Source organism: Xanthomonas sp. CFBP 8443, from assembly GCF_025666195.1.
Lineage (GTDB): Bacteria > Pseudomonadota > Gammaproteobacteria > Xanthomonadales > Xanthomonadaceae > Xanthomonas_A.
In genome coordinates this window covers 4,918,517-4,976,187 of record NZ_CP102592.1, presented here as the reverse complement: position 1 = coordinate 4,976,187, position 57,671 = coordinate 4,918,517, and the positions used below count along the sequence as shown (strand labels likewise).

The window sequence follows — 57,671 nt, the reverse complement described above, 5'->3', positions numbered from 1 at the left end:
TCCGGCCAAGGTCGAGGCGGTGATCGACGAAGAGCTGCGCCGGCTGCTCGACAAGGGCCCGGACAAGGACGAACTGCTGCGCGCCAAGACCGCGTTCCGCGCCGGCTTCATCCGCGGCATCGAACGCATCGGCGGTTTCGGCGGCAAGGCCGACGCGCTGGCCGAGTGCGCGGTGTTCACCGGCGATCCGGGCTGCTTCCGCACCTCGCTGGACACCATCGAGTCCACCCGCGCGCGCGACCTGAAGGCGGTGGGCCGCAAATGGCTGGGCAAGGGCGACCATACCCTGGTGGTGGAGCCGGGCGAGCGCGTGGCGCTGGCCGAGGAACCGGCCGTGGAGCCGGCGCCGCTGAACCCGCCGCCGGTCGATCCGAAGTACCGCGCGCTGCCCAGCGTCGTCGACCGCAGCGCCGGCCCGCCCAAGACCGCGCAGTTCCCGGAACTGAAGTTCCCGGCGTTGCAGCGCGCCACGTTGAAGAACGGCACCCGCCTGATCCTGGCCGAGCGCCACGACGTGCCGGTGGTGCAGTTCAGCTACGAATTCCCGGGCGGCTTCAGCGCCGACCAGGGGCGCAAGTCGGGCACCGCCAACTTCACCATGGGCATGCTCGACGAGGGCGCCGGCGACTACGACTCGCTGGGCTTCGCCGATGCCGCCGACACGCTGGGCGCATCGCTCAGCGCCGGCGCCTCGCTGGACGGCAGCAGCGCGCAGCTGTCGGCATTGAAGGAGAACCTGGCGCCGTCGCTGGCGCTGTATGCCGACATGCTGCGGCGCCCGCGTTTCGAGCCGAAGGAGATCGAGCGGATCAAGGCGACCCGGATCGCCGCCATCCGCCAGGAAAAGGCGCAGCCCAACGCGGTGGCGATGCGGGTGCTGCCGCCGCTGCTGTACGGCGACGGCCATCCGTATGCGATCCCGTTCAGCGGCAGCGGCACCGAGCCGGCGATCGCCGCGCTGCAGCGCGAGGACCTGGTCGGTTTCCAGCGCGACTGGATCCGTCCCGAACAGGCCACCCTGGTGGTGGTTGGCGACACCACCCTGGCCGAGATCGTGCCGCTGCTGGACGCGCAGTTCGGCGACTGGAAGGGCGAGGGCGCGGCGCCGGCGCTGCCGACGCTGGCCAAGGTGCCGCGCCCGGCCAAGCCGCGCGTGTACCTGATCGACCAGCCGGGCGCGGTGCAGGCCAACCTGTTCGCCGCCGAACTGGTGCCGCCGTCCACCGATCCGGCCTCGATCCGTTTCGACATCGCCAACGGCGTGCTCGGCGGCGACTTCACCTCGCGGTTGAACATGAACCTGCGCGAGAACAAGCATTGGTCCTACGGCGCGCGCAGCAGTGCGTCCAACGCGCTCGGCCAGCGGCCGTGGGCGGCGATGGCGCCGGTGCAGATCGACAAGACCGCGCCGGCGCTGCAGGAGATGCACAAGGAGATCAGCGCCTTCGCCAGCGGCAAGACGCCGCCGTCGACCGAGGAAGTGGCGCGCATCCGCAATATCCAGACCCTGAGCCTGCCCGGCGCCTACGAGACCGCCGGGTCGGTGCTCGGCACCATCGTCGGCATCGTCCGCAATGGGCGCCCTGACGACTACGTGTTCAAGCGCAAGGCCGAGATCGAGACGATGACCCCGGCGCAGGTGCGCGAGGCGGCGGCGACGCTCGATGCCAACGCGCTGACCTGGGTGGTGGTGGGCGACCTGAAGCAGATCGAGCGCCCGGTGCGCGCGCTGAAGCTGGGCGAGGTGACGGTGATCGACGCCGACGGCAAGCCGCAGGCCGCGGCCGCGCCGGCGGCGCCCAAGCGCTGAGGTGGCGGCGCGAGGGCGGATGAACCGGGGGGCGGATGAAGGTGCGTGCGAAGCTTCGCGCGGTCCATATCCGCGAGCCGCTTTGCGCCGTACCCTCACCCCAACCCCTCTCCCGGCGGGAGAGGGGCTAGGGCTGTTCCTTCTCCCATCGGGAGAAGGTGCCCCGTAGGGGCGGATGAGGGTACGGGCGAAGCCTCGTGTTCCCAATCCACGAGACGCTTCTCGCCGACCCTCACCCCAACCCCTCTCCCGCCGGGAGAGGGGCTTTGCATTGCGGCTATTCCTTCCCTCATGGGAGAAGGTAGCCCGCAGCGCCGGACGGGGTACGGGCGAAGCCCCACGCGAGTCGGCTTGCCTGCCTGGCGGCCGCCGGATCCGGCGGCGTCATTGCCAATTCAGCGATCTGCGGCACAATCCCGGTTCCTTCCATCTGCGGTCCCTGTCCATGCGCCTACCGATCGCGTTGTTGCTGCTCGCCAGTCTCGCCGCCTGCACCTGGGTGCCGATGGCGCCGGAAGGCAAGACCGTGCGCGTGCTGCCGCCAGGCCAGGCAGCGGCAGGCTGCGACAAGCGCGGCGAGGTGGTGGTGTCGGTGAAGAGCAACGTCGGCTTCTACCAGCGCAACCCGCTGCGGGTGCGCGAGGAACTGGAGACCCTGGCCCGCAACGAGGCGCCGGGCGTCGGTGCCAACACGGTGCAGGCGATGGGCGAGCCGGTCGAGGGCGACCAGCGCTATGCCGCCTACCAGTGCAGCGTTCGCTGAACCGGTTAAGCCATACGCTCTGTTCCAATTTGTTAAAGATGCGGTAAAACCGGGCAGCCGCTAGAATTGGCGCCCCTTCGCCTTATCCCGGCGTACATCTCGATGCTCTTCAACAATGTCTCCATCGCGGGACTGGCGCACATCGATGCGCCGCACACGCTGACCTCCAAGCAGATCAACGAACGTCTGCAACCCACCTACGACCGCCTCGGCATCCGCACCGACGTGCTCGGCGACATCGCCGGCATCCATGCGCGGCGCATGTGGGACCACGACATGCAGGCGTCCGACGCGGCCACGCTGGCGGCACGCAAGGCGATGGCGGATGCGGGCATCGACGCCGGCCAGGTCGGGCTGCTGGTCAACACCTCGGTCAGCCGCGACTTCCTGGAGCCGTCCACCGCCAGCATCGTCTCCGGCAACCTGGGCGTGGGCGAGGAATGCATGACCTTCGACGTCGCCAATGCCTGCCTGGCCTTCATCAACGGCATGGACATCGCGGCGCGGATGATCGAGCGCGGCGAGATCGACTACGCGCTGGTGGTGGATGGCGAGACCGCCAACCTGGTGTACGAGAAGACCCTGGAGCGGATGACCTCCCCGGACGTGACCGCGCAGGCGTTCCGCGACGAGCTGGCCACGCTGACCCTGGGCTGCGGCGCCGCGGCGATGGTGCTGGCGCGTGCCGAGCTGGTCCCGGACGCACCGAGCTACCGCGGCGGCGTGACCCGCTCGGCCACCGAGTGGAACACCCTGTGCCGGGGCAACCTGGACCGCATGGTCACCGATACCCGCATGCTGCTGATCGAGGGCATCAAGCTGGCGCAGAAGACCTTCATCGCCGCCAGGCAGGCGCTGGGCTGGGCAGTGGACGAGCTGGACCAGTTCGTGATCCACCAGGTCAGCCTGCCGCACACCCAGGCCTTCATCAAGAACTTCGGCATCGACCCGAAGAAGGTGATGACCATCTTCGGCGAGCACGGCAACATCGGCCCGGCCAGCGTGCCGATCGTGCTGAGCAAGCTGCGCGAACTGGGGCGCCTGAAGAAGGGCGACCGGATCGCGCTGATGGGCATTGGTTCGGGCCTGAACTGCTCGATGGCCGAGGTGGTCTGGTAGGCGGTTGCGCAAAGGCGGGCCATTGCGGCGAATCTGTCGATAAATTTTCCTTATCGGGTGCCTCCTGGCATTTCCGGAAAATTATTGCTAGTTTTCTTTCCTAATGGCTGCGTTTGCTGGCTGCAAGGAAAGCCCGATGCCTCCCCGCCGTTCCACCGGCCACTACGTTTCCGGTTCGCTGGCTGGGAGTCGCTATCAGGCGTTCGTCCCAGATCCGCTGCCCCCGTCGCCGCCGTTGGATCTGGCCGCGCCGGAACTGATCACGCGCAAGGAGCGCGCGGATCAGGCCTTGGGACGCCTGGACGGCATCACCTTGATGCTGCCGGATCCGGAACGGTTCCTCTACCAATACGTGCGCAAGGAGGCGCTGCTGTCCTCGCAGATCGAGGGCACGCAGTCGTCGCTGTCGGACCTGCTGCTGTTCGAGCTGGACGAGGCGCCGGGCGTGCCGCTGGACGACGTGGAAGAAGTGTCCAACTACGTCGCCGCGCTGAACCATGGCCTCAAACGCTTGCGCGAGGACCAGTTTCCGCTGTCCTTGCGCTTGATCCGGGAAATGCACACCTTGCTGCTGCGGGGCGGGCGTGGCGCCGGCAAGCGGCCTGGAGAATTCCGCTCGGGGCAGGTATGGATCGGCGGCGCCTCGCCGGCGCTGGCGCATTTCGTGCCGCCACCGCCCGAAGCGTTGGAGGCTGCGTTGGGCGCATTCGAGCGCTTCCTGCATGCACCGGCGAGCGACGTGTCGCCGCTGGTCAAGGCCGCGTTGGCGCATGTGCAGTTCGAGACGATCCATCCTTTCAGCGACGGCAACGGCCGGCTGGGGCGATTGCTGATCGCGTTGATCCTGTGCAACGAAGGGGTGCTGCGCGAACCCTGCCTGTATTTGAGCCTGTTCTTCAAGCGCCATCGCGCGCAGTACTACGAGCGCCTCAATGCCGTGCGAACCGAAGGCGATTGGGAAGGATGGCTGGGGTTCTTCCTCGACGGCGTGGCGGATACGGCGCAGCAGGCGGTCAGTACCGCGCAGCGCCTGCTGGCATTGCTGGCCGCAGACCGCGCGCGCATCGCTGGCCTGGGCACGCGTGCCGGCAACGTCGGACTGGTATTCGAGCAGTTCGCACGCAGGGTGCTGCTCGGTGTACCGCAGGTGCAGCCGCATCTGCCGCTGAGCGCACCGACGATCCGCGCCGCCATCCGTACCCTGCAGGAGCTGGCGATCGTCAACGAACTCACCGGTCAGCAGCGGCATCGCGTCTTCGCCTACCAGGCGTACCTGGACATCCTGAGCGAAGGCGCGCAGCCGCTATGACGGCCTGTGCGCGAACCAGTACGTGTGCGGCATCCCCATGCAACGACCACGGCGCACGAGCGCGCCTACGGTCGCCCCCACTTCCACTTTCGATCGGTCGATGCAGATGAACTACCCCGGCTACCCCTTCACCCCGCAGCGCTTCCAGGTGCGTCCGGGGCTGAGCATGTCCTATCTCGACGAAGGCCCGCGCGACGGCGAGGTGGTGGTGATGCTGCACGGCAATCCGTCGTGGAGCTATCTGTGGCGCACGCTGGTGGCCGGCCTGTCGGACCGCTACCGCTGCATCGTGCCCGACCATATCGGCATGGGCCTGTCGGACAAGCCGGACGATGTGCCGGGCGCGCAGCCGGGCTACGACTACACGTTGCAGTCGCGCGTGGACGATCTCGACGCGCTGCTGCGCCACCTGGGCATCGACGGGCCGGTGACGCTGGCGGTGCACGACTGGGGTGGCATGATCGGCTTCGGCTGGGCACTGTCGCACCATGCCCAGGTCAAGCGGCTGGTGATCACCAACACCGCCGCGTTCCCGTTGCCGGCGGCCAAGCCGATGCCGTGGCAGATCGCGATGGGCCGGCACTGGCGTCCCGGCGAGTGGTTCATCCGCACCTTCAACGCGTTCTCCGCCGGGGCCTCGTGGCTGGGTGTGTCGCGGCGCATGCCTGCCGACGTACGCCGCGCCTACGTGGCGCCGTACGACAGCTGGGCCAATCGCATCTCCACGATCCGCTTCATGCAGGACATCCCGCTGTCGCCCGCCGACAAGGCGTGGTCGCTGCTGGAACGTTCGGCGCAGGCGCTGCCGTCGTTCGCCGACTGCCCGGCCTTCATCGCCTGGGGCCTGCGCGACATCTGTTTCGACCATCACTTCCTCGCCGGTTTCCGCCAGGCGCTGCCGCAGGCCGAGGTCATGGCGTTCGAGGATGCCAACCATTACGTGCTCGAAGACAAGCACGAGGTGCTGGTGCCGGCGATCCGCCGGTTCCTGGACACGCATCCGCTCTAGGCCGCGGCGGCGTGCCGGCGGCTCAGGCGTCGTCCGGTAGCGGATTGCGCTCGGCGTCGCCGACGCCGCTCCAGTCGCTTGCAGTCAGCATGTGCAGCCCATGCGCCAGTCGCGACTTGTCGCACTGCGCGCTGCGTTCGCCGAACTCCAGCGACGCCGGTACCGCGGCGCACACCGACGGCCGCCGGTCGTGGATCGTGCAGCGGCTGTAGCGGCCGATTTCCGCGTCCAGCGCCACGCAGCGCGGCTGTGCTTGCGAGGTGCCGCGCATCACCCGTTCGTGGGTGCGCAGGGGCTCGGTGAGATCGAACGGGACCCTGCCGCCCAGCTCGGGATCGGCTTCGCTCCAGTGGAAACTGACGCGGAAGTAGGCGCAGCAAGCGCCGCAGGTGAGGCAGGGATGTGCCATGGGAGGCCGGGCCTTGCGCGGCAAAGAGCGTGGGGGGCGCGGCATTCTGACCGAACCGACGCGCGCTGCAAGCGCGGTGGCGTTCAGCCGTGCGCTGTCGCCGCGCGAGCGTCGAGCCGACGCGACGCCGATCCGCTCGCAGGATGCGGCGTGTTGGACCAACGCTGGCCTGCCACGGCATGCGCCGGCGCATCGGCGATAATCCAACGATGACCACGACCACCCCCTGCAACATCGCCGCGACGCTGCCGCCGTTGGCGCGCGAGCGCCCCGACCAGATCGCCATCCGCTGCCCGGGCCGCCGGAGCGCCAACGGCCTGGCCGCCTACGACGTGACCCTGAGCTACGCGCAGCTGGATGCGCGCAGCGACGCGATCGCCGCCGGGCTGGGCGGCTACGGCATCGGCCGCGGGACGCGCACGGTGGTGATGGTGCGGCCGTCGCCGGAGTTCTTCCTGCTGATGTTCGCGCTGTTCAAGGCCGGCGCGGTGCCGGTGCTGGTGGATCCGGGCATCGACAAGCGCGCGCTCAAACAATGCCTGGACGAGGCGCAGCCGGAGGCGTTCATCGGCATCCCGCTGGCGCAGCTGGCGCGGCGCTTGCTGGGCTGGGCGCGCTCGGCGCGGCGCATCGTCACCGTGGGCCGGCGCTGGGCCTGGGGCGGCACCACGCTGGCGCAGATCGAACATGCCGGTCGTGGCGCCGGCAGCCAGCTGGCCGACACCGCGGGCGACGACGTGGCCGCGATCCTGTTCACCAGCGGCTCCACCGGCGTGCCCAAGGGCGTGGTCTACCGGCATCGCCATTTCGTCGGCCAGATCGAACTGATGCGCAACGCGTTCGGCATGCAGCCCGGCGGCATCGACCTGCCGACCTTCCCGCCGTTCGCCCTGTTCGACCCGGCGCTGGGGCTGACCTCGGTGATCCCGGACATGGACCCGACGCGGCCGGCCAGCGCCGATCCGCGCAAGCTGCACGATGCGATCGACCGCTTCGGCGTGACCCAGCTGTTCGGTTCGCCGGCGCTGATGCGGGTGCTGGCCGACTACGGCCGGCCGCTGCCGAGCGTGCGCTGCGCGACCTCGGCCGGCGCGCCGGTGCCGCCGGAGATCGTGGCCAGGATCTGCAGCCTGCTGCCGGAGGACGGCAAGCTGTGGACGCCGTACGGCGCCACCGAATGCCTGCCGGTGGCGGCGATCGAGGGCCGCGAGCTGCAGGACACGCGCGCAGCCACCGAAACCGGCGCCGGCACCTGCGTCGGTGCGGTGGTGGCGCCGAACGTGGTGCGCATCATCGCCATCGACGACGCGGCGATCCCCGACTGGTCGGGCGTGCGCGAGCTGCCGGCGGGCACGGTCGGCGAGATCACCGTGGCCGGGCCGACCACCACCGATACCTATTTCAACCGCGACGCGGCCACCCGCATCGCCAAGATCCGCGAGCGCCTGGACGACGGCAGCGAGCGCATCGTGCACCGCATGGGCGACGTCGGCTACTTCGACGCGCAGGGCCGGCTGTGGTTCTGCGGGCGCAAGACCCAGCGCGTGGAGACCGCGCACGGGCCGCTGTACACCGAGCAGGCCGAGCCGATCTTCAACACCTTGCCGTGGCTGCGCCGCAGCGCGCTGGTCGGGATCGGCGCGGCGGGCGCGCAGCGGCCGGTGCTGTGCTACGAACTGCAGCCGGGCGTGGCGCCGCCGGCGCAGCCGCAGGCCGAGTTGCGCGCGCTGGCGCAGGCGCATCCGCACACCGCCGGCATCGCCGATTTCCTGTGCCATCCGGGCTTCCCGGTGGACATCCGCCACAACGCCAAGATCGGCCGCGAGAAACTGGCGCTGTGGGCCAAGGACCGCGTGCGCTGAGGCCGCGGCGATGGGCGAGCGCTATCGGCTGGACGACCTGCGCATCGACGTGGCGCGACAGCGAGTCGAGCGCGACGGCATCGCGCTGGAGCTGGGCGGGCTGAGTTTCCGCCTGCTGCATTACCTGCTGCGGCAGGGCCAGCGCGTGATCGGGTTCGACGAGCTGATCGCGCAGGTGTGGGCGCCGGCGCTGGTCAACGAGGAGACCGTGACCCAGCGCGTGCGCCTGCTGCGGCAGGCGCTGGGCGATGCCTCGCGGCAGCCGCGCTACCTGCGTTCGGTGCGCGGCCAGGGCTACCAGCTGTGCGCGCCGGTACGCCTTGAAGACGACGAGGGCGACAGCGCAGCGGCACAGCCAAGACGGCGTTGGCGCCGCGTGGCGATCGCGGCGGCCGTCGTGCTCGGCATCGGTACGCTGGCGGCGCTGGCCTGGCCGTGGCGGACACCGCCGCAGAAAGCCGAGGCGTCGCCGCTGCTGCAACGCGCCGACTACTACGCCGGCATCGGTCAGCGCGACGACAACGAACGCGCGATCGCGCTGTACCGGCAGCGCCTGCAGCAGGCGCCGGACGAGCCGCGCGCGCTGCTCGGACTCAGCCGCGGCTACAGCGCGCGGGTCTGCCAGTACGGCGGCGACGCGCAGTACGCCGCGCTCGCGCAGCGCCTGGCCGCGCAGGTGATCGCCGCGCAGCCGCAGTTGGCGGCCGCGCATGCCGCGCTCGGTTACGCGCACGATTGCCGCGGCGACTATGCGGCGGCCCTGGCCGCCTACGAGCGCGCGCTGCAGCTGGATCCGGGCGCCGATGCGGTGCGCGGCTCGGCCGCCTATCTGTACGAACGCAAGGGCCGGCTGGCGCAGGCGCTGGCCGCCAACCTGCAGGTGCGCGATCCGGCGCGGGTGCGCTTCCTGCCGATCCAGATCGCCAGCAACCTCAACCTGCTCGGCTACGTCAGCGCCGCCGAAGCGCGCTATCGCGACAGCTTCCAGCTGTATCCGGACAGCGCCTTCTCCAACCTGGCCTGGCCGGGATTCCTGTTCGCGCATGGCCGCAGCGCCGAAGCGCAGGCGGCATTGGACGAGGCGCTGGGGCGCGGCACCGACTACGCCGGCCTGTACCTGTTGCAGGCGGAACTGGCGCTGGCGCAGGGCGATGCGGCGCGTGCGCGCCAGGCCAGCCTGCAGGCGCTGCGGCTGCGTCCGCACGGCAGCCTGGCGCAGACCGTGGCGTGGACGCTGGACGCACAGCCACGGCCCGCGGCGGCGGCGCTACGCGCACGGGCGCAGGACCTGCTGCAGGGCGTCGCGCATGGCGCCGATCCGCTGGATGGGCTGGACGCGGCACTGCTGCTGCAACTGGCCGGCGACTTGCCTGCGGCGCTGGACGCGTTGCGCCGCGCCCAGGCCGCCGGCTACCGCGATGCGGCCTACCTGCGGGTGTCGCCGTTGCTGGCGCCACTGCGCACGCAGGCCGGCTTCGCCGCGTTGCTGGTGCGCAACCAGGCCGACATCGCCGCCGAGCGCGCGCAGGTGCGCCGCGCCGGCCTGCTGCCGCAGGAGACCGGCGCGGCTACGGCAGCGCCTTGAGCACGTAGTCGGCGAGCAGCGCCTGCGACTGCGGATGCATCTTCGGCGTGTTGTAGGCGCTGCGGGTGATCACCACCACCAGGCGTTCCTCGGGCAACACGAACACGTAGTTGCCGCCGTTGCCGGACATCGCCCACACCCCGCGTTCGGTGCCGCGCACCGGGAAGCGGAAGCGCCACAGCAGGTAGCCGTAGTCCGCGTCCTCGCGCGCCTGCGCGTGCACCGTGGTCATCGCCCGCACCCAGTCCGCCGACAGCACCTGGCGGCCGTGCCAGCGGCCCTGGTCGAGCAGCAGCTGGCCGAACTTGGCCAGGTCGCGGCTGCGGTAGCGGGTGCCGCCGCCGCCCATGCCCACGCCCTCGGCGGAGCGCCCCCAGCGGACATTGGTGATGCCGAGCGGCCGCTCCAGTGCCTGCGCGGCGAAGTCCTCCAGGCGCTGGCCGGTGGCCTTTTCCACCAGCGCGCCGAGCAGGAAGCTGCCGGCGGTGCAGTAGGAAAAGGCGCGGCCGTGCGGGCTGTCCTCGGGGCGGCGCATCCACGGCGCATAGCCCTTGATCGGCAGGTCCAGCGCGAACTGGGTCCAGTCGGCGCTGACGTACATGCGTTCCTCGTTGCCGCTGGAGAACGCGTTGTCGTCGTCGCATTCCAGTTGCGAACTCATCGTCAGCAGATCCTCGACGGTGGTCGCGCGCTTGCGCGGATCCGGCTGCTGCCAACGGCGATCACCGAAGTAATCGTAGACCTTGGCCTGTGCGCTGGGCAGGCGGCCGCGGTCGATCGCCGCGCCGACCAGCAGCGCGGTGATGCTCTTGGTCGCCGAACGGGTGTCGTGCAGGGTCTGGCGGTCGGCGTCGCCGAAGTAGCGCTCGTAGACCAGCGCGCCGTCGCGCACGATCAGCACACTGCTGGTGTGCGGCGCCTTGCCGTCGGCGATGGCCTGCTCCAGCGCCGCGAGCGTGGCCATGTTCCAGCCGGTGCTCCTGGCATCGGCGGCCGGCCAGCCGTCGTCCAGCGCCGGCGGCGCGGTGGCGGGTGCGGTCGGGGACGGGGAGGCGGGAGCGGCGTGGGCGAGAGGCACGGCGAGGGCGAGCAGGACACACGGCAGGAACGAAAGGCGCGACATGGTGGAACTCCGGAAGGATGCGGTCCGCGCACTGCGCCAGCGCCGTGCCTGAAGTGCCTGATGTCCTCATGAAGAATTATGAAGTTCCAGCGGATCAATGACTTGGCGTGCGCCGCGGTGACGTCCGCGCAACGTCCGGATCGCCTTCCCGCGCGCCCCCGGCTATCGTGTGCGCCCTGGTGCGATCGGTGCGGCGCGATGAAGATTGTGGTGACGGGCGGTGGTGGATTCCTGGGCCAGGCGTTGTGCCGCGGCCTGGTCGCGCGCGGGCACGAGGTGATCAGCTACAACCGCGGCCACTATCCGGAGCTGCAGGCATTGGGCGTGGCCCAGGTGCGTGGCGACCTGACCGACGCGCAGGCGCTGCACCATGCGGTCGCGGGCGCCGATGCGGTGTTCCACAACGCGGCCAAGGCCGGCGCCTGGGGCAGCTACGACAGCTATTACCAGCCCAACGTGGTCGGCACCGAGAACGTGCTGGCCGCCTGTCGCGCCCACGGCGTGGGACGCCTGGTCTATACCTCCACGCCGAGCGTGACCCACCGCGCCACCCATCCGGTCGAAGGCCTGGGCGCGGACCAGGTGCCGTACGGCGAAAACTTCCAGGCGCCGTACGCGGCGACCAAGACCATCGCCGAACGCGCGGTGCTGGCCGCCAACGATGCGCAGCTGGCGGTGGTGGCGCTGCGACCGCGGCTGATCTGGGGCCCGGGCGACAACCAGATCCTGCCCAAGCTGGTCGCGCGTGCGCAGGCCGGGCGCGTGCGCCTGGTCGGCAGCGGCGACAACCTGGTCGATTCGACCTTCATCGACAACGCCGCGCAGGCGCACTTCGATGCGTTCGAGCACCTGCGCGTCGGCGCGGCCTGCGCCGGCAAGGCGTACTTCATTTCCAACGGCGAGCCACTGCCGATGCGCGAACTGTTGAACAAGCTGCTCGCCGCGGTCGGCGCGCCGCCGGTGACCAAGACCCTGTCGTTCAAGGCGGCCTACCGCATCGGCGCTGCGTGCGAAACGCTTTGGCCGCTGCTGCGCCTGCGCGGCGAGCCGCCGCTGACCCGCTTCCTGGCCGAGCAGCTGTGCACGCCGCACTGGTACAGCATGGAACCGGCGCGGCGCGATTTCGGCTATGTGCCGCAGGTTTCGATCGAGCAGGGCCTGCAGCGGCTGGCGTCATCATGGCGCCGCGACACTTCCGTCACTTCCTGACGACCGGCAGTTGCCGAAGATGGCTCCGCGCCAATTCGGCACGACAACTTTCGGACCTTGCCATGCTGCATTACGCCATCATCTTCTTCGTCATCGCCATCATCGCCGCCGTACTGGGTTTCAGCGGCATCGCCGGTGCGGCGACCAACATCGCCTGGATCCTGTTCGTGGTGTTCCTGATCCTGGCGGTGATCTCGATGTTCCGTCGCGGCAAGGTCTAGTCCTTCCGCTGCACCTGCGAACGGCCCGCGGTCACGGAGCGATGCTCCGCGACCGCGGGCCGTTTTGCATTGCGGGTAAGTGATTGCCGCCTTGGCAAATAGGCCATGCAATCGCGTGCCGCTTTTTGTTTGATTCAGGCATCGACGCATGTGTCGATGCGTGCGGTACGTGCAAATGTGCGCCGCGGCAGCATCGCCGCGGCAGCGCTTCGGCGCCTGTTCCGTGTTCCCCCGCGATGTGTCCACCGCGTGCACAGTGCCGCATCCTGCGCGTGGCGCAATCCGTGCCGGATCGTCGGCATATAGCAGGAACCCCTCGCGCTCGCTGGCATGCCGGCGGCCCTGCTTGTCGATGCCGATCAGGTGGCCTCGACGCGCTGCGGGTCCAGCGCATCGACGATGGTGCGCGCCGACTGCAGCCAGACCTCGTGCGCGGCCGACGTGTCGCCGAAGATGATGCCGACCCGGGTCCGCGCATCGCCGCCGCTCCCGCCATTGCCGGATGAAGGGCCCTAGCCTGGGCCATCGCCCGCGCGGCGAGGGAAGGGCCCGGATCGCGCGGTGGCGCGCGGACGGCGGCGGCAGGGATGGACGCCGTTCGCGCGGCTTGCCACCATAGGCGACTCAGGGGATAGGGGAAGCGCAATGCGACAGTGGACGTTCGTGGCCGGCCTTGTGCTGGCCGGCATGGCATGCGCGCAGGCCGAGCCGGCGCGGCTGGATCTGACCCCCTATCTGAAGCGCGACCAGTTCGAACGGGTCAAGATCTCGCCGACAGGCGCCTACTATGCCGTCACCCAGCCGATGGAGGACCGGACCGGCCTGGTGGTGGTGCGCCGCAGCGACAAGCAGCTGTCCGCCAGGGTCATCGGCGGCGCCGATTCGGTGGTCGACGATTTCTGGTGGGCCAACGACGAGCGGATCGTGGTGTCGATGGCCGAGCGTCTCGGCGCGCGCGACGAACCGGTGGCGATCGGCCAGCTGCACGCCATCGACGCCGACGGCAAGAATCCGCGCCTGCTCGCCAGCCCCTATGGGATGAACGACGCGGTCAACGCGACCACGCTCAAGGCGGGCCTGGATCCGTCGGTGTACATGCTCGACACGCTGCCGCAGGATCCGCGCTACGTGCTGGTGTCGGTGGTGGCGCCCAGCAGCGATCCGACCATCCGCATCGACAAGCTGGATATCTACAACCACCGGCGCGTGCCGGTGGCGACCGCGCCGGTCTCGCGCGCGAGCTTCGTCGCCGACCACAGCGGACGCGTGCGTTTCGCCAATGGCGCCGATAGCGCCAATGCCGGCAAGCTCTTCTACCGCGACGACAGCGGCACGCCGTGGCGGCTGATCAACGACGAAACCAGCAGTTTCCAGCGCACCTATCCGCTGGGGTTCTCCGCCGACGACAAGCTCGCCTATCTGCAGGTGGAGCAGGCCAGCGGCCCGGACGCGGTGGTGTCGTGGGATCCGGCCACCGATCGCTATGCGCCCTTGCTGCGCGACCCGCAGGTCGATCCCTACCGGGTGTTGCGCGACCTCGACGGCAAGACGCCGATCGGCGTGTCGTTCATGACCGATCGGGTGCGCAACCGTTTCTTCGACGACAACGCGCCGACTTCGCGGCTGTATCGCTCGCTGGAAAAGGCGTTCGATGGCGATGCGGTGTTCATCACCTCGGCAACCACCGATCGCCGGCTGCTGCTGCTCTACGTCTGGAGCGACCGCAACAACGGCGACTACTTCCTGTTCGATACCGTGGACAAGTCGGCCAAGCGCGTGTTCAGCCGGCGCGAATGGTTCCAGCCAAGCCAGGTGCCGCCCAGTCGCGCGGTCAGCTTCAAGGCCAGGGACGGGGTGTCGCTGCACGGATACCTCACCGTGCCGCTGCAGGCCCCGGCCGGCAAGCCCTTGCCGATGGTGTTGTTGCCGCACGGCGGGCCGTTCGGCGTGTTCGACGCCTGGGATTTCGACGACGACGCGCAACTGCTCGCCGCGGCCGGCTACGCGGTGCTGCGGGTCAATTACCGCGGTTCGGGCAACTACGGCCGGGCCTTCACCCAGGCCGGGGCGAAGGAATGGGGCGGGCGCATGCAGGACGACCTGACCGATGCCACGCGCTGGGCCGCCGCACAGGGCATCGCCGATGCCTCGCGCATCTGCATCTATGGCGCCAGCTACGGCGCCTACGCGGCGCTGATGGGCGCAGCCAGGGAACCGGACCTGTACCGCTGCGCCGCCGGCTATGTCGGCGTGTACGACCTGGAGACGATGTACCGCGACCAGTCGCGGCGTGCGCGCTGGGCCAGGAACTGGGCCGGCGACTGGGTCGGCGAACGCGGCACCCTGGCCGCGCGCTCGCCGGTCAATCTCGCCGACCGCATTCGCGCACCGGTGTTCTTGGCCGCGGGCGGCAAGGACGAGCGGGCGCCGGTGCAGCACACTGAACGCATGGAAAAGGCGCTGAAGAACGCCGGCGTGCCGGTGGAGTCGCTGTACTTCCCCAACGAGGGCCATGGGTTCTACACCGAGCCGCACCGCCGCGCGTACTATACCCAGCTGCTGGCGTTCCTGAGCAAGCACCTCGGCGGCGCGCAGGCGCAATAGCGCGGCGCGCATCGCCGTCCGCCGCGCGTACGGTCCTGCGACGTGTCTGCCGCTAGAATGCGCGGCATGCCTGGATCTCCCTTCGATGCCCTCAAGCCCCTGGCCGGCCGCGCGCTGGAAGCGGCGCTCAACCGCGCGCTGGCGCTGGACCCGGACACCCGCGAAGCGCTGCGCGGCCTCGACGGCCAGCGCGTGGCGCTGACCCTGGAGGCGCCGGCGCTGGCGCTGCAGATCCGCGTGGACGGCACGCGTCTGCAGGTCGGCCCCGTGGATACGGCGCAGGAACCCGACCTGGCGGTGCGCAGCACCCTCGGCGGGCTGTTCGCGCAGCTGCCGTTCCTGGCCCAGGCGCGGCGCGGCGCCAGCCCCGGCGGACGGGTGCGGGTGTCCGGCGACGCCGAACTGGCGCGGCGCCTGCAGCAGTTGGCGGGGCGTTTCGATCCGGACTGGCAGCGGCCGTTCACCCAGGTGTTCGGCGACGTGCTCGGCGTGCAGTTCGCCAACGCGGCGCGCGCGGCGTTGCAGCAGGCCCAGCGCGGCGCGCAGGACCTGGCGCAGAGCGCGGCCGAGTTCGTCACCGAGGAATCGCGCGACGTGGTCGCGCGCGCGGAGCTGGAGGCGTTCTACGACGACGTCGATGCGGTGCGCGACGACATCGAGCGCCTGGCCGCGCGCGTGGCCAGGCTGTCGCCGGAGCGCGGCGCATGAAGGCGATGTTCCGCGCCAGCCGCATCGGCCGGGTGATCCTGCGCTACCGCCTGGACGACCTGCTCGACGGCACGCCGGCCGAGCGCTGGCTGCGCCTGGCCAAACCGTTCGTGCCGCGCGCCAGCCCGGACATCGCCGCGCAGTCGCGCGGTGCGCGGCTGCGCCTGGCGCTGCAGGACCTGGGCCCGATCTTCGTCAAGTTCGGGCAGATCCTGTCCACCCGCCGCGACCTGATGCCGCCGGACGTGGCCGAGGAACTGACCCTGCTGCAGGACCGGGTGCGCCCGTTCGACGGCGAGGCGGCGCGGCGCATCGTCGAGCAGGCGCTGGGGCAGCCGATCGCGGTGGCCTTCGCCAGCTTCGATACCACGCCGCTGGCCTCGGCCTCGATCGCGCAGGTGCATGCGGCGACGCTGCACGACGGCCGCGAAGTGGTGGTCAAGGTGCTGCGCCCGGACATCGAGCGGCAGATCGGCGCGGATATCGCGCTGCTCAAGTCCGCCGCGGCGCTGGTCGACCGCGCGCATCCGCGCGCCGACAAGATCCGCCCGCGCGAGGTGGTCGCCGAGATCGAGACCACCCTGGCCGCGGAACTGGACCTGCAGCGCGAAGGCGCCAACGCCAGCGTGCTGCGCCGCTTCTGGCTGCATTCGGACGACCTGTACGTGCCGGAGGTGATCTGGAGCCACACCGCCGAGCGCGCGCTGACCCTGGAACGGGTGCGCGGCATCCCGTCGGACGACATCGCCTCGCTCGACGCCGCCGGCATCGACCGCAAGGCGCTGGCGGCCAAGGGCGTGCGCGTGTTCTACACGCAGGTGTTCCGCGACAATTTCTTCCACGCCGATGCGCACGCCGGCAACATCTGGGTCGACAGCGATCCGGCGCGGCGGATCAACCCGCGCTTCATCGCGCTGGACTTCGGCATCATGGGCCAGCTGTCGCAGGAAGATCAGTACTACCTGGCCGAGAACTTCATGGCCATCTTCAACAAGGATTACCGGCGCATGGCCGAGCTGCACGTGGAGGCGGGCTGGATGCCGGCCAACGTGCGCATCGACGAACTGGAAGCGGCGGCGCGTTCGGTGTGCGAACCGTACTTCACCCGGCCGCTGTCGCAGATCTCGCTGGCCGAGGTGCTGATCAAGCTGTTCCGCGTCGCCCAGCGCTACCAGCTGACCCTGCAGCCGCAGCTGATCCTGCTGCAGAAGACCCTGCTCAACATCGAAGGCGTGGGTCGCCAGCTGGATCCGGAACTGGACATCTGGGCGGTGGCGCGGCCGGTGCTTGAGCGCATCCTGATCGAGCGCTACAGCCCGCAGCGCGCGCTGCACGAACTGCGCAAGCGGCTGCCGGAAATCATGACCCACGCGCCGGACATGCCGCGCCTGATCCACGGCTGGCTGCGCCAGCAGGTGGAAGGCCGCCACGAACTGTCGATGCGCTCGCGCGACCTGTTCGAACTCAACGTGATCCTGCTGCGCATGCAGCGCCGCGTGGTCACCGCGATCAGCGGCGTGGGCCTGCTCACCGTCGCGGCGCTGCTGTACGCGCTCGACGCCGGCGGCCCGCAGCTCGGCGGGGCCTCGATCTGGGCGTGGATCGCCGGCGGCCTCGGCGCGGCCAGCCTGCTTTCGGCGTGGCTGCGGCGCTAGCGACGTCGGCCGCGCCAAGGCGACCGGGCTGACAGGCGGCCTGATCGCCTCCCTGCGGCCGCGAGGCTCAGTGCCCTGCCGGCACCCCGGCCGCTTTGGCGAAGAAGTCGTAGATGCCCTGATCGCTCATCTTGCGCGCATTGGCCAGTTCGCCGGCCTTGGTGGTGTAGACCGGTTTGCCGTCGGCGCCGATCACCACCGCGGCCGGGATCCCTTTCTGGATCGGATCGCCGTAGGCCTGGCTCAGCTCCAGGTTGTGGTCGAAGTTGCCGACATCGATCTTGACCACTTCGAAGTGCGCGTTGACCAGGGCCGCGTTCCTGGCCGTGTGCAGCGAGGCGTCGAGCGCGCGGCAGTCGCCGCACCAGTTGGCGCCGAAGATCAGCAGGGTCGGCTTGTGCGCCTTCTTGCCGGCGGCCAGCGCCTGTCGCACCTGCGCCTTGGCGTCGGCGGCGGCGTCGTAGGGCAATTCCAGCGCATGCGCCAGTGGAACGACGGTCAGCAGCGAGACCAGCAGCCAGCGTTTCATGGAGGCACTCCGCAACGTGGGGGAAGGCCATCGTCGAACCGCGGCACGGCGGCGTCAACGGCCCGGCATGGGACGCAGCGTGACGCATGCGTTGTGGTCGGGGCCGCCGGGCACGGATAATCCGGTAGTGAGCACCTCCCCCGATTCCCTGCAGATCCTCTATCTGGACCCCTTCCTGGCCGTGGTCGACAAGCCGGCCAGGCTGATGGTCCACGACAGCAAGCTCGCCCGCGGCGAGGACGATTTCCTTGCCGATCGCCTGCGCGCGCAACTGGGGCGGCCGATCTTTCTGGTGCACCGGCTCGACCGCGCCACCAGCGGTTGCCTGCTGCTGGCGTTCGACCGCGACACCGCCAGCGCGCTGGGCAAGGCGCTGATGGGCGGGGAGGTGGACAAGGACTATCTGGCGATCTGCCGCGGCTGGCCGGCCGAGGAGCGCTTCGACGTCGACCACGACCTCGACGGCGGTCCCGGCAAGCCGCTGAAGAAACCGGCACAGACCCGTTTCCAGCGCCTGGCCTGCGGCGAGCTGCAGGTGCCGTCGGGCGAGTTCGGCACCTCGCGCTACGCGCTGCTGCGCTGCAGCCCGGTGACCGGACGGTTCCGCCAGATCCGCCGCCATCTCAAGCACCTGTCGCACCACCTGATCGGCGACACCAGCCATGGCGACGGCCGCCACAACCGCATCTTCCGCATGCAGGGCGTGCACCGCATGCTGCTGCACGCCGAGCGCCTGGCGTTCCCGCATCCGGACGGGCGCCGGATCGAGGTGAACGCACCGCTGGATGCGGAGTTCGTGCGCGCGTTCGGGTTGTTCGGCTGGTCGGCGGCACCGTGGCAGGGTGGTGCGGAACGAGTGGCGGACGCGTCGGGCGGCGTTGTCGGCTAGCGCGTTCCTACAGTTGCGGAGCCTACCTGTAGGAGCGGCGTCAGCCGCGACATGGTGGATGCGCGGAGTGGCACTACCGACTTAGCTGGTTTCCAGAGCCGTTGAAGCGTCCCATGGGAGCGACTTCAGTCGCGACGGGCTCTACCGGCAATGCCCGTCGCGACTGAAGTCGCTCCCACAGGGTGTCCATGCGGCCTAGGCTGTCACGTGCGGGCGGCGCATCTTTCGCTCCGGATTTGCTGCAAGCGGAACGCGCGCCGCTGCATTCGTCGCGGCTGAAGCCGCTCCTACAGGACCGCGTCGTCTGCGATGCCAGCGTGGCCTGGCGCAGGCGCTGCCTGCGCCACCTTGCGCAGCAGCACGCTCCTACCGCAACCGCAGCGCCGGCCGGCGAGATAGGCCGGCGCCGGTGCGCCGCAGGCTAGGGCTTCGCCGCCGGCGGCGGCGCGCCGACCGTCTGCTCCAGGTCCTTCTGCAGGTCGGCGAACAGCGGGGTGATCTTCTGCTGGATCGCGCCCATCAGGTTCTGCATCAGCTGCGGGGTCTTGTCGAGCATGCTCTGGCCGGCCGGGCTCTCGTAGAACTCGGCCATCGCCAGCACGTCCTGCTTGGAGAACGACTGCTTGTACAGGCTCACGTACAGCGGGCGCATTTCCTGCCACGACAGCGCCTTGCGCACGGTGGCCTGGGTGCGCTCCTGGATCTGCTGCACTTTCTGCTGCTGCGCCGCATCGAGCGGGCGCTGCGCGGTCAGCTGCGCGAACTGCTGGCGCTGCATCGCCTCGATCTGCGGCAGCATGCTGTCGAGCATGTTCTGCGCGCGCGAGGCGGACAGCAGGCGGTTGACGTCGCCGTCGCTGGGCGGCTCGGCCAGCGCGGGCGACGCGGCCAGGGCCAGCAGCGCGGCCAGCAGCAGGCGCTGCGGCCAGGAACGGGAAAGCGACGGGGTCGGGTTCATCGAGCGTCCTGCAGGGCTATGACCGGCGGCCAGGATACGGGAATCGCCGTGGCCTCGGCGTCTGCGCGCTTGCGGCAAACCGGCCTTCCGGCTCTTCGACGGGTCCTGCGGGCGACGCGCGAGGGGACCTGCTCGAGATGGCGCGGCAGCTCGGCGACCTCGTGCGGGAACGGGTCGGCGCTGTCGAAAGCGGCGCAAGGCCCGCGCCAGGGACTGCTTGTGCCCGGCGAATGGCGGCGTGTTCGCCTGCGTGCCATGGGTCGGCGTTGATGCTTGTCGCCGATCTGCTGCATGGGCGCGCCAAGCTGCACAGGACCTGGCTCTGAGACGGCGGCAGGCGGCACGTTCGGGTAGGCGCGCGCCCGCTTGAAGCGAACCAGGCGATGGTTGCCGTCGCCGATGCTGCCTGCGCCCGGCCATTCAGGCCGTGGGCCGCCGGAAATCAAGCCGTCTGGCGGATGCCCTACAATTCGCCGATGGGTAACGGGGCCATCCACATCTCGAGCAGCCTGGCGATTCCGGAAAGCGAAATCGTCGAGCGCTTCGTGCGCGCCAGCGGCGCCGGCGGGCAGAACGTCAACAAGGTCTCCACCGCGGTGGAGCTGCGTTTCGACCTGGCCGGCTCGCCGTCGTTGCCCGAGCCGCTGCGCGCACGCTTGCTGGCGCGGCGCGATCGCCGCATCACCGCCGAGGGCGTGCTGGTGATCGACGCGCAGCGCTTCCGCACCCAGGACCGCAACCGCGACGATGCGCGCCAGCGCTTGGCCGAGTTCATCGCCGCCGGGCTGTCGGTGCCGAAGCGGCGCATCGCCACCAAACCCTCGCACGGCGCCAAGCTGCGGCGCCTGGACGCCAAGCGCGAGCGCAGCCAGATCAAACGCGGCCGCTCGCCCGGCCGCTGGGAGTGACTTTTGACCGAACGCGATTTTCCGTTGCCGCCCGCGACCCCGAACATGCCGATGGTCAAGCCCAGCCGGTTCGGCCGCTGGCTCGGCCGCACCGCGCTGCGCCTGACCGGCTGGCGGGTGGTGGGCGAGTTCCCGGACGTGCCGAAGCTGGTGATGATCGTCGCCCCGCACTCATCCAACTGGGACGGGTTCCTGGGCTTCGCGGTCAAGTTCGCGGTCGGTTTCGAGGTGCGCGTGCTCGGCAAGACCCAGCTGTTCTGGTGGCCGCTGGGGCCGCTGCTGCGCAAGCTCGGCGGCATCCCGCTGGACCGCAAGTCGCCGCGCGGCGTGGTCGAGCAGGCGGTGGCGCTGATCCGCGAGGCGCCGCGCATGTGGTACGTGATCACCCCCGAAGGCACGCGCAAGCGCGTGGAGAAGTGGAAGGTCGGCTTCTGGAAGATCGCCCACGGCGCGGAGATCCCGATCTTCCCGGTGTACTTCGACTATCCCAGCCGCACCGTCGGCCTCGGCCCGCTGTTCCACACCAGCGCCGACATGCACGCCGACATCGCCGCGATCCGCACCTGGTACCGGCCGTGGCGCGGGAAGCATCGCGACACGTTGTGAGGCTGGCCGTCGATGCGGATGCAGTTCCTGTAGGAGCGGCTTCAGCCGCGACAGGGCGTTGCCGGTAACACTCCTGTCGCGGCTGAAGCCGCTCCTACAGGATCGCGCCTGCGGCCGCTGTTCCACACCTGCGACGACATGCAGGATCTCGGTTTCTTACAGTTCGCGAAGTGTTGTGGGAGCGACTTCAGTCGCGACGGGCTCTACCGGTAAGGCCCGTCGCGACTGAAGTCGCTCCCACAAGATCGCTGCGGCCTGCAAACGATCGAAAAAAAACCCTTGCCGCGTCGCCAGCCGCAGCGCCGCTACAGCGCGCTGCCGCCGAACTTGTGCGTGTACTGCAGATACACGCTGCGGCCTACGGTGTCGAACCAGGACACGTCGTAGTACGGATACGAGGTGTAGGTGCGGTCGTGCGGCGGCATCTTGTCGAACAGGTTGGTCACCGCCAGCGACAGTTGCGCGTGGTCGCCGATGCGGTACTGCACCGAGGCGTTGTAGCGGTAGGTGGCGCCGATCCACGGGCTGTCGCCGCTCTCCGGGTCGAACACCTGGTCGTAGGAATCGGAGCTGGGCAGGCGGCCCAGGCGTTCGCCGTGCAGTGTCGCCGACCAGGCCTTGCGTTCCCACGACACGCTGGCGCTGGCCTTGGTCCGCGGGATGTCGTAGCCGCTGTTGACCGCGAACTCGTCCACCATCGCCTCGCCGGCGTACACCTGGATGTCGTGGCGGCGCACCCAGGTGTAGCTGCCGCCGAAACGGAAGGTGCCGATCGCGGTGTCCAGCCGGTAGTGGGTGCTGAAGTCGATGCCGCTGGTGCTCTCGCGGGCGATGTTGATCGGGTTGACGAAGACCCCGTACAGGTCGCCGTCGGCGCTGCGGGTGACCCGCGACAGCGCTTGCTGGCAGGTGGTCGAGGCCGCATCCAGATTGCCCAGCCGGCACTCGGATTCGTCGCGCAGCACCTGGTCCACGCGCAGGTCCTGCACCTGGTCGCGCATGTCGATGTCGAAGTAGTCCACCGACACGTCCAGTTCCGGGCGCGGCGACCAGACGAAGCCGGCGGTCCACGAGGTGCTGGTCTCCGGGTCCAGATTCCGGTTGCCGCTGCGGCCGCGGATGATGCCCTCGTCGTTGTAGCTGCAGTCCTCGATCGCCACCCCGGGCTCTTCGTCGGCGCAGCGGTAGTAGTCCACGCCGGAGGTCTCGTCGTTGCCGGGGCCGGAATAGACGTAGTGCAGGTCCGGCGCGCGGAACGCGGTGCCGTAGGAGCCGCGCAGCAGCAACGTGTCCAGCGGGCGCCATTCCAGCCCGCCGCTGTAGGTGAACTTGCCCAGGGTACGGCCGGAGAAGCGGTACTGGTCGTAGCGTCCGGCCAGGCTCAGCGACACCGTCGACAGCACCGGCAGGCGCAGCTCGCTGGCCAGCGCCCAGCGGTTGCGGCTGCCGTGGCCGTCGGAGTCCTTCCAGCTGTAGTAGTAGTACTGGGTGGCCAGCGGATCCGGGCGCAGGTCGTAACCCTGGTTGCCGAACTCGGCGGTGGCCGACAGCCCCGCATCGCCGCCGGGCAGCGCGAACAGGCTGGGGTTGGTCACGGTGAAGGCGGCGGTGTCGGTGCGCGAGCGCGGCTGGTAGACGCTGCGCTGGGCGATGCCGTCGTACTCGGCGCGGCTCAGCGGCGTGTACAGGCGCTCGGGGTCGGCGTTGAAGATCGGCAGGCCCGAATCGTCGTCCACGCCCAGCTGCGGGCCGAGGAACAGCGCGTTGGCGCGTTCGGCGACGATCTGCGGCCAGCTGATCGTGGCCTGGTACTGCGAATGGCTGAGGCTGGCCTCGTAGTCCCAGTCGCTGCCCAGCTTGCCCTTGAAGCCGGTGGTCAGGCTGAGGGTCTTCTGCCGCGTGCGGATGGTGCCGGTGTTGAGTCCGCCCATTTCCTCGGGGCTGAACTGGCGGCCCCAGGCTTCGATCTGGTCGGTGGCCTGGTTGTAGAAATAGCCCTCTTCGTTGCCATCCGGGGCCATGTAGCCCCACTGGGTCACGTCGCGGAACAGCGACAGCTCGTGGTAGCCCAACTGCAGGTCGGCGAACCACTGCGTGCCGCCGTCGAAGGCATAGTTCAGCGACGCGTAGGCGTTGACGCCGCGGCGCTTGTTGCCGATGGTGCCGTAGCCGATCGAGGCGCTGCTGCCGCAGAACTCGCCGTAGCCCGGGCGCGACGCGTAGCCGGTGCTGCCGCGGTTGAGGCCGGACACCGCCTCGCAGGTCGCCGCGCCCGGATCGAGATAGTTGTCGTCGTAGTCGGTGCGCAGGAAGGTGCGCCGCGGCACCTGCGAACGTTCGGTTGGGCCGTCCAGCGTGCTGTCCTGGCGGCTGCGCTGGTAGGCCCACAGCGGCGTCTGGGTCACCGCTTCGGCGCCGAACACCGCATCGAACGCGCCGCGCGAGAAACCGCTGCTGATGCTGAGGTTGAAGCTGTCGCCGCCGCCGCCGCTGGTGTCGCCGAAGCGGTAGTCCAGGGTGGTGCCGTCGGCTTGCTTCTTGAGGATGAAGTTGACCACGCCGGAGATCGCGTCCGAGCCGTAGATCGCCGAGGCGCTGCCGGTCAGGATCTCGATGCGGTCGATCATGCCCAGCGGGATGTTGGAGATGTCGGTGAAGTTGCTGCGGCCCTTGAACGGCATCGGGAAGTCGGCAATGCGGCGGCCGTTGACCAGCACCAGGGTGTGGTTGGGGCCGAGCCCGCGCAGGTCCACCTGCTGTGCGCCGGGCGAGAAATCCGCGCCGCTGGCCGACTGCGGGCTCTGCGTCTCGCCGCCGTTCTGGGTCATCGCGCGCAACACGTCCGGCACCGAGGTGAAGCCGTTGGCCTTGATCTGCTCGGCGCTGATCACGCTGATCGGCGCCGGCCCTTCCAACTGCGCGCGCGGGATGCGCGAGCCGGTGACCTGCAGCGTCTGCAGGTCGGCGATCGGTTGCTCGGGCGCGGCGGCGGGCAGCACGGCGCGCACCGGTTGCGCGCGCGGCGCCGCCGCCGGGTCCTGGCGCCGCACCAGCCAGGCGCCGGAGGCATCGCGCTGGGCGACGAAACCGCTGCCGTGCAGTATCCGTTGCAGCGCCTGCGCGGTGTCCAGCCGGCCCTGCGCGCCGGCGCTTCGCGCGCCGTCGAGCTGGTCGGCACGGTAGATCAGCTGCGCGCCGGATTGCCGCGCCAGCGCCTCCAGCGCCGCGCGCAGCGGGCCGGCGGGAATGTTCAGCTGGCTGTCGGCGGCCTGGCCGCCGGCAACCGGTTGCGCCTGCGCCGCGCAGGCGGTCGCACAGGCCATGCTCAGCAGCAGCACACGCATCGGATATCGCATCGAGTCTTCTCCCCTGACACAGGCGCAAGGCCACGCCCCCGTTAGTCAGGACGAACGAGCTGCGCAAATCCCCCCTGCCATGCTGCATGGCCGCCGCGGGCGGCGCCTCAGCGGCTGTGCAGCAGCACCTGGTCGCCTTGGCGTTCGGCGCGGATCGGGAAGCCCTGCTCGAGCAGGCGCACGAACGCCTCGGTGTTGGACCAGCGGAAATTGCCGCCGACCCGCAGCGCGCCGGCGCCGGCGTCGGCCACGCGCAGCTTGACCGTGTTGTAGCGGTTGAACTCGGCGACCGCGGCCTGCAGCGGGGTGTCGTCGAAGGTCAGGTAGCCGTTGCGCCAGTCCAGGGCGCGCTCGGCCTCGGCCAGGGGGACCCGGCGCACCAGCACCCCGTGCGGGCCGGCCAGGGCGATGCTGCCGGCCGCCAGCAGGGTCGGCGGCGCCTGCGGATGCGCCGCCGATTCCAGCCGCACCGTGCCTTCGGTGACCACCACGCGCAGCGCGTCGGCATCGCGGCGCACGGCGAAGCGCGTGCCCACCGCGATCACCCGGCGCGCGCCGCTGGCGACCACGAACGGCCGCGCCGGGTCCTTGCTCACCTCGAAGAACGCTTCGCCGCGTTGCAGGTCGATCTGCCGCCGCGCGCGCGACAGCGCTACGTCGATGCGGCTGTCGCTGCTCAGCGTGGCGCGCGAGCCGTCCGCCAGCGCCAGCGGGCGCAGGCTGCCGGTGGCGCTGGCGTAGGCGACCGGCGCCACCGTCGTGGACTGGTTCCAGCCCAGGCCGAGCGCGGCGCCGAACAGCAGCGTCGCGGCCAGCGCCAGCGGCCAGCGCCGGCGCGTGCGCGGTGGCGGGCGCGGCGCGAAGCGCAGCCGGCCCAGGTCGGTCGGTGCGCCGGGCGCGGCCGCTGCCGGCGTGCTGTCGCCCGCTTCGATGTCGTTCGTCGCGGTGTCGCTCACCGCCAGCCCGCGCCAGCTGCCGCGCGGCGGAACGCTGCCGTCGCGCCGGCCCGCGCCCAGCGCCTGCAGCCGCCCGCTCTGCTGCCACGCCGCCTGCAGGCGCACGAACGCCACCCGGTGCGCGGTGGCCGCCGACAGCCAGGCGTCCAACCGCGCCTGCTGCCGCGGCGACCAGTCGCCGCGGTCGCGCCGCGCCAGCCAGGCCGCCGCACGCAGCTCAATCCGCCTGCTGTCCATCCTGCGCCCGTGCCCGCCGCGGCGCCGCCGGCGCACGCGCGCCGTCGTCGCCATGAAAATGATCGGCCAGCAGGCGCATGCCCTTGGCCACGTGCTTTTCCACGGTCTTCTCGCTGATGCCCAGACGCACGGCCACCTCCCTTTGCGACAGTTCCTCGACCCGCCGCAGCCAGATCACGCTGCGGCAGCGGTCGGGCAGGCGGTCGAAGGCGGCCGCCAGCCGTCCCAGTACCTGCCGTCCGCCGCACCAGCGTTCCGGCGACAGCTCGTCTACCAAGACGTGCATCGACTCCAAATCACCCACTGCCTCGATCGAGACTACCCGGCTGCGGCGCAGCCGGTCGGTGATCAGGTGCCGTGCGGTGGCGAACAGGAACGATTTGGGCAGGCTCGGCCGCGCTTTGCCGGCGGCCTCGTAGACGCGCACGTAGATTTCCTGGCGCAGATCGTGCCACTCGTCGCGGTGCGGCCAGCAGCGCCGCAGGTAGCCGCTCAGCGCCTGCTCGTGGACGAGGATCTCGTGGACGAACCAATCGTCGAGGGAAGCGGGCATGCATTCCACATTAGCCGATCGTCCGCCCGCGTGGCAGCGCCCGCGCGTCGCCACGAACCGGTACAACTGCGAGGGGGGAAACCGCGCCGCCGTTCGTCCCCTGTCTGCAACGAACCACCCGTTCGGTTCCCGTCCGCCCCTCGAGGAGATCCGCATGACCCGTTTCGTCGGCCCGTTCCGGCCCTGGATGGTGGCGCTGCTGGGCCTGTGCCTGGCCGCGCCCGCCGCTGCGCGCGACTACCGCCAATACCTGGTCGGCGACCCGGCCCTGCCCACGCCCGGCCCGGTCGCGCCGGGGCTGCTGCTGATGGGCGGCGGCGATCGCAACTACGACGCGCTGCGCTGGTTCCTGGCCAAGGCCGGGCATGGCCATGTGGTGGTGCTGCGCGCCTCGCAGGGCAACGAAGTGGCCGAGGAGTTCTACCGCGACGTCGGCGGCGTGGCGTCGGTGGAGACCTTCGTGTTCAAGGGCCGCGGCGCGTCCAGCGATCCGGCGCTGCTGCGCAGCCTGGCCCGCGCCGACGGCATCTTCATCGCCGGCGGCGACCAGTCGCGCTACGTGCGCTACTGGAAGGGCACGCCGGTGGCCGCGGCGCTGGATGCGCACGTGCGCGCCGGCAAGCCGCTTGGCGGCACCAGCGCCGGGCTGGCGATGCTCGGCGAGTACCTCTACGGCGCGATGGACGGCGGCAGCCTGACCAGCGCGCCGGCGCTGGCCGATCCGCTGGGGCCGGCCACCACCATCGAAACCGACTTCCTGCACCTGGACCTGCTCAAGCGGGTCATCACCGACACCCACTTCAAGGAACGCGACCGGCTCGGCCGGTTGTTCGCGTTCCGCGCCAAGGCGGCGACGCTGGCCCCGGCCGGTCAGCCGCTGATCGGCCTGGGCGTGGACGAGAGCGCGGCGCTGGCGGTGGAGGGCGACGGCAGCGCGCGTGTCTATGCCACCGATCCGCAGGCCGGCGCCACCGTGGTCGCCGGCCCGCTGCAGCCGGCCACGCCGGCGGGGCAGCCGCTGCAGGCCGCGCGCATCGAGACCGTCGGCGTCGGCCCCGGCTCGACCCTGCACCTGCCCGACGGCCGGGTCGATGCGCCGGCGTTCCACCGCTACTACGCGGTGCGCGACGGGCGCATGCGCGAGATTCCCGCCACCACTCTGGTGATCCACGGCGGCGCCGGGGTCGAGCGCGCCAGCAGCAGCGCCGCCGACCTGGCCGAGGCGCGCACGGCGATGGAAACCGCCCTGCGCACCGGGCAGGCGCTGCTGGCGCAGGGCAAGCCGGCGGTGGACGCGGTCGCCGCGGCGATCGCGGTGCTGGAGGATTCGCCGCAGTTCAACGCCGGCAAGGGTGCGGTGTTCACCCACGACGGCCGCAACGAACTGGACGCGGCGATCATGGACGGCGCCAGCGGCAAGGCCGGCGCGGTGGCCGGCGTGCACCGGGTGAAGAATCCGATCCGGCTGGCGCGCGCGGTGATGGAGCAGTCCGAGCACGTGATGCTGGTCGGCGACGGCGCCGAGACGTTCGCGCGCCAGCACGGCGTGACCCTGGTCGCTCCGTCCTACTTCCGCACCGACAAGCGCTGGAAGCAGCTGCAGCAGGCGCTGAAGGAAGAGGCCAACAAGCAGGCGCACGCCGACCTGGAAACCGCCAAGCATTTCGGCACGGTCGGCGCGTTGGCGCTGGACACGCAGGGCCGACTGGCGGCGGGCACCTCCACCGGCGGCATGACCAACAAGCGCTACGGCCGCGTCGGCGACTCGCCGATCATCGGCGCCGGCACCTATGCCGACAGCCGCTGCGCGGTGTCCGGCACCGGCTGGGGCGAGTACTACATTCGCGCGGTGGCGGCCTACGACATCTGCGCGCGGGTCAAGTACGCCGGGCAGAGCCTGACGCAGGCGGCCGAGGCGGTGATCGACCAGCAGATCCCGAAGGCCGGCGGCGACGGCGGCGCGATCGCGCTGGGCGCCGACGGCAGCGTCGCCTTCCCGTTCAACACCGAAGGCATGTACCGCGGCTGGATCGGCGCCGACGGCGTGCCGCACGTGGCGATCTTCAAGGACGAGGCACTGCCGCTGCCGGGGGCGCTGTAAACCCGATGCGGTCCGGGTAGGGTCCGGTCGCGGCTGAAGCCGCTCCTACAACGTTTTTCGCCAGGCTGGCGGGGTGCACTGTAGGAGCGGCTTCAGCCGCGACACAACCTTTCCGCAAAGCGCCCGCTGCGCCGATGCGCCAGGGCGATCGGCGCTGTTTACACGCCGCGCGCGCCGCGCCCCAGATCCAATGGCACATGCCGCCCCCACGCAAACCGCGTAGCGTGCGCGGCTGCCCCGCCATCATGTCCCTGTCAGGAGTTCCACCCCATGTCGCGTACTGTCGTTCTGGCCGCCGCCATCAGCTTGGCGCTGGCGGCCTGTTCCGGTAAGGAGTCCACCCCCGTGCCCGCCGCCCCCGCCGCCTCGCAAAGCCCCGCCCCCGCCGCCGCCAACCCGCTGTTGAGCGCCAGCACGCTGCCGTTCCAGGCGCCGCCGTTCGACAAGATCAAGGACGCCGACTACCTGCCCGCGTTCGAAGAGGGCATGAAGCAGCACCTGGCCGAGATCCGCACGATCGCCGACAACGCCGAGCCGGCCACCTTCGCCAACACCATCGAGGCGATGGAGCGCAGCGGCGAGACCCTGAACCGGGTCAACCGCATCTTCTTCGGCCTGGTCCAGGCCGACACCAACGACGAGCGCCAGAAGATCCAGGAAGCGGTGGCGCCGAAGCTGGCCGAACACCAGGACGAGATCAGCCTGGATCCGAAGCTGTTCGCGCGGATCAAGGCGATCTACGACCAGCGCGACACGCTGAACCTGGAGCCGGAACAGAAGCGCCTGGTCGAGCGCGACTACGAGGAATTCGTGCGCGCCGGCGCGCAGCTGTCCGATGCCGACAAGGCGACGCTGCGCAAGCTCAACGTCGAGGAAACCACGCTGGCCACCCAGTTCCACACCAAGCTGGTCGCGGCCACCGCCGCCGGTGCGGTGGTGGTGGACGACAAGGCCAAGCTCGATGGCCTGTCCGAAGGCGACATCGCCTCGGCCGCGCAGGACGCCACCGCGCGCAAGCTCGACGGCAAGTACCTGCTCGCGCTGCAGAACACCACCCAGCAGCCGGTGCTGGCCTCGCTGAAGGACCGCGAGCTGCGCACCCAGGTGATGGCCGCCTCGCAGTCGCGCGCCGAGAAGGGCGACGCCAACGACACCCGCCAGACCATCCAGCGCCTGGCCCAGCTGCGCGCGCAGAAGGCCAAGCTGCTCGGCTTCGACAGCTACGCCGCCTACAGCCTGGGCGACCAGATGGCCAAGACCCCGACCGCGGCGCTGAAGCTGCTCACCGACACCGTGCCGGCGGCCACCGCCAAGGCGCGCAGCGAGATCGCCGAGATGCAGAAGGTGATCGACGCTCAGAACGGCGGCTTCAAGCTCGCCGCGTCGGATTGGGACTTCTACGCCGAGCAGGTACGCAAGGCCAAGTACGACCTGGACGAATCGCAGATCAAGCCGTACTTCGAGATGGACAACGTGCTCAAGAACGGCGTGTTCTACGCCGCCACCGAGCTGTACGGCATCACCTTCAAGGAACGCACCGACATTCCGACCTACCACCCGGACATGAAGGTGTACGAAGTGTTCGACCAGGATGGCACCTCGATGGCGCTGTTCTACACCGACTACTACAAGCGCGACAGCAAGTCCGGCGGCGCGTGGATGGATGTGTTCGTCGAGCAGGACGGCCTCACCGGCGCCAAGCCGGTGGTGTACAACGTCTGCAACTTCACCAAGCCCGCGCCTGGGCAGCCGGCGCTGCTCAGCTTCGACGACGTCACCACCATGTTCCATGAGTTCGGCCACGCGCTGCACGGTATGTTCTCCAAGGTGAAGTACCCGTCGATCGCCGGCACCAGCACCTCGCGCGACTTCGTCGAGTTCCCGTCGCAGTTCAACGAGCACTGGGCCTCGGATCCGAAGGTGTTCGCGCACTACGCCAAGCACTACCAGACCGGCGCGGCGATGCCGGCCGAACTGGTGGAGAAGATCAAGAAGGCGCGCACCTTCAACCAGGGCTACGCGACCACCGAGTACCTGTCGGCGGCGCTGCTCGACCTGGCCTGGCACACCCAGCCGGCCGACGCGCCGCTGCAGGACGTGGACAAGTTCGAAGCCGACGCGCTGAAGAAGTTCAAGGTGGACGTGGCCGAAGTGCCGCCGCGCTACCGCACCACCTATTTCGACCACATCTGGGGCGGCGGCTACTCGGCCGGCTACTACGCCTACTTCTGGTCGGAAGTGCTCGACGACGACGCGTTCGAATGGTTCAAGGAGAACGGCGGCCTGTCGCGCAAGAACGGCGACGTCTTCCGCGCCAAGATCCTCTCGCGCGGCAACACCGTCGACCTGGCCACCCTGTACCGCGATTTCCGCGGCAAGGACCCCAGCGTCGAACCGCTGCTTGAAAGCCGCGGCCTGAAGGACTGAGGTTCGCCTCGCGCCATGCGCTGATCGAGAACGGGATGGCCAGCGGCCATCCCGTTTTTCGTTGCGGCGCAGGTAGCCTCCGGCGGCTCCTGTAGGAGGGGCTTCAGCCCCGACAACATCCGGCGCCGGCAGGCGCGTTTCGAGCGGCATGGTTTCCGAGCCGACCGCCGACTTCGTGCCGCACCGATAGCCTTGGCCACTTAACGCCGCGCTCTCATGGAGAGCATGCGCTACCTGCTGGGTGCACTGTGGGAGGGGCTTCAGCCCCGACAGCCTCCGAAGTCGAGGACGCATCCGCGCCCGGCTATCGATGGTGCAAGCGCGCCCATGCCTTCCGTCACTGGCACGCCGTGCCGCGTCGCGCGCACTGTCGCAATGGCAATGCCGCGATGTCCTCCCGCCCGAATCCCACAGGTGCCCCATGACTTCGACCGACCCGCAAGCCTCCCGCCTGCACCGTGCCGCGAGCTGGACGCGCAAGGAACTGCTGCCGATCGCGGTGATGCTGCTGTTGCTGACCGCCGCGCGCTCCTCGTTCGCCAACCACTACACGGTGCCCAGCGGCTCGATGCAGCCGACCCTGCAACCCGGCGACCGCGTCGCGGTGGACATGAGCGCCTACGGCCTGCGCGTGCCGTTCACCGAATGGCGCGTGCTCGAGCGCGGCCGGCCGCAGCGCGGCGACGTGGCCATATTCGACTCGCCGCGCGACGGCACGCGCCTGATCAAGCGCGTGGTGGCGGTGGCCGGCGATCGCGTGGACCTGCGCGACGGCCACCTGAGCATCAACGGCCAGCCGCTGCGGACCGGCAGCGCCGGCAACGAGGAACGGTTCGGCGATCGCATCGCGCAGCTGGACCTGGATGTCGGCGGCGGTCCGGACCTGTACGACGTGCGCGTGCCGCCCGGCAAGCTGCTGGCGATCGGCGACCACCGCGGCAACAGCCTGGACGGCCGCTACTTCGGCTTCGTCGATGCCGACCGCGTCTACGGCAAGGCGCTGGCGGTGTACTACCGCCGCGGCGAAGGCCTGGAGTGGACGCGGCTGTAAATGATGATGCGCGCGTGTCGGCCGCGTTGTGCGGCCGGCGCGCGCAGTCTGCGCATGGTGTGCCGGCGCAGATCGCGGACCGGCGCCGGCGTGCGTGATGTTTCCGCTTCAGCGCTTCAGCGCGCCGCCGCAGGAACCTCGGCCAACGCGCGCCACCAGCGCGTGCCGGCGACCGGCGCGTCCAGGTCCACCCGCTCGCCCATGCGCGGCGTTGCCAGCGGCACGCCGGCGGCCGCGGCCAGTGCGACGATGCGCTCGAACGGTTCGTGCCAGGCGTGCAGGGCCAGGTCGAAGGTGCCGTTGTGGATCGGCAGCAGCGTGCGCCCGCCCACGTCCAGGTGCGCCTGCAGGCTCTGCTCCGGCTGCATGTGCACGTGCGGCCATTGCGCATCGTAGGCGCCGGTTTCCATCAAGGTCAGGTCGAACGGGCCCAACCGCTGGCCGATCGCCTTGAAGCCGTCGAAGTAGCCGCTGTCGCCGCTGAAGAACACCTTCAGCGCGCGCTCCTGGATCGCCCACGAGCACCACAGCGAGCGCCCACTGTCGAACAGCCCGCGGCCGGAGAAGTGCTGCGACGGCGTCGCGGTCAGCGTCACCCCGTCCACGGTGGTCGATTGCCACCAGTCCAGTTGCCGCACCTTGGCCGGGTCCACGCCCCAGCGCAGCAGCAGGTCGCCCACGCCCAGCGGCGTGACGAACACGCCGACGCGGTCGGCCAGGCGGCGGACGGTCGCGCGGTCCAGATGGTCGTAGTGGTTGTGCGACAGGATCACCCCGGCGATCGGCGGCAGGTCGTCCAGCGCGATCGGCGGCGCATGGAAGCGCTTGGGGCCGGCGAACGCGAACGGCGAGGCGCGCTCGGAGAACACCGGATCGGTCAGCCAGAAACCGCCGCGCAGCTTCATCAGCACCGTGGAGTGGCCGAGCCGGAACAGGCTGTGGTCCGGCGCGGCCAGCAGCTGCGCACGGGTCAGCGGCAGCACCGGCAGCGGCCGCGCCGGCACCGTGTGCGCCGGCTTGTTGAACAGGAAGTCCCACATCAGGCGCAGCGTCGGGAAAAAGCCCAGTGCGCTGGTCGCGGTGGGGACGGTATTGCGGAAGCGCCCGTGGCGGTACTGCGGCGAGGCCGCATGCGACGGCGAACGGGACATCTGGCAGACGGCAGCGAGCACGGCGGGACTCCATCAAGGGTAGATCGACGCTTGGGAGGCGTCGACAGGAAATTACACTACACAGTGTAGTTTCCTTTTCGGAAAAGTAAACCGCCCGGTGTAAAATGCCCGCATGCCCAGTTCACCCGCCCCTACGCCGCCCCCGGCGCGCCTGACCGAGCGCAAGCGCCAGGCCATCCTGGAGGCGGCGATCGCCGAGTTCCGCAGCCAGGGCTTCGACGCCACCAGCATGGACCGCGTCGCCGCCAGCGCCGGCGTGTCCAAGCGCACCGTCTACAACCACTTCCCCAGCAAGGACGCCTTGTTCGCCGAGATCCTGCGCGGGTTGTGGCAGCGCAGCGCGGACATGCTCAGCGTGCCGTATCGGCCGGACCAACCGCTGCGCGAGCAGCTGTTGCAGTTGCTGCAGCAGAAGCTGCGGCTGCTCGACGATCCGGCCTTCATCGACCTGTCGCGCGTGGCCATCGCCCACGGCGTGCACTCGCCCGAGCGCGCCCGCGACCTGATCGCGCAACTGGGCAGCAAGGAAGAGGGCGCCACGCGCTGGATCCGCGCGGCCCTGGACGACGGCCGCCTGCAGCCGCTGGATCCGCAGTTCGCGTCGCAGCAACTGGAAGCCCTGGTCAAGGGCTTCGCGTTCTGGCCGCAGATCGCCATGGGCCAGCCGGCGCTGAGCGCCGAGCAGCAGGCGCAGGTGGCCGCGTCGGCGGTGGACATGTTTTTGCGGCAGTACGCGCGGGTGAGTGCGGTTGGATGTTGAGCTGCCTACGCGGCAGTGAACCAGCTGGACGCGGTCAAGGGCATTTTGTACTTTCTGAGCTGCCTGCGCGGCAGTGAACACGCCGATCTGGTCGAAGCGCCGATTGCCCTTGATTTCTGAGCTGCCTACACGGCAGTGAACCCCTGGTGGTGCCAGTCACCCATGGCGACAACTTTCTGAGCTGCCTACACGGCATTGAACACACCCTGGAGACCTACGCTAAGCCCTTCATCTTTCTGAGCTGCCTACACGGCAGTGAACCTCGAACTCGACGGCGCTGAAGTTGCCGTAGTTTTCTGAGCTGCTTACACCTACGCGGCAGTGAACGTCTGGACCTTCGGCATGCTCGCGCTGCGCAATTTCTGAGCTGCCTACGCGGCAGTGAACAGCATCCCGAGCTGCTGGAGACGCCGAAGTGGTTTCTGAGCTGCCTACGCGGCAGTGAACCTTTTACATCATCGGGTGTTTCGGGAATAGGGTTTCTGAGCTGCCTACGCGGCAGTGAACGGCATGACCCTACTGGAAGGCCTGGCGTGGATTTTCTGAGCTGCCTACGCGGCAGTGAACGAATGCCAACAGCGAGGGCGAAATCCGCGTGTTTTCTGAGCTGCCTACGCGGCAGTGAACGGGTGGTCATAGATACGTGGTCCTGTAGTTGATTTCTGAGCTGCCTACGCGGCAGTGAACACGAACTGACGAATCCAGCCGACGCCGCGGCTTTTCTGAGCTGCCTACGCGGCAGTGAACAGATCTACGAGTTGTCTCTGGTGACGATCCCGTTTCTGAGCTGCCTACGCGGCAGTGAACCTGTCGCGCGATAGCGTCGAGGTGCAGCAACATTTCTGAGCTGCCTACGCGGCAGTGAACACGTGACGGCGCAGCCTGCCGCCCCTGACGATTTTCTGAGCTGCCTACGCGGCAGTGAACGTGGCAATGGCCGCTGTGGTCGCGCCGGAACATTTCTGAGCTGCCTACGCGGCAGTGAACGCGCTGCGGGTCGCGATTCCAGCTGTCGTTGCTTTCTGAGCTGCCTACGCGGCAGTGAACGTGCGCGACCTCTACATGGCCACCAGCGACTTTTTCTGAGCTGCCTACGCGGCAGTGAACGCGTGCCAACGGTGTATGCGCTTCTGAGCTGCCTACGCGGCAGTGAACGCAGGGATGCTTTTCCACGTCGAGCAATAGTGTTTCTGAGCTGCCTACGCGGCAGTGAACCTGACCGGAGCCGGGGCCGTACTGCTGCTGCATTTCTGAGCTGCCTACGCGGCAGTGAACCCCGGAGTGACGTGGAGGGGCGAACGGCGCAATTTCTGAGCTGCCTACGCGGCAGTGAACCGCGGACGAACTGGCCCCGGGCAAGGTGTACTTTTCTGAGCTGCCTACGCGGCAGTGAACCCGGATGCGCACGCCGCAGTGAAGGACTGCCATTTCTGAGCTGCCTACGCGGCAGTGAACGATCGGTGTGAATGCGCCGTCGTCGCTGACCTTTTCTGAGCTGCCTACGCGGCAGTGAACGCCATGTTCGCGCCCTCCCACGACACGGGCCGTTTCTGAGCTGCCTACGCGGCAGTGAACGTGCTTGTGGATCTCTTCGCCCACCAGCTCCTTTTCTGAGCTGCCTACGCGGCAGTGAACATCTCGAAGAACACCGGCGCCGGCCCGGTCTTTTTCTGAGCTGCCTACGCGGCAGTGAACGCGGAGATGGACCCGCGCGGCTTCCTGGTCGATTTCTGAGCTGCCTACGCGGCAGTGAACCAACATCCCGCTGTGCATGCGCGGCTACCGTTTTTCTGAGCTGCCTACGCGGCAGTGAACGGGTCAACGCCGTCGCCGTCGATCATCTTCCATTTCTGAGCTGCCTACGCGGCAGTGAACTTCACCGGATCGGTGGCGTTTTGCATGATGTATTTCTGAGCTGCCTACGCGGCAGTGAACATGAGCTCCAGGATGATCAGCAGCAGCGACCATTTCTGAGCTGCCTACGCGGCAGTGAACCTCGCGCTGGAGTTGGGCCGCCCGTTCCGCGCGTTTCTGAGCTGCCTACGCGGCAGTGAACCTGGCGCAGGGGGAGCGGTCGGTCTGGGTTGCTTTCTGAGCTGCCTACGCGGCAGTGAACGGCCAAGAGCGGCCGCACATCGTGTTCCTGTCTTTCTGAGCTGCCTACGCGGCAGTGAACGGCCTCTTCGCCCAGGTGCAGGCTTTGGATGCTTTCTGAGCTGCCTACGCGGCAGTGAACCCCAAGTCCATGTCGGAAATGACGTACTTGGATTTCTGAGCTGCCTACGCGGCAGTGAACACCTCACCGGGCAGCGGCCGGCGGACGTGCTGTTTCTGAGCTGCCTACGCGGCAGTGAACGAAGCCGGCGCGCTGCAGGTGGCCGCATTCCTTTTCTGAGCTGCCTACGCGGCAGTGAACTCCTGGCGGGCGTCAGCGATGGGGATCAGGGTTTTCTGAGCTGCCTACGCGGCAGTGAACTTGTTCGCGAACTTGGCCATGACCAACGACTTTTTCTGAGCTGCCTACGCGGCAGTGAACCGCCCTGGCGCCAGTAGGCCGGCAACTGTGGTTTTCTGAGCTGCCTACGCGGCAGTGAACTTGATCGCCGATGCTTGCTCCGCTCTCGCGAGTTTCTGAGCTGCCTACGCGGCAGTGAACCCTGATCGAAGCTGGCCAGGCCGCCGCCACGATTTCTGAGCTGCCTACGCGGCAGTGAACTCTTCGATGCCCTGTTCCAGCGCCATCTCGTTTTTCTGAGCTGCCTACGCGGCAGTGAACACGCTGACCGAGCGCCAGTGCCCGACCTGCTTTTTCTGAGCTGCCTACGCGGCAGTGAACCGCTTCCTGTGCACCCTGAAACTCACGGGACGTTTCTGAGCTGCCTACGCGGCAGTGAACGGCTACCCCGGCGCGCGCTCGGGCGCGTACATTTTCTGAGCTGCCTACGCGGCAGTGAACCTACATCGACCTGTACGGGTACGCATTCGAGATTTCTGAGCTGCCTACGCGGCAGTGAACCTGGCCGTTCTGGAAGTCGCCGCCGATCCACTTTTCTGAGCTGCCTACGCGGCAGTGAACTGTTGTAGGACTTCGCGTTGGCCAGTTCCGAGTTTTCTGAGCTGCCTACGCGGCAGTGAACACCTACACCGACCAGCAGCTGGTCGAGGAGTTTTTCTGAGCTGCCTACGCGGCAGTGAACTGCCGGCCGCCACTCGCCCCACTGCTTGAACATTTCTGAGCTGCCTACGCGGCAGTGAACCCAAGATCTCGCCATCCACCGGCACAGCAGCATTTCTGAGCTGCCTACGCGGCAGTGAACGCGCTGTCGCCCGTACGGGTGCTATGCGGCCCTTTCTGAGCTGCCTACGCGGCAGTGAACACGGCGTCCATGGCGTAGTCGGCCGCGCTGATTTTCTGAGCTGCCTACGCGGCAGTGAACTTTCTCGCCCCGTCGTTGGTCGCCGGCATTGGCTTTCTGAGCTGCCTACGCGGCAGTGAACTCGGTGACGCTGATCTATGGCGACTTGGAGAATTTCTGAGCTGCCTACGCGGCAGTGAACTGGTTCGACCCGAAGGCCATCGACATCGTGCTTTTCTGAGCTGCCTACGCGGCAGTGAACGGAACCGCGCGCGGCGTGGACACGATCAACGATTTCTGAGCTGCCTACGCGGCAGTGAACGTAACTCTCAGTCAATACCAAAAAGTAACCAATTTCTGAGCTGCCTACGCGGCAGTGAACTGCTGCGCCCAGGCCACCGCGAGCCGCTTCGCTTTCTGAGCTGCCTACGCGGCAGTGAACCCCTTCAGCTCCGACGGAGCACAGCCAGCAATTTTCTGAGCTGCCTACGCGGCAGTGAACGACCGGATGGTGATCCAGGCGCGGCAGCTGCTTTTCTGAGCTGCCTACGCGGCAGTGAACCCTGCATCGAATCCACCGTCCAGCCGCCGTGATTTTCTGAGCTGCCTACGCGGCAGTGAACGAGAGCACCGATCCAGTGGTGCGCGACTACAATTTCTGAGCTGCCTACGCGGCAGTGAACTGTGGGTTCAGCGCGCGATCCAGCATCGCTTTTTTCTGAGCTGCCTACGCGGCAGTGAACTTCGAGCTCCGGGTGCGCAGCAAGCAACTTCGTTTCTGAGCTGCCTACGCGGCAGTGAACGCCGAGCTCGCGGCGCGATACTCCAGGGACGTTTTCTGAGCTGCCTACGCGGCAGTGAACCCGGATGCGCGCCTGACGATCCTGTTTACCATTTTCTGAGCTGCCTACGCGGCAGTGAACAAGACAAAAATTTACCCAAGTGCTTGAAAGCTATAGTAACCAAGCGCAAAAAAGCCATCCTCCCTTCCGAGAGGATGGCGTCTAAGTGGTTGATTGTTTGAGTATTTTACTGGTGCGCTAAAAAAGGGTCAGAACCAGGGAACGGTGGCCTCATGGCTAAGGCCATAGCTGTTGAACAGACCTTGCCTGGCTTCTTGCAGCATTGGCCCATGCCGAATGAACAAGGGAAAAGCCGCCTGACCGGTGCTTCGGCTACCAAGTGTGACGAAGGGAAGCTGGAGTCGCTCGGCTGCCGCATCGGGGAGGCGTTCGATTGCGGTATCGGCGTCCCAGCCGTGCCGTCGCATAGCGCGGCGTCGGAGGCGTGCGGGGCTGCTCTTGGCCTGGACGCGCGTCACCTGCCGGTGCGAGGTTCCGCCAGGTACCAGGGCAATGCCGGAAATCGACAGATGGTCGCCCATGCCCTTGAGCCAGGACGTTGCCATCAGTTCCTGCAACGCAGACTCCGTACCGTGCAGGCGCAGGTGCGAACCCAGGCTTGGCGCCTTGTCGTCGTGGCCGGGGAAGCTGACGCCTATGTGCGAGGTGCCCAGTTCCACCAAGCCACGGTGCAGGCGTGCGTACAAGGCTCCCAACAGGTGATGGGGCGCGATGTCCGGGTCGGACCTGAGCTGGAGGTCGAGATAGTGCTGCATCGTGCCACCTCAGCCTGCGTCGCCGAATACGCCGCCACGGATCAGCGTGGCGATGACGAAATGCTGCTGTTCCAGGTCCGGCGTCTTGTCCTTGATCACCCAGGCGTCGAGCAGGTTGTAGAAGTCCAGCTTCTCCTTCGGCTGACGGTAGGCCTTGCCTTGCGTGGTGACCGAGCCGTACGGTTCCACCGCAATCGCGCCATTTTCCTCCGCCTCCGGGTACCAGGTGTCGATGGTGCGCAGCGCATTGCCGATCTTCTGCGAATGAATGGCGGCCACCGCCTTGTCGCCTTCGCCGACCGCGTAGAGGGTCTTGCTCTTCTTGCTTGTGGCCTTGTCCAGGATCAGCTCCTGCGACGGGAACACCTCCTGGCCTGCGCCGAGGCGAACGAAGGCCGTGACTTGCAACAGCACGTGCGAGCGGCCGGCCAGTCCGGCGGCGATCAATTCGGCCAGCGTCCGCAGGTCGTCGGTTTCGCCTGCCGGTGGGGTCAGGGTGCGCAGCGCGTGGTCGTGTGCCTGGAAGCTCCATTGCGCGGCAGCGCTGCCGTCGCGCAGGTGGATCACCTGTACTTCGACCTGCTCAGCGCCGATCCGGTTGCGCCACAGGAAACGGCCATTGGCCAGGTTGGCGGCGTAGCGCCGGGCCAGCTCGTCGAAGCCGTGTTGCTGCGCATAGCCGCCGACGGTGGCGAGGAGCTTCTTGCGGTAGTCGGCGTCGTTGCAGGCCGAGGGTTCGCCGGCACCGCCCAGGATGCGCAGGGTGAACTGCACTTTCAGCGTATCGGCATCCAGCGGCAGCGCGGCCACGTCCACGGTCTGCAGGTTGGGGTTCTGGATGGCGGCATCGAGCTTGGCCGGGTCGGTCTGCTCCTTGCTCTTGTCCTTGAGCCGGTTGGAGATGGTGCCGCGCACGGATTTCTCGCGCACCTTCACTGGCTGCCATTTGCCGGCATCGCTGCGGCCGTTCCAGCTGCCGGCGAAAAACAACGCATCGGAGGGATCGAGCTTGCGCTCGAAGGCGAGGACGGAAGCGGTCTTGAGGGTGTCGTTGGCCATGATGGAATTCCTTGTCGTGATGGACGATCAATCGAAGTTGGTGTCGGTGGCGGGGCGGTAGTCGTTGCGGCAGCGATACAGCCCGGCATCGGGCTGGCTGTCGGCGTACCAGAGCAATTGTTGCGGGGAGTGCAGTCGGTGCGGGCTGAGCCATTCGCCGGCCGAGTACAGGCTCTCGACGAAGCGGAACGGCGTGCTGGCGTCGCGTGCGTTGGCGATGCTGCCGGGCGCATGCAGGTCGCCTAGCGCGCCATAGCCCACCGGGATCGGCACGATCCAGCCTCGGCCGGTACGGTCGTTGCGCCATTCGCCTTTGCCGTCATCTGGGTCCTGCGTGTAGCGCCAGTTGATGCGTGCCAGCGACAGCCATGCGTCCAGTCGGGTGCTGCCGGGCGCGTGTGCCTGAAGCTCGGCCAGCCGCATGTCGAGCAGGTCGTCGCGGGCCACCAGCGTGAAGCCGGGCAGCAGGCGTAGGCGCAGTTTGCGGAAGACTGCGTGCCGGTCGTCTTCGGTGCCGGTCAGGGCGATAGCTTGCGGCTGTTGGCGATGGCGGCCGACTTGCAGCGGTGGCAGCACGCTGCCTCCGGCCACGCGCATGCCTGCCAGAAGGTTGGCAACGGTGGCGAGGTCCAAGGCCTGGGTGGCCGGATCGCGTACCCAGCGTTCGCCTTGCACCGCGAACACCAAACTCAGCTCCAAGTGGATGCGGCCTTCCTCGACGATGGCGGCGGTGCCGCCGTCCTTGCTCACCGGGTTGCGGGTGAGCCGGAATGCCTTGACGAAGCCGCCCTCGGTGACCTGCTCCTGGTGGTCGTGGCAGACCACGCCGACGGCATGGAAGGCGATGTCCAGTCCGGCGGCCCGTGTCTTACGCTCCAGCGCCCACATCAGGCCCAGGAAGGCGGTCATCGATGGAAAGCCGTGGGTGAGTGGGCTGGAGACGGCGTTGGCGTTCTGTACCCGCAGGCGCGGCAGCACCAGCAGATGATCGAATGCCGGGCAGGCGCTCATGCTGCACCTCCTGCCGACGCACGGCGGCGCATCGGCACAGGCCACGCCGCATCGACGATGGCTTGGGCGGCCCAATGCTGGAACTGGTCGTCGCCGAGGCCCGCAATCCCCGCCTCGCGTAATTGGTCGTTGAGCCAGTTGGCGAAGCGCCCAGCGATCTCATCGGGCCAGTCGCCGAAGTCGTAGGCTTCTCTGAAATCACGATCGTCTTGCTGCCATTCTGGGCGTTGCGGGTCTTCGCGGTCCGGCAGATCGATCCGAGCCGGGTCTAGCCACAGTCGCTCGCACAACGGCAGTTGGCAGTTGGGATCGCGCGTCCAGCCAGGCTCGAAACGGGCGTGGATGGTACTGGCGAAGTAGGCCAGTTGCAGGCCTAGTGCTTGCTCGATCGCTTCTCGCGTTTTCCTGATGGCGTCGTTCTTGGGAGGATTAGTCAACAGGAAGTCGCTCAGCGTCTTGATCAGTTGCCGCACGCCCTCGAACCAGGCGAAGCGTTCCAGCGCCGAGTCCAGATCAAGCAGGCTGCGCGGACGCTCCTGGGTCCAGCGCGGCGGCAGTGAGGCCAGCAGATAGTTCACGCCGCCGCGATCGCTGTTGAGCTGGCTGATGTTCTGTGGCTTGGTGCCGCCCAGCTTGCGTGCGACCAGGTGGCGGTAGTCGCGATAGATCTCGTCGAACGGCTGCTTGTCGCGATAGGCCTGTCGTGCCGCTTTGTTGTCCTCGCCGAAGCGCGCCTCCCGGATCTCGGCATGTACGGCATGTGTCAGGCTGCTGGAGAACAGCGGCTGCAGCAGGTGGTACTGGGTGTCGTCGGCCGGCTCCTCACCGGCCAGCCAGTAAACCTGCTTAGCTGCCTCGTGCGAGCTGGGCTGCTGGTCGCTGCGCACCAGGCTGCCAAATGCTCGCATCCAGTCGGTCGCCACTGCGGCATCGGCGTTCAGCGCGTCGCGCAGGTCGTCGTCGCCGGCCTGCATCCAGTCGAGCAGGCGCCGCCCCTCGATGTCCAGTTTGAGGAACTTGAACACGTCCAGCGCAGCGGCATTGCCGACCACGTCCTCGGCGTAGTCGTCGCCAAGGACGTGGCTACCGATTTCGACGTGTCGCGGTAGTGCGGCAGGCGCGACATGCAGGCTACTGCCACGTGCATCTGGGTGTGTGGCCTTGAGCACATGGGTCACCGCCTGGATCTGTCCGACCCGGCGCGCCGCATCGGCCAGCCAGATGCCATATTCGTACTTGGATGCCGTGTCGGCACCGTCGTCCTTGCCCTTCAGCTTGGCCTCGCGCCGGGTGTCGATGAATGTGGCGATGGCGGAGCGGAAATTTTTGCCTCTATCGGTCAGTTCTTTCATTCCCTCTATTCCCCTAAGATCGTGTTCCATTGATCCAAAGTGCTGTCGATCTTTACTACCCTGCTGTCTGTCCTCTTCTAGTGGATATTTACTTCTGCTTGGCGAATCCTAGCCATGGGTGGAACCTCCATCCTTGCTTGCTCTCCGGAACCTCCACCGTCGCCAGCCGTTCGGCGCAATGCTGCAGGGAGAGGTTGAGGTGCTCAGCCTGCTCGGCGAGCAATGCTATGAGGTCGAACTCGCCCCACGGCGCGATACGCGGGCCGGGATCGAGTTGGATGTCATGGCGCTGGCTGCGCTCCACGGCGGTATAGAGCTTCTCGTCGCGGCGGATGTTGCTTTCCTCGATGCGGTGCAGGACAAGCTGTTCTTCTTCATCGTCGGGTAGCAGGACCAGCGTGATCGAGGGCAGCGGATCGTCGCGGAATGGCTGTTGTTGCGGCAGTACGCCGGTCAGTGCGGCCCTTGGGTATTGCCAGGCGCACGCGGCATCCAATGGAAATGTGACGGCACTGCGGACCGAAGTGGATACGCTGGTGCGGGGCTTGGGTAGCATGCTGTCGGCCATGCGCGCGTGTTCCAGGTCTACCAGATTGTGCTGGGGCTGCTGCTTGGCGTGAGGCAATGGCTGGATACGTGGCAGCGCGGTCAGCGTGGTGTACTCGTCGGCCCGCAACAACTTGCCGAGCCGGTGGGTCTGCAGCCGGAAGCGTTCCGTGCGTGCGCCGTGGGCCTGCTCGAATCCAGGATGCACGAACGCTGGTGCGTCCTGTCCTATCTGTCGAAAATGGCGCAGATTGGTGTCGAAGATCAGCACGTTCGGCGCGGTGCCCGGCGTCCCGCGATGGCGCTGCACGCGCCCGGCAAGCTGGATCAGCGAGCGCATTGACGACGGTTCGGCCACCGCCCAGTCCGCATCCCAGTCGCGGCCGACTTCGCACACCGGGCTGGCGAGTACGATGAACACCTGTTGCTGCTCGGGGCCGGCGTCCAGCGCGGCGCGGATCGCGGGCAGGCGATAGACCGTCAAGCCGTCGCCACGACGATCAAACGCCGCGTCGAGCTGCTGCTCGATCGCCGAGCATTGCAGCAACGGGAAGCGCGCATGGTAGACGCACAGGTGGATGCGCGTGCCCTCTGGGGCGCCAAGCCGGAACAGCGCCTGTGCCACGTCGAACAGCGGATCGATATTGGCCATGCGCACCAAGCCGAAGCTGACGCGCTTGCCGCTGACCGGATCGGCTTGCGCGTGAGCGGCGTGCAGGTCCAAGCAGGCGGTGCGGACGTGCCCCGCGAATTCGGCATGGATCTGCTCGCGCTGGCGCGACTGAAGTTGCAGCGGCAGCAGCGCGCCCCGCCGCAGCGGCTCGGCCTTCTGCAGCCGCGTGGAACGCCGGCCGACGAATTGCAGGTGCTGCTGCGCGAAGGACGCCGCGTCTGGACAGGCGGCCGTCTGCACACCGAATTCATCGGCCCACAGGCATTGCACCATCACCGCCGCATCCGCGTTGCCGCCGTCGGCGCCGCGGTTGCGTTGGTAGTGCATGCGCCCGGCGCGATAGGCCGCATACATTCCTTCGAGCAACGCTGGCGGCAACGTTGCCGAGGACAGCAGCACACGCGTGCCCAGCATCCCGGCCCAATGCACCAGTCTGGTTAACGCGGGCAGGTCGTCCAGATCGTAGTCATCCAGTTCGTCGAGGATCAGGTCGGCGCTCATCAGCCGCAGCATCGGCGCGATTTGGCGTCCTGCGCGCAGCGATTCGGTGGCCGGAACCATATGATCCACGGTGCAGACCAGCATCGGCGCGGACAGCAGCTTGCGAATTTCCGGGTCGTGCAGCGCGCGGGATAGTAGCGGGTGGTCGGCGGTGGTGCCGTCGTACAGGATGTGGCTGTCCTCCTCCAGCAGCGACTGAACCGAAGCCGATCCGTGGGACTCGGCTTTCTGTTGGTAGTAGTCGAACAGCGCTTGGCTGGCCGAGCCGCCTACGCGAATGGCCAGTTCGTCGTCGCTCAAGTGCAGGTCGGTGCGGTAGCTACGGCCGGTCTGCAAGGTCAGCGAGCGCAATCCGAGTGCATAGGTCGCGCGCATGCCGTGTTGCGGATCGGCCAATGCATAGAGAATGCGTGCATTGCCCAAGGTCTTGCCGCAGCCGGTGGATGCCATGTTGACAATGAACGCACCCTGCGCACGTGCCGCTTCGCGCAACGCGGTCGCCGCATCGGCCGCCTTGTCCTGCCAGGCGAAGCGGGGATCGGCACTGCGCTTGCGCAGGCCGCGGTGCTGAGCCAACCGAGGCAGGTGGCGCTCGAAACCGGGCAGGGCATGGGCGATCAGGCCGGTGGTATGGGTCACGCCCAGCAAGTGTTCCACCAAGGACTGGTTGGGCACCGTGGTACCGGCCTGGTTGCGGGTCGTATTGGCCATCAGCCATGTATCCGCTTGCAGATGCGGCCTGCGCTCGGGGACAGGCTGGTCGTTCTTGTCCAGTCCCAGTCTGGAGTAGGCATGATCAGCCAGCATCAGGCTGAGTCGCGCCAGGTGCATCACGTATGGATTGCCCAGCCAGTCGTCGTCGCGACGCCCGCGCAGTTCAGTCAGACGCTTTGCCAGGCGCGCAGCCTGTGCACGCCACGCCGCCGTGGCGACCGGCAATGGACCTGCGGGATTCCAATAAGGCTCTATCCTGGTGCGTTCGAAGGGCTGGCGGATCTCGTTCCAGTCGTGCCCGACCAGCGATAGCGGCGCCTCCAGCCACATAGGATTGAAGGTGCGGGCACGGCGGCCCAGCCAGCCCTGAGTGCCGTCCTCGTTGGCGACGGGTATCAACGGCAAGCGGTGGTGCGTCAAGACCAACCAGGCTATCGCCGCAGCGAGGGGCGGCAATTGTTCGAATGGACGCCCAGGGTCGGCATCCAGGCCATCGCGGCGGTAGCGTCCGTCTGCTGTCCAGCTCAGCACGTCGCTGCCATCCGGATCGGACAGGCGGTGCAGCCAGCCCGTATCGTCGTCCTGGCCGACGAAAGCCTGGAACATGCGCAGCGACACCCATTCGTGGCGATAGAGGTTGCGTTCCTGCAAGTGCCCGTGCAGCCGCGCCTGGAAGGCAACACTGATCTTGCCCAGGTCGTGCAGCAACGCGGCCAGTTGCGCGAGCAGCCGGATGTCTTCCGCACGATGCCAATCGTTCTCGTCGCCGCGACGTAGCACGTTGCGCGTGGTGGTATCTGTTGGCACGGCACCTTGCGCATTGAAGCGGCTGGCGTCCCCGACGATCCACAAGAGTTCGCTATGGTCCAGACCGCGGATCCAATGGCAAGCAACGGCGGTATTCTTGCGCGCGGTGCGGCGCAGGAGCTTGCGCAGGGTATCCAGGCCCGTTTGGGTAATCGGCGTCTGCCAGGTGCGGTCGCCGCGGCGCTCGGCGAACTGGTCGAGGATGCGCCGGGTCTCGGTCAGTGCGCGCTTGTCGCACTGGGACACCAGCAAGATGTTCATGCTGCACCGTCGCGCTTCAGCGATGCCGTCGCCAGCGCCACCTCCTTGAGTGTCTCGATCATGAAATCCAGCGATTCGCTGCGGGCAAGCGCTTCGATACAGTTTTGCCGAAACGCTTGTTCGTCGTCCCCGCGCATGGCCGACAAGAACGCCTGCGGGAGGATGCTGGCATCCTTGACCAGGTCGGCGGCATCGAACACCAGCCCGCCGCGCCGGGTTTTCCCGTGCAGGACTGCCAGGCCATGCGGCAGCCCCAGCACCCATGTCGCGGTCGCCCCCAGCCCATAGGCGAGATAGTTGCCGTGATCGAGAAAACGGTTGGCCGGATCGTTGCCGGCGCCGCGTTTGGCGCGGGTGAACTCGCCGTAGCCGACGGTGTCCACGGCCAGCTTGAACAATGCCTTGGTCAGGCGTGCCTCTTCGGTCAGCAGGGCCGTGTTGTCCTGCGCCAGTTCGATGTTCCTGGAACTTCTTTCCAACAACTCCTGCAGGCGGGCGGCGGGAGGGGCGAAACCAGCATCCTTTAGTGGGCGCAACAGCCATTGCTCGCCGATGCGCCGGTTGCGCGCTTGTTGGAATGCTTTGGCCGCGCACAACCGCAGGTCGTCATCGAACCAGAACCTGACCCAGGCCTGTAGATATTCGGTAGGCCGGTATTCGCTCTGGGGAGAGAACCAAGTGACCTCGACGTCCATTTCGTTCGCCGTGAACAACGGCGTACCGCCACCGCCGCAGAAGCCCACCAGCACGCCTGCCTTGGCCAGCTCGCGCATGGCGGCCTGGGTAATCGACGTGCCCGTTCCTAGTAACAGCGTTGTGGTGTTCGCGATCGGAATGTTCCAGTACAGCGAACGCTTTCCCGCGTCGGTCACATACTCGACGCGCCCGCCGTTGACCAGCACACGGCAATGCTGGAGATAGTAGAGATTCGCCCGTTTGGAATGCAGGATCGTTTTCAGATCCGAAGCTGGCAGTGCGTCCATGTACCCCTTGTGGGCCGGCAGCCGTTGCGCTCGCATCGGATCCGTGGCCTGTTCAGGCTTGGATATTAGACCCAAGTTGTCGTGTTCTTGGGTCTAGGTTGTGGACAAATTTTTTGGCGAGCATGGACCATTGCAACAGATGGCCGACATCGGTCGTGATCGATCCGCCCCGTGCGCAGGTGTCGTGCTTGTTGTCTCAGCCCTCCGACCACACCGCCAGCTCGTAGCCGTCCTGGTCGGCGAAATGGAAGCGGCGGCCGCCGGGGAATTCGAACAGCGGGCGGACGATGCGGCCGCCGGCGGCTTCGATGCGCGCCTGGGTGTCGGCCAGGTCGTTGGAATACAGCACCACCAGGGCGCCGCCGGGCTGCGCGGTGCCGTGGAAGAAGCCGCCGCTGAGGCGGCCGTCGCGGAATTCGCAGTAGTCCGGGCCGTAGTCCTGGAAGGTCCAGTCGAAGGCCTGGCCGTAGAAGGCCTTGGCCGCGGCGATCGAGGCGACGGCGAATTCCAGGTAGTCGATGCGGTGCTGCTGGTCGGCGCGGCTCATGGCGGGCTCCGTGAAAAGGGAGGCCAGTATCCATCGCCACGCCGTCGCCGGCTTGGCGAAAACGGCCAGCTCAGCGCGCGTGCCGCCGGACCAGCTCGCGTGGGCTGAGCCCGGTCAACTGGCGGCTGTCGCGGACCAGGTGCGGGGCGTCGCCGTAGCCGGCCTCCAGCGCCGCCGCGGTCAGGGTGGCGTGGCCCGATGCCAGGCGCAGGAAGCGTTGCAGGCGCAGGATGCGCTCCAGGGTCTTGGCGCCGTAACCGAACGCGTCCTGGCAGCGGCGCCGCAGCGAGCGTTCGCTGATGCCCAGGCTGCGGGTCAGTTCGGCCATCCGCGGCGCGGTGTCGCCGGCCAGCTGCGCGAACACCCACGCCATCGGCAGGTCCGCCGCGAGCGGGCGGCTGGCGCACAGCGCGTGCAGCAACGGTAGCGGATCGGCGCCGTCCTGCAGCCGCGCCTGCCACTCGCGGCCGCGGCCGTCCCACAGCGCCTCCAGCGCGATGCGTTGGTCGGCGATGGCATGCAGCGGGACGCCGAGCAGGCTCGCGCCCGCGCCGGCGGCCAGGCGCACGCCGCTCAGCACGCTGCCCGGCGCCAGCGCCACGCTGCTGGCGCCGCGGTCCGGCCCGGCCACGAACAGCGCGCGCCCGTCCCAGATCAGGTCCACGCAGCCGTCGGGCAGCACCTGCGTCGGCAGCGGATCGGCATCGCCCTGGCGGAAACGCCAGCTGCAGCGCAGGCGGTCGCGCAATGCCGGCGGTGCGTCGGTTTCGGCGTAGCGGGAGGACGTGGGCAAGGCGGTGGTCATCGGGCGATCGGCGTTGCGTCGCACAGTATGGCCTGCGCTCGGCAGACACGCGCGGCGTTCGCCAGCCGCGCGCGCTGCCGGTTCGCCGAGGGCACTGCGGCGCCGCTCGGCCTCCTGCGCTTAGCGATGGGAGCGGCCAGCGCCGAGCGCGTCGCTGCCGGCCTGCCGCTGCCGGTGGAACCAGGCCACCATCGGCGAGGCCATCAGCGTGGTCACCAGGGTCATCCCGAACAGCAGGGTGAACAGGTCCGGGCCGATCAGGCCGCTGTCCAGGCCGATCTTGATCACCACCAGTTCCATCAAGCCGCGCGCGTTCATCAGCGAGCCCACGGTCAGGCTGTCGCGCCAGTCGTGGCCGCTCAGGCGCGCGCCCAGCGTGCAGCCGAGCAGCTTGCCGAGCACCGCCACGCCGATCACCAGGACGAAGCCGGCGATGCCCGCGCCGGCGAGCGCGCTGGGGCTGGTGGCCTGGCCGGCGACCGCGAACAGCACCGGCATCAGCAGGGTGATCGCCAACGGTTCGATGCGTCCGGCCAGGTGTTCCAGCAGGCGATCCTCGCGCGGCAGGCAGATGCCGAACAGGAACGCGCCGAAGATCGCGTGCAGGCCGATCCATTCGGCCGCGGCCGCGCATGCCAGCAGGCCGATCAGCACCCACACCAGCGCGGTGGGCGCGTAGCCGCCGTCGCCGACGCGCGGCCTCAGCAGGCGCGCGTAGAGCGGGCGCAGGACGCCGAAGACCACGGCGACCAGCACCAGCACGCCCACCGCGGTGAAGCCGACGCCGCCGTGCGTGTTGCCGCCGGTCAGGGTCAGCACGATCGCCAGGAAGATCCACACGGTGGCGTCGTCGATCACCGCCGCGCCCAGCGCCAGGCGGCCGGCCGGCGTGCGCGTCATGTTGCGGTCCTTGAGGATCCGCGCAAGCACCGGAAACGCGGTGACCGACATCGCCGCGGCGATGAACAGCGCGAACGGCCAGAAGCCGATGCCGTGCGGCGCGAAGCGCGGATACAGCCATGGCGCGGCAGCCAGCCCGAGCAGCAACGGCAGCACGATGCCTGCCAAACCGACCGTCATCGACGCGCGCACCTGCGCCTTGGTCCCGTCCGGCGCGCGCAGTTCCACGCCGACGACGAACATGAAAAGCACCACGCCGATGTTGGCCAAGCCGGACAGCGGCGGCAGGCTGGCGTGCGCGAACAGCGCGCCGTGCAGCTCCGGCAGCCAGGCGCCGAACGCGATCGGCCCGAGCAGCAATCCGGCGGCCATCTCGCCGATCACCGGCGGCTGGCCGACGCGTTGCAGCAACGCTCCGCACAGGCGCGCCACGCCGAGGATCACCGCCAGTTGCACCAGCAACAGCGTCGTTGGATTCATCGCATCAGCCCTTCCACTGGATCGGAGCGGCGCGTACCGGCAGGCCGTCCGCGGTGTGCATGGTCATCGGTCCTGTCCCCGGGCGCCACCCGCCGAATGCGCCGCGCGCGGACGGTGCAGCGTCCTGGCTAGTCTATGCCGACCAAAGCGCGCGAAGCAGTCGCCGCCGGTGCGGGCATCCAGCTCGCCGGCCATTGGTCCGGACCCCGCAGGCAGCCGTGCGGCGGCGGCCGATGCGCCACCGTTGCGACCACGCGATCCGCACGCACCGCCATGCAGGCGTGGCGGCAGCTTGGCTCAACGCTCAGACGGCCCGCTCTCGTCGTAGCCGCGCGGGGTGAACAGGTCCGGCTGGATCAGCTCGATGAAGGCGCGCGCCTGCGGCGACAGGAACTTGCCCTTGCGCACCACCACGCCATAGCTGCGGGTGGGGAAATAGTCGCCGAGCGAGCGCGTGGCCAGCTTGCCGCGGTCGGCCTCGGTGACGCAGATCGAACTGACGATGGAGATGCCCATGCCCATCGCCACGTACTGCTTGATCACTTCCCAACCGCCCACTTCCAGCGCCACCGTGTACGGCACCCGCGCCTGCTGGAACACCAGGTCGACCAGGCGATAGGTCACCTGGCGCTTGGGCGGCAGGATCAGCGGATACGGCGACAGGTCGTCCAGGGTGAGCTTGGGCTTGTTCGCCAGCGGGTGGTCGCGCGGGGCGATCAGCAGTTGCTCGAAGCGGTACACCGGCGCGTAGCTGAGGTCGGCCGGCACGTCGAGCATCGAGCCCACCGCCAGGTCCACCGCGTCCTCGCGCAGCAGGTCGGTGCCATCGGCGCTGATCGCGTTGTGCAGGGTCAGGCGCACCTCCGGGTGGCGGGCGCGGAAGTTCTCCACGATCTTCGGCAGCAGGTACAGGATGGTGGAACTGTTGGCGGCGATGTTCAGCTCGCCAGCGTCCAGCCCGCGCGCCTTTTCGCGGAAATCGGCCTCCAGCCGGTCCAGGCTCTCCACCAGCGGCTGCGCCATTTCGTACAGCAGCTGGCCCTCGCGGCTGGGGATCAGGCGCCGCCCGCTGCGCTCGAACAGCACCACGCCCAGCTCCCGTTCCAATGCCTGCAGCTGCAGGGTCACCGCCGGCTGGCTGACGAACAGCGCCTCGGCGGCGCGTGAGACCGAGCCCAGCCGCACCGTCTGGCAGAACGCGCGCAGCGGCTTCAACCGGTCGGATTTGTAAGGAAAACGAGGGGTTGCGGTGCCGCGCGTAGGCATGGCGTGATAGATATAAGGTGAGCTTATTTAATGCATTGATAAAACTGTATTGTCAAATACTTGCGGCGGACGCACGGTGGCAGCCCGGAAACATCGAGGAACCCCACCATGTCCGCCGCCGCCTTCGCCGCTTCATCCCCCTCCGCCGACCGCTCCACTCCGGGCATCACCCTGACCGCCTCGCTGGCCGGCCAGGACGCCTTGCTGCCGCCGGCGGCGCTGGCCCTGCTGGTGTCGCTGCACCGGGCGATCGAGCCCGAGCGCCAGGCGCGGCTGGCGGCGCGGCGCGAGCGCCAGGCCTGGTTCGACGGCGGTGGCCTGCCGGACTTCCGCGCCGACACCCAGGCGATCCGCGACGGCGACTGGCGCGTGGCGCCGCTGCCGGCGGCGCTGCAGGACCGCCGCGTCGAGATCACTGGCCCGACCGATCCGAAGATGGTCATCAACGCGCTGAACTCCGGCGCCAAGGTGTACATGGCCGACTTCGAGGACTCGACCGCCCCGACCTGGCGCAACCTGGTCGCCGGGCAACGCGCGCTGGCCGAAGCGGTGGCCGGTACGTTGACCTTCACCGCGCCGCCGGCGCGCGACGGCAGCCAGGGCAAGCGCTACACGCTCAAGCCATACGACGAGCAGGCGGTGCTGATCGTGCGTCCGCGCGGCTGGCACCTGGACGAGAAGCATGTGCTGGTCGATGGCCAGCCGCTGGCCGGCGGCCTGTTCGACGCGGCGCTGTTCGCCTTCCACAACGGCCGCGCGCTGCTGGCCAAGGACCGCGGCCCGTACCTGTACCTGCCCAAGCTGCAGTCGATGGAAGAGGCCGCGCTGTGGGAGGCCGCGCTGTCGCACATCGAGGCGATGCTGGGCCTGCCGCAGGGCCAGATCAAGGTCACCGTGCTGATCGAGACGCTGCCGGCGGTGTTCGAGATGGACGAGATCCTGCATGCGCTGCGCGAGCGCATCGTCGGCCTGAACTGCGGCCGCTGGGACTACATTTTTTCCTACCTGAAGACCTTCCGCCGCCACCGCGACCGGGTGCTGCCCGAGCGCGGCCAGGTGACCATGACCCAGCCGTTCCTGAAGGCGTATTCGGAACTGCTGATCCGCACCTGCCACCGCCGCGGCGCGCATGCGATGGGCGGCATGGCCGCGCAGATCCCGATCGGCCACGACGAGGCGGCCAACGAGCAGGCGATGGCACGGGTGCGCGCGGACAAGCTGCGCGAAGTCAGCGCCGGCCACGACGGCACCTGGGTCGCGCATCCGGCGCTGATCCCGATCGCCCGCGCCATTTTCGACGAGCACATGCACGCGCCGAACCAGCACGACGTTCGCCGCGAGGACGTGCAGGCCGACCGCGACACGCTGATCGCGCCGTCCGCCGGCACCATCACCCGCGCCGGCTTCGAGGGCAACATCGAGGTCTGCGTGCGCTACCTGGCGGCGTGGCTGGACGGCAACGGCTGCGTGCCGATCCACCACCTGATGGAGGACGCCGCCACCGCCGAGATCAGCCGCAGTCAGCTGTGGCAGTGGCTGCACGTCGGCGGCCTGCACCTGGACGACGGCACCGCGATCGACTTCGCGCTGTTCGACGCGTGCATGCGCCAGCTGCCGGCGCGCCTGGGCGAGCGCGCGCTGCTGCCCGGCGGCAATCGCCTCGACGACGCCATCGCGCTGCTGGACGGACTGACCCGCAGCGACGATCTGGCCGAGTTCCTGACGTTGCCGGCGTACCAGATGATCGATTGATTGGACGGCAGGGATTGGAGATTGGGGATTCGCAAATGCGGATCCGGCGTCTTCCGAACCCTGCGCCACGTCCTCGTCTCCACCGCACCACCGTTTCATCGCCGTATCCATTCCGAGGAGAACGCAAGATGAGCACCACGCTGCAGACCGCCGAACAGATCCAGCACGACTGGGACACCAATCCGCGCTGGGCCGGGATCACCCGCAACTACACCGCCGCCGACGTGGTGCGCCTGCGCGGCACCGTGCACGTGGAGCACTCGCTGGCCCGGCTCGGCGCCGAGAAGTTGTGGAAGTACCTGCACGAAAAGGACTTCGTCAACGCACTGGGTGCACTGACCGGCAACCAGGCGATGCAGCAGGTCAAGGCCGGGCTCAACGCGATCTACCTGTCCGGCTGGCAGGTCGCCGCCGACGCCAACCTGGCCGGGCAGATGTACCCCGACCAGTCGCTGTACCCGGCCGACTCGGTGCCGGCGGTGGTCAAGCGCATCAACAACACGCTGCTGCGCGCCGACCAGTTGCACCACGCCGAGGGCAAGGACGAGATCGACTTCCTGCAGCCGATCGTGGCCGATGCCGAGGCCGGCTTCGGCGGCGTGCTCAACGCCTTCGAACTGATGAAGGCGATGATCGAGGCCGGCGCGGCCGGCGTGCACTTCGAGGACCAGCTGGCCTCGGTGAAGAAGTGCGGGCACATGGGCGGCAAGGTGCTGGTGCCGACTCGCGAGGCAGTCGAGAAGTTGAACGCCGCGCGCCTGGCCGCCGACGTGCTCGGCGTGCCGACGCTGCTGGTCGCGCGCACCGACGCGGAGGCCGCCGACCTGGTGACCAGCGACATCGACCCCAACGACCGTCCGTTCACCACCGGCGAGCGCACCGTCGAAGGTTTCTTCAAGACCAACAAGGGCCTGGACCAGGCGATCAGCCGCGGCCTGGCCTACGCCCCGTACGCCGACCTGATCTGGTGCGAGACCGGCAAGCCGGACCTGGAGTTCGCGCGCCAGTTCGCCGAGGCGATCCACGCCAAGTTCCCGGGCAAGCTGCTGGCCTACAACTGCTCGCCGAGCTTCAACTGGAAGAAGAACCTGGACGACGCGACGATCGCCAAATTCCAGAAGGAGATCGCGCGCTACGGCTACAAGTTCCAGTTCATCACCCTGGCCGGGTTCCATGCGCTGAACTACTCGATGTTCAATCTGGCGCACGGCTATGCGCGCCGCCAGATGAGCGCCTTCGTCGAGTTGCAGGAAGCCGAGTTCGCCGCCGCCGATCGCGGCTTCACCGCGGTCAAGCACCAGCGCGAGGTCGGTACCGGCTACTTCGATGCGGTGACCCAGGCGATCCAGCAGGGCCAGTCCTCCACCACCGCACTGAAGGGCTCGACGGAGGAAGAGCAGTTCCACGGCGAAAAGGCCGCCTGACCTGCAGCCGGGCGTTCGTTGTTCGCCGATCCCCACGGGAGGGGAGAGCCCGGGTTCGCCCGGGCTTTTTTTATTTCACCATGACTCCCGCACCGAACTTCGCTGGACTACGCCGAAGCCCCATGCAGCAGGTTTATCAATAACTTAGGTGAGTCCAACATATGCCGGTGCTTTCCGAAACCTGACCTAGCTTCCCCTCTGCTGGCCCCTAGAAGGCTCCTGGGAATCGGGTCTTTCCGAGGAGTCATCGTGGCAAGAATCAAGCTCACCAAGTCCGCCGTGGAGGCGGCGAAACCCCAGGCGCAGGCCGTCGAACTTCGGGACACGCTGGCGCCCGGCTTCCTGTGCAAGATTACACCAGCGGGCCGCAAGGTCTTCATGCTCCAGTACCGCACGAACGCCGGGGAGCGCCGCAAGCCCGCCTTGGGCTTGTTCGGGGAGTTGACCGTTGAGCAGGCTCGCTCGCTGGCGCAGGAGTGGCTGGCGCAGGTGCGCCGGGGCGGCGATCCCAGCGCCGATAAGGCAATCGCCCGATCCGCCCCCACGGTCGCGGAACTGTGCAAGAAGTTCATGGAGGACCACTCCAAGCAGCGTAACAAGCCCAGCACGCAGCGCGGGTATCAGGCGGTCATCGACCGTTGCATCGTCCCGATGCTAGGCCGCATGAAGGTGCAGGACGTGAAGCGGCCCGACGTGGCGTCGGCGATGAAAAAGATGGTCCACAAGCCGGCCGAGGCGAACCGTACTTTCAGCGTCATGCGCAAGATGTTCAATCTGGCCGAGGTGTGGGGATATCGGCCTGACGGCACCAACCCGTGCCGCCATGTCCCGATGTATCCCAACGGCAAGGCCACCCACCTCATCAGCGACGAGGAAATGGGCAAGCTGTTCCGGTGTCTCGCGTTTCTGGAAACCGACGGCCTGGGGCAGGATCACGCGATCCTGCCGCTGGCGATCCGGCTGCAATTCGAGTTCGCGGGCCGCCGCTCCGAAATCGTCGCGCTGCAATGGGATTGGGTTGATCTGGAGAACCGGCGCGTGGTCTGGCCCGACAGTAAGACCGGCTGCATGTCCAAGCCCTTGAGCGAGGAAGGCCATCGGCTGCTGTCTACCGCGCCCCGGAAGGACGGTTGCCCGTATGTGTTCCCGTCCCCGAACCATCCCGGGAAGCACATGACCACGGGCGAGTATTACGGCGGTTGGACGCGCATCCTCAAGCGCGCCGGCGTGACCCATGTGGGGACGCACGGCATCCGACATCGCTCGGCTACCGACATTGCCAATTCGGGCATCCCGGTCAAGGTCGGCATGGCGCTGACGGCGCACAAGACCGTGGCGATGTTCATGCGCTACGTCCACACCGAAGACAAGCCGGTACGGGAGGCGGCCGAACTGGTGGCCAGCCGACGCCAAGCCATCACCGGGGTGCGGCGAACGGATCCGGTGGAAACAGCGGCTACCTAAGCCAACTTCTTGCGATTCATACCCGAACGGATATAATCATGGTTCAGAAACGCAAGCTGCTGTACTGGGAAGGCTCCTCGAAGAAGGACTTCAAGGAGTTTCCCATCGACGTACAGAAGGACATGGGTGTCGCGTTGTTCATCGTCCAGTTGGGCAGCACGCCGCCTTCGGCCAAGCTCTGGAAAGGGTTGGGCTCCGGTGTGTACGAATTGGTGGAAGACAACCGGAGCGACACCTTCCGGGCAGTCTATACAGTGAAGATGGGCGATGCGGTACATGTACTACATGCGTTCCAGAAGAAGTCCAAGTCCGGCGTCGCCACGCCGCAGCCGGACGTGAAACTGATCGAGAAGCGGTTGAAGGCCATACTGGCCCGTCATAAGACGAGCGGGAGATAAACGATGAAGCGTAGTGACCATCCGCAAGGCACTGACAACGTGCTGCGAGATTTGGGCTTTGACGATGCTGAAGAGCTTTCGGCAAAGGCAGCGCTCGCGCTCAAGCTCAATGAATTAATTGACCATCGCGGCCTGAGCCAGACGGAGACTGCTGCGATCACGGGCATGACTCAACCGAAAGTGTCCCAAGTCCGCCGCTACAAGCTCCAGAACATTTCACTGGAACGGCTGATGCAGGCTCTGGTTTCGCTGGACCAGCGCGTAGAGATTGTGGTGCAGCCAGCGCGGCGTGCACATTCGGCGTGCATTACGGTTGCCGCATGAGTCGGTGGCGTCTGCATAGAGGGAGATGGGGAGAATGAAGTTTGCTTATGAAGATTTGAGCGACGATCAGTTCGAGGTACTGATCGTGCTCTTGTGCCAACGCTTGCTCGGTATCGCCGTTCAGGGATTCGCAAAAGGGCCGGATGGCGGGCGTGACGCAAAATTTGTCGGCACGGCGGAACTGCACCCCAGTAAGGCCGCCCCGTGGGTGGGCACGGTCATTGTTCAGGCCAAGCATACCAACGGGTACAACCGCAGCTTTTCGGAGCTGGATTTCCACAGTACATCTAGCAGCAACACGGTGGTCGGCAAAGAACTGCCACGCATCAAGAAGCTGCGCGAGGCCAAGCAACTCGACCACTACATGCTGTTTGCGAATCGCCGCCTGACCGGCAATTCCGAGACAGAAATCCGTGACCACATCGCCGCCCAGTGCGGCGTCCCTGCTTCTTCTATCTATCTTTGCGGCCTGGAACAACTAGAACTTTGGCTGAAACGCTTCCCAGAAGTGGCCCTGGAGGCGAATTTGGATGCGGTGGACTCGCCGCTGATTGTCAGTCCAGATGATCTTGCCGAGGTTGTTCAGGCGCTTGCGCGCCAAAAGGATGGCCTGACAGCGTTACTCGACGACCCGCCGACCGTGCGCGTGACGTATGAGGAGAAGAACGCGCTCAACAATATGACGGCAGCATATGCAAAGGAGCAGCGGCGTAAATACCTGAAGGAAACGGCGCAAATTCGCACTTTTCTGGCTGCGCCAGAAAATATCGAATTGCTGCGCATGTACGAATCTGTGGTCGATGAGTTTCAGCTCAAGATCCTTGCGAAGCGCAAGGACTATCAGACCTTCGACGAAGTCATGGAGTATCTGGTGGATCTGCTGTTCACTCGCGACCCCGTTCTTCGGCAACACGTCCACAAGCGACTGACGAGAGCCATTCTTTTCTACATGTATTGGAACTGTGACATTGGGGAGGTGGATGATGCTGCGACCAACCAAGCACTCCCATCCTGATCGCACAGTAGTTAATGTTTCTCTTCTGCTCCTGTCGCGGCTGAAAAATCGTCGCATCGATGAATACGATGTCCTGCGAAAATTTGCAAAGAAGCACGTTGTGGGCGGCGACGTGCTTTTCCTGCCTGCACTCAATTTTCTCTATCTGATGGGCCTGATTGAATATCGTCCTAAGACGGACGCAGTCGAATACGTAGGGCCAAATGAAGCTATCTAAACTCTATTCAAACAAGCCGGATGTGTTCGAGCCCGTGGACTTTGCTCTTGGGCTGAATGTCGTCATGGCGGAAATTCGTCTGCCGGAGAATCGGAACAAGGACACCCACAATCTTGGGAAGACCACGCTGGGGCGTCTTTTGGATTTCGGCTTCCTGGCAGGCAAAGACCCTAAGTTCTTCCTCTTCAAGCATTTTGAATTGTTCAAGGATTTCGTCTTTTTCCTTGAAATTGAACTGGAGGACGGCTCCTTCATCACGATCCGACGCAGCGTAGAAGACGCGACCAAGATCGCCTTCAAGCAGCATGA

General features: G+C 67.7%; 44 protein-coding genes, 3 pseudogenes and 1 CRISPR repeat array (2 of these 48 running past the window's edge). Of the genes and pseudogenes, 28 read left to right on the top strand and 19 right to left on the bottom strand.

Features of this window, described 5'->3' with window-relative positions:
- From NUG20_RS20735 to NUG20_RS20715, 5 genes are all read left to right on the top strand, one after another.
- A protein-coding gene (locus NUG20_RS20735; protein WP_263396255.1) for a M16 family metallopeptidase crosses the window boundary here: on the top strand, window positions 1-1,810 show its 3' portion. It extends 1,067 nt beyond the left edge of the window; only the last 1,810 of its 2,877 coding nucleotides appear in the window; its start codon lies off the left edge, out of view; it ends in the stop codon at window positions 1,808-1,810.
- 445 nt (window positions 1,811-2,255) lie between these two features.
- Window positions 2,256-2,573, top strand: a complete 318-nt coding sequence (locus tag NUG20_RS20730) for a DUF4156 domain-containing protein (RefSeq protein WP_263396254.1) — start codon at window positions 2,256-2,258, stop codon at window positions 2,571-2,573.
- A 102-nt stretch (window positions 2,574-2,675) separates the two neighbouring features.
- A complete protein-coding gene (locus NUG20_RS20725; RefSeq protein ID WP_263396253.1) occupies window positions 2,676-3,692 on the top strand; it encodes a 3-oxoacyl-ACP synthase III in 1,017 nt (338 codons plus the stop codon).
- A 136-nt stretch (window positions 3,693-3,828) separates the two neighbouring features.
- Entirely contained in the window at window positions 3,829-5,001 is a 1,173-nt protein-coding gene (locus NUG20_RS20720; protein ID WP_263396252.1) for a Fic family protein, read from the top strand.
- 106 nt (window positions 5,002-5,107) lie between these two features.
- The gene (locus NUG20_RS20715) at window positions 5,108-6,010 is read left to right on the top strand and encodes an alpha/beta fold hydrolase (protein ID WP_263398561.1); all 903 of its coding nucleotides are present in this window, start codon (window positions 5,108-5,110) and stop codon (window positions 6,008-6,010) included.
- Between the two features lie 22 nt (window positions 6,011-6,032).
- Here NUG20_RS20715 and NUG20_RS20710 read toward each other — a convergent pair whose 3' ends face one another.
- Complete coding sequence (locus NUG20_RS20710) at window positions 6,033-6,419, bottom strand: YkgJ family cysteine cluster protein (protein ID WP_263396251.1); 387 nt, start codon at window positions 6,417-6,419, stop codon at window positions 6,033-6,035.
- Window positions 6,420-6,628: 209 nt separating this feature from the next.
- On the opposite strand from NUG20_RS20710, the gene oleC reads away from it, so the two are divergent.
- Window positions 6,629-8,281 (top strand): olefin beta-lactone synthetase, encoded by a 1,653-nt coding sequence (gene oleC / locus NUG20_RS20705; protein WP_263396250.1) that lies wholly within the window; start codon window positions 6,629-6,631, stop codon window positions 8,279-8,281.
- A 10-nt stretch (window positions 8,282-8,291) separates the two neighbouring features.
- Window positions 8,292-9,866: a winged helix-turn-helix domain-containing protein gene (locus NUG20_RS20700; RefSeq protein WP_263396249.1), complete on the top strand. Its 1,575-nt coding sequence runs from the start codon at window positions 8,292-8,294 to the stop codon at window positions 9,864-9,866.
- On the opposite strand, the gene NUG20_RS20695 is transcribed toward NUG20_RS20700, so the two are convergent.
- Complete coding sequence (locus NUG20_RS20695) at window positions 9,850-10,989, bottom strand: serine hydrolase domain-containing protein (RefSeq protein WP_263396248.1); 1,140 nt, start codon at window positions 10,987-10,989, stop codon at window positions 9,850-9,852. The genes NUG20_RS20700 and NUG20_RS20695 overlap by 17 nt on opposite strands.
- A gap of 198 nt (window positions 10,990-11,187) precedes the next feature.
- Between NUG20_RS20695 and oleD the strand changes: the two genes are divergently transcribed.
- A complete protein-coding gene (gene oleD, locus NUG20_RS20690; RefSeq protein WP_263396247.1) occupies window positions 11,188-12,198 on the top strand; it encodes a 2-alkyl-3-oxoalkanoate reductase in 1,011 nt (336 codons plus the stop codon).
- Between the two features lie 62 nt (window positions 12,199-12,260).
- On the top strand, window positions 12,261-12,419 hold the full coding sequence (locus NUG20_RS20685) for a DUF1328 domain-containing protein (RefSeq protein ID WP_003468167.1): 159 nt from the start codon (window positions 12,261-12,263) through the stop codon (window positions 12,417-12,419).
- Window positions 12,420-12,677: 258 nt separating this feature from the next.
- Here the strand turns inward: NUG20_RS20685 and NUG20_RS20680 are convergent.
- Window positions 12,678-12,877: pseudogene (locus NUG20_RS20680) on the bottom strand (D-alanine--D-alanine ligase A); the annotation flags it as partial.
- A 187-nt stretch (window positions 12,878-13,064) separates the two neighbouring features.
- Between NUG20_RS20680 and NUG20_RS20675 the strand changes: the two are divergent.
- The 3 genes from NUG20_RS20675 to ubiB all read left to right on the top strand — a co-directional run bounded on the left by NUG20_RS20675 (window position 13,065) and on the right by ubiB (window position 17,386).
- The gene (locus NUG20_RS20675; RefSeq protein WP_263396246.1) at window positions 13,065-15,023 is read left to right on the top strand and encodes an alpha/beta hydrolase family protein; all 1,959 of its coding nucleotides are present in this window, start codon (window positions 13,065-13,067) and stop codon (window positions 15,021-15,023) included.
- 66 nt (window positions 15,024-15,089) lie between these two features.
- On the top strand, window positions 15,090-15,731 hold the full coding sequence (locus NUG20_RS20670) for a ubiquinone biosynthesis accessory factor UbiJ (RefSeq protein WP_263396245.1): 642 nt from the start codon (window positions 15,090-15,092) through the stop codon (window positions 15,729-15,731).
- Window positions 15,728-17,386 (top strand): ubiquinone biosynthesis regulatory protein kinase UbiB, encoded by a 1,659-nt coding sequence (gene ubiB, locus NUG20_RS20665; protein ID WP_263396244.1) that lies wholly within the window; start codon window positions 15,728-15,730, stop codon window positions 17,384-17,386. Before NUG20_RS20670 ends, ubiB begins: the two co-directional genes overlap by 4 nt.
- A gap of 67 nt (window positions 17,387-17,453) precedes the next feature.
- On the opposite strand, the gene NUG20_RS20660 is transcribed toward ubiB, so the two are convergent.
- Window positions 17,454-17,915, bottom strand: a complete 462-nt coding sequence (locus tag NUG20_RS20660; RefSeq protein WP_263396243.1) for a thioredoxin family protein — start codon at window positions 17,913-17,915, stop codon at window positions 17,454-17,456.
- 67 nt (window positions 17,916-17,982) lie between these two features.
- On the opposite strand from NUG20_RS20660, the gene NUG20_RS20655 reads away from it, so the two are divergent.
- Complete coding sequence (locus NUG20_RS20655) at window positions 17,983-18,804, top strand: pseudouridine synthase (protein ID WP_263396242.1); 822 nt, start codon at window positions 17,983-17,985, stop codon at window positions 18,802-18,804.
- A 421-nt stretch (window positions 18,805-19,225) separates the two neighbouring features.
- Here the strand turns inward: NUG20_RS20655 and NUG20_RS20650 are convergent, their stop codons facing one another.
- Entirely contained in the window at window positions 19,226-19,762 is a 537-nt protein-coding gene (locus tag NUG20_RS20650) for a DUF2059 domain-containing protein (RefSeq protein ID WP_263396240.1), read from the bottom strand.
- Between the two features lie 476 nt (window positions 19,763-20,238).
- Between NUG20_RS20650 and arfB the strand changes: the two genes are divergently transcribed.
- Window positions 20,239-20,670 carry an alternative ribosome rescue aminoacyl-tRNA hydrolase ArfB gene (gene arfB / locus NUG20_RS20645; protein WP_263396239.1) on the top strand — a complete coding sequence of 144 codons (432 nt, stop codon included), beginning with the start codon at window positions 20,239-20,241 and terminating at the stop codon, window positions 20,668-20,670.
- 3 nt (window positions 20,671-20,673) lie between these two features.
- A complete protein-coding gene (locus NUG20_RS20640; protein ID WP_263396238.1) occupies window positions 20,674-21,276 on the top strand; it encodes a lysophospholipid acyltransferase family protein in 603 nt (200 codons plus the stop codon).
- Window positions 21,277-21,581: 305 nt separating this feature from the next.
- Here NUG20_RS20640 and NUG20_RS20635 read toward each other — a convergent pair whose 3' ends face one another.
- The 3 genes from NUG20_RS20635 to NUG20_RS20625 all read right to left on the bottom strand — a co-directional run bounded on the left by NUG20_RS20635 (window position 21,582) and on the right by NUG20_RS20625 (window position 26,378).
- Window positions 21,582-24,632 (bottom strand): TonB-dependent receptor, encoded by a 3,051-nt coding sequence (locus tag NUG20_RS20635; RefSeq protein WP_263396237.1) that lies wholly within the window; start codon window positions 24,630-24,632, stop codon window positions 21,582-21,584.
- A gap of 107 nt (window positions 24,633-24,739) precedes the next feature.
- Window positions 24,740-25,825, bottom strand: coding sequence for a FecR family protein (locus NUG20_RS20630; protein WP_263396236.1), 1,086 nt, complete (start codon window positions 25,823-25,825; stop codon window positions 24,740-24,742).
- A complete protein-coding gene (locus NUG20_RS20625; RefSeq protein WP_263396235.1) occupies window positions 25,806-26,378 on the bottom strand; it encodes an RNA polymerase sigma factor in 573 nt (190 codons plus the stop codon). The genes NUG20_RS20630 and NUG20_RS20625 overlap by 20 nt, the downstream gene beginning before the upstream one ends.
- Here NUG20_RS20625 and NUG20_RS21870 point away from each other — a divergent pair.
- From NUG20_RS21870 to lepB, 4 genes and pseudogenes are all read left to right on the top strand, one after another.
- Window positions 26,377-27,249, top strand: a pseudogene (locus NUG20_RS21870) (cyanophycinase); the annotation flags it as partial. The gene NUG20_RS20625 and the pseudogene NUG20_RS21870 overlap by 2 nt on opposite strands.
- Before the next feature lie 264 nt (window positions 27,250-27,513).
- The gene (locus NUG20_RS20615) at window positions 27,514-28,479 is read left to right on the top strand and encodes an isoaspartyl peptidase/L-asparaginase family protein (RefSeq protein ID WP_263398560.1); all 966 of its coding nucleotides are present in this window, start codon (window positions 27,514-27,516) and stop codon (window positions 28,477-28,479) included.
- 270 nt (window positions 28,480-28,749) lie between these two features.
- Window positions 28,750-30,906, top strand: coding sequence for a peptidyl-dipeptidase Dcp (gene dcp, locus NUG20_RS20610; RefSeq protein WP_263396234.1), 2,157 nt, complete (start codon window positions 28,750-28,752; stop codon window positions 30,904-30,906).
- Window positions 30,907-31,327: 421 nt separating this feature from the next.
- On the top strand, window positions 31,328-31,957 hold the full coding sequence (lepB, locus tag NUG20_RS20605; RefSeq protein ID WP_263396233.1) for a signal peptidase I: 630 nt from the start codon (window positions 31,328-31,330) through the stop codon (window positions 31,955-31,957).
- A gap of 116 nt (window positions 31,958-32,073) precedes the next feature.
- Here the strand turns inward: lepB and NUG20_RS20600 are convergent, their stop codons facing one another.
- Window positions 32,074-33,108: an MBL fold metallo-hydrolase gene (locus NUG20_RS20600; protein ID WP_263398559.1), complete on the bottom strand. Its 1,035-nt coding sequence runs from the start codon at window positions 33,106-33,108 to the stop codon at window positions 32,074-32,076.
- Window positions 33,109-33,241: 133 nt separating this feature from the next.
- Between NUG20_RS20600 and NUG20_RS20595 the strand changes: the two are divergent.
- Window positions 33,242-33,868, top strand: a pseudogene (locus NUG20_RS20595) (TetR/AcrR family transcriptional regulator); the annotation flags it as partial.
- A gap of 14 nt (window positions 33,869-33,882) precedes the next feature.
- Window positions 33,883-38,168: a CRISPR direct-repeat array (repeat unit 28 nt; unit sequence TTTCTGAGCTGCCTACGCGGCAGTGAAC).
- A 128-nt stretch (window positions 38,169-38,296) separates the two neighbouring features.
- On the opposite strand, the gene cas6f reads toward NUG20_RS20595, so the two are convergent.
- The 10 genes from cas6f to NUG20_RS20545 all read right to left on the bottom strand — a co-directional run bounded on the left by cas6f (window position 38,297) and on the right by NUG20_RS20545 (window position 50,768).
- Window positions 38,297-38,863 carry a type I-F CRISPR-associated endoribonuclease Cas6/Csy4 gene (cas6f, locus tag NUG20_RS20590; protein WP_263396232.1) on the bottom strand — a complete coding sequence of 189 codons (567 nt, stop codon included), beginning with the start codon at window positions 38,861-38,863 and terminating at the stop codon, window positions 38,297-38,299.
- A 9-nt stretch (window positions 38,864-38,872) separates the two neighbouring features.
- Entirely contained in the window at window positions 38,873-39,922 is a 1,050-nt protein-coding gene (gene csy3 / locus NUG20_RS20585) for a type I-F CRISPR-associated protein Csy3 (RefSeq protein ID WP_263396231.1), read from the bottom strand.
- 27 nt (window positions 39,923-39,949) lie between these two features.
- A complete protein-coding gene (csy2, locus tag NUG20_RS20580; protein ID WP_263396230.1) occupies window positions 39,950-40,933 on the bottom strand; it encodes a type I-F CRISPR-associated protein Csy2 in 984 nt (327 codons plus the stop codon).
- Window positions 40,930-42,285, bottom strand: a complete 1,356-nt coding sequence (gene csy1 / locus NUG20_RS20575) for a type I-F CRISPR-associated protein Csy1 (protein ID WP_263396229.1) — start codon at window positions 42,283-42,285, stop codon at window positions 40,930-40,932. The genes csy2 and csy1 overlap by 4 nt, the downstream gene beginning before the upstream one ends.
- 88 nt (window positions 42,286-42,373) lie before the next feature.
- Window positions 42,374-45,787, bottom strand: a complete 3,414-nt coding sequence (gene cas3f, locus NUG20_RS20570; protein ID WP_263396228.1) for a type I-F CRISPR-associated helicase Cas3f — start codon at window positions 45,785-45,787, stop codon at window positions 42,374-42,376.
- The gene (cas1f, locus tag NUG20_RS20565; RefSeq protein ID WP_263396227.1) at window positions 45,784-46,770 is read right to left on the bottom strand and encodes a type I-F CRISPR-associated endonuclease Cas1f; all 987 of its coding nucleotides are present in this window, start codon (window positions 46,768-46,770) and stop codon (window positions 45,784-45,786) included. Before cas1f ends, cas3f begins: the two co-directional genes overlap by 4 nt.
- Before the next feature lie 196 nt (window positions 46,771-46,966).
- Window positions 46,967-47,317: a VOC family protein gene (locus tag NUG20_RS20560; protein ID WP_263396226.1), complete on the bottom strand. Its 351-nt coding sequence runs from the start codon at window positions 47,315-47,317 to the stop codon at window positions 46,967-46,969.
- Window positions 47,318-47,387: 70 nt separating this feature from the next.
- The gene (locus NUG20_RS20555; RefSeq protein WP_263396225.1) at window positions 47,388-48,122 is read right to left on the bottom strand and encodes a helix-turn-helix domain-containing protein; all 735 of its coding nucleotides are present in this window, start codon (window positions 48,120-48,122) and stop codon (window positions 47,388-47,390) included.
- A gap of 120 nt (window positions 48,123-48,242) precedes the next feature.
- Complete coding sequence (locus NUG20_RS20550) at window positions 48,243-49,502, bottom strand: cation:proton antiporter (protein WP_263396224.1); 1,260 nt, start codon at window positions 49,500-49,502, stop codon at window positions 48,243-48,245.
- 297 nt (window positions 49,503-49,799) lie between these two features.
- The gene (locus NUG20_RS20545; RefSeq protein WP_263396223.1) at window positions 49,800-50,768 is read right to left on the bottom strand and encodes a LysR family transcriptional regulator; all 969 of its coding nucleotides are present in this window, start codon (window positions 50,766-50,768) and stop codon (window positions 49,800-49,802) included.
- Between the two features lie 108 nt (window positions 50,769-50,876).
- Here NUG20_RS20545 and aceB point away from each other — a divergent pair, with 108 nt between their 5' ends.
- The 8 genes from aceB to NUG20_RS20505 form a co-directional block, all read left to right on the top strand.
- On the top strand, window positions 50,877-52,520 hold the full coding sequence (aceB, locus tag NUG20_RS20540; RefSeq protein ID WP_263396222.1) for a malate synthase A: 1,644 nt from the start codon (window positions 50,877-50,879) through the stop codon (window positions 52,518-52,520).
- A 128-nt stretch (window positions 52,521-52,648) separates the two neighbouring features.
- Complete coding sequence (aceA, locus tag NUG20_RS20535) at window positions 52,649-53,944, top strand: isocitrate lyase (RefSeq protein WP_263396221.1); 1,296 nt, start codon at window positions 52,649-52,651, stop codon at window positions 53,942-53,944.
- A gap of 249 nt (window positions 53,945-54,193) precedes the next feature.
- Complete coding sequence (locus tag NUG20_RS20530) at window positions 54,194-55,408, top strand: tyrosine-type recombinase/integrase (protein ID WP_263396220.1); 1,215 nt, start codon at window positions 54,194-54,196, stop codon at window positions 55,406-55,408.
- A 38-nt stretch (window positions 55,409-55,446) separates the two neighbouring features.
- A complete protein-coding gene (locus NUG20_RS20525; RefSeq protein ID WP_263396219.1) occupies window positions 55,447-55,806 on the top strand; it encodes a type II toxin-antitoxin system RelE/ParE family toxin in 360 nt (119 codons plus the stop codon).
- A gap of 3 nt (window positions 55,807-55,809) precedes the next feature.
- Window positions 55,810-56,130: a helix-turn-helix domain-containing protein gene (locus tag NUG20_RS20520; RefSeq protein WP_005732991.1), complete on the top strand. Its 321-nt coding sequence runs from the start codon at window positions 55,810-55,812 to the stop codon at window positions 56,128-56,130.
- A 34-nt stretch (window positions 56,131-56,164) separates the two neighbouring features.
- The gene (locus NUG20_RS20515; protein WP_263396218.1) at window positions 56,165-57,145 is read left to right on the top strand and encodes an ABC-three component system protein; all 981 of its coding nucleotides are present in this window, start codon (window positions 56,165-56,167) and stop codon (window positions 57,143-57,145) included.
- Window positions 57,114-57,362: an ABC-three component system middle component 8 gene (locus tag NUG20_RS20510; protein WP_184229311.1), complete on the top strand. Its 249-nt coding sequence runs from the start codon at window positions 57,114-57,116 to the stop codon at window positions 57,360-57,362. Before NUG20_RS20515 ends, NUG20_RS20510 begins: the two co-directional genes overlap by 32 nt.
- On the top strand, window positions 57,349-57,671 hold the beginning of the coding sequence (locus tag NUG20_RS20505) for a DUF2326 domain-containing protein (RefSeq protein ID WP_212583771.1). The gene runs 1,474 nt beyond the window's last position; the window shows 323 of its 1,797 coding nt (coding positions 1-323); it begins with the start codon at window positions 57,349-57,351; its stop codon lies beyond the right edge, outside the window. Before NUG20_RS20510 ends, NUG20_RS20505 begins: the two co-directional genes overlap by 14 nt.

Coding starts and splice junctions, on each gene's coding strand:
- csy2 (WP_263396230.1), bottom strand. CDS start 40,933: ATGAGCGCCTGCCCGGCATTCGATCATCTGCTGGTGCTGCCGCGCCTG.
- NUG20_RS20670 (WP_263396245.1), top strand. CDS start 15,090: ATGCCTGGATCTCCCTTCGATGCCCTCAAGCCCCTGGCCGGCCGCGCG.
- NUG20_RS20655 (WP_263396242.1), top strand. CDS start 17,983: ATGGGACGCAGCGTGACGCATGCGTTGTGGTCGGGGCCGCCGGGCACG.
- NUG20_RS20650 (WP_263396240.1), bottom strand. CDS start 19,762: ATGAACCCGACCCCGTCGCTTTCCCGTTCCTGGCCGCAGCGCCTGCTG.
- NUG20_RS20555 (WP_263396225.1), bottom strand. CDS start 48,122: ATGACCACCGCCTTGCCCACGTCCTCCCGCTACGCCGAAACCGACGCA.
- NUG20_RS20725 (WP_263396253.1), top strand. CDS start 2,676: ATGCTCTTCAACAATGTCTCCATCGCGGGACTGGCGCACATCGATGCG.
- NUG20_RS20685 (WP_003468167.1), top strand. CDS start 12,261: ATGCTGCATTACGCCATCATCTTCTTCGTCATCGCCATCATCGCCGCC.
- csy3 (WP_263396231.1), bottom strand. CDS start 39,922: ATGGCCAACGACACCCTCAAGACCGCTTCCGTCCTCGCCTTCGAGCGC.
- NUG20_RS20600 (WP_263398559.1), bottom strand. CDS start 33,108: ATGTCCCGTTCGCCGTCGCATGCGGCCTCGCCGCAGTACCGCCACGGG.
- NUG20_RS20550 (WP_263396224.1), bottom strand. CDS start 49,502: ATGAATCCAACGACGCTGTTGCTGGTGCAACTGGCGGTGATCCTCGGC.
- NUG20_RS20710 (WP_263396251.1), bottom strand. CDS start 6,419: ATGGCACATCCCTGCCTCACCTGCGGCGCTTGCTGCGCCTACTTCCGC.
- csy1 (WP_263396229.1), bottom strand. CDS start 42,285: ATGAAAGAACTGACCGATAGAGGCAAAAATTTCCGCTCCGCCATCGCC.
- lepB (WP_263396233.1), top strand. CDS start 31,328: ATGACTTCGACCGACCCGCAAGCCTCCCGCCTGCACCGTGCCGCGAGC.
- NUG20_RS20715 (WP_263398561.1), top strand. CDS start 5,108: ATGAACTACCCCGGCTACCCCTTCACCCCGCAGCGCTTCCAGGTGCGT.
- oleC (WP_263396250.1), top strand. CDS start 6,629: ATGACCACGACCACCCCCTGCAACATCGCCGCGACGCTGCCGCCGTTG.
- dcp (WP_263396234.1), top strand. CDS start 28,750: ATGTCGCGTACTGTCGTTCTGGCCGCCGCCATCAGCTTGGCGCTGGCG.
- NUG20_RS20545 (WP_263396223.1), bottom strand. CDS start 50,768: ATGCCTACGCGCGGCACCGCAACCCCTCGTTTTCCTTACAAATCCGAC.
- aceB (WP_263396222.1), top strand. CDS start 50,877: ATGTCCGCCGCCGCCTTCGCCGCTTCATCCCCCTCCGCCGACCGCTCC.
- NUG20_RS20510 (WP_184229311.1), top strand. CDS start 57,114: ATGCTGCGACCAACCAAGCACTCCCATCCTGATCGCACAGTAGTTAAT.
- cas1f (WP_263396227.1), bottom strand. CDS start 46,770: ATGGACGCACTGCCAGCTTCGGATCTGAAAACGATCCTGCATTCCAAA.
- NUG20_RS20525 (WP_263396219.1), top strand. CDS start 55,447: ATGGTTCAGAAACGCAAGCTGCTGTACTGGGAAGGCTCCTCGAAGAAG.
- cas6f (WP_263396232.1), bottom strand. CDS start 38,863: ATGCAGCACTATCTCGACCTCCAGCTCAGGTCCGACCCGGACATCGCG.
- NUG20_RS20720 (WP_263396252.1), top strand. CDS start 3,829: ATGCCTCCCCGCCGTTCCACCGGCCACTACGTTTCCGGTTCGCTGGCT.
- arfB (WP_263396239.1), top strand. CDS start 20,239: ATGGGTAACGGGGCCATCCACATCTCGAGCAGCCTGGCGATTCCGGAA.
- NUG20_RS20730 (WP_263396254.1), top strand. CDS start 2,256: ATGCGCCTACCGATCGCGTTGTTGCTGCTCGCCAGTCTCGCCGCCTGC.
- NUG20_RS20520 (WP_005732991.1), top strand. CDS start 55,810: ATGAAGCGTAGTGACCATCCGCAAGGCACTGACAACGTGCTGCGAGAT.
- NUG20_RS20675 (WP_263396246.1), top strand. CDS start 13,065: ATGCGACAGTGGACGTTCGTGGCCGGCCTTGTGCTGGCCGGCATGGCA.
- NUG20_RS20615 (WP_263398560.1), top strand. CDS start 27,514: ATGCGCGAGATTCCCGCCACCACTCTGGTGATCCACGGCGGCGCCGGG.
- NUG20_RS20515 (WP_263396218.1), top strand. CDS start 56,165: ATGAAGTTTGCTTATGAAGATTTGAGCGACGATCAGTTCGAGGTACTG.
- ubiB (WP_263396244.1), top strand. CDS start 15,728: ATGAAGGCGATGTTCCGCGCCAGCCGCATCGGCCGGGTGATCCTGCGC.
- aceA (WP_263396221.1), top strand. CDS start 52,649: ATGAGCACCACGCTGCAGACCGCCGAACAGATCCAGCACGACTGGGAC.
- NUG20_RS20700 (WP_263396249.1), top strand. CDS start 8,292: ATGGGCGAGCGCTATCGGCTGGACGACCTGCGCATCGACGTGGCGCGA.
- NUG20_RS20635 (WP_263396237.1), bottom strand. CDS start 24,632: ATGCGATATCCGATGCGTGTGCTGCTGCTGAGCATGGCCTGTGCGACC.
- oleD (WP_263396247.1), top strand. CDS start 11,188: ATGAAGATTGTGGTGACGGGCGGTGGTGGATTCCTGGGCCAGGCGTTG.
- NUG20_RS20695 (WP_263396248.1), bottom strand. CDS start 10,989: ATGTCGCGCCTTTCGTTCCTGCCGTGTGTCCTGCTCGCCCTCGCCGTG.
- NUG20_RS20625 (WP_263396235.1), bottom strand. CDS start 26,378: ATGCCCGCTTCCCTCGACGATTGGTTCGTCCACGAGATCCTCGTCCAC.
- cas3f (WP_263396228.1), bottom strand. CDS start 45,787: ATGAACATCTTGCTGGTGTCCCAGTGCGACAAGCGCGCACTGACCGAG.
- NUG20_RS20630 (WP_263396236.1), bottom strand. CDS start 25,825: ATGGACAGCAGGCGGATTGAGCTGCGTGCGGCGGCCTGGCTGGCGCGG.
- NUG20_RS20660 (WP_263396243.1), bottom strand. CDS start 17,915: ATGAAACGCTGGCTGCTGGTCTCGCTGCTGACCGTCGTTCCACTGGCG.
- NUG20_RS20560 (WP_263396226.1), bottom strand. CDS start 47,317: ATGAGCCGCGCCGACCAGCAGCACCGCATCGACTACCTGGAATTCGCC.